Here is a 57,671-nt window from a genome sequence, read left to right on the forward strand (position 1 = left end):
ATTGCGTAAGAAAATATCGGTATAATTGAAGGGGAATGGAGGTTAAGGAATGAGAAAATATATGGTTACCGCCGTTCTTGTAGTGTTCGCGGTTGTTACAATCGGGACGTATTATGTACAGGCTTCACAAGAGACACCACCTAATTATAAGCTGACGATGGTTCAAGGGGATGCTTCTCTCGTTGAAGATATAGCTTTATACGGAAATTATCTGACTAAGGATAGTGTTTTTGGCATCAAACGAGCTAATATCACTACAAATGGTACAGATTATCCAGATGAAAAGTTAACGATCAGCCAAAGCTTAAACCGAAGACCAGTGAACACACAATTGGATAAATGGAGGGATCAGCATCGTCAGTTCATGCGTGGAAAGAAGAACTTAGCTGGGTTTTATGAAAATCAGGATATGCTTGCTTACGTGAATTGGACCGTAGATAAGCAGCAATCCAATGATCCTTCAGCGAAGAAAAATGCTAAGCTCAGTATTTCTGTGCTTAACAAGCAGAAGAACAATACGCTGGAAATCACATCCGATATCAATGTAGATCATGATGTTTCAGATATGTATGTACAAAATGTACAGCTTGTTGATCAAGAGCTTGTTGCAATGGTGTTTTTGAATCACAGCGCCAAAGGTTATGTATCTGAACCGCAGATTATCCGTGTTAATCTAACAACAAAGGAGATTACAAATGAGCCGCTCGTGTTACCAGGAGCTAAATCTGAAGCAGCAAATGGGGATAATCAATTCGTTAGGTTAGCCAATCAAAATCTGGATCACACGGATCAATGGATTTTAACGGTTAGTAAAGATAATCATAAAAAGGCATATCAAGTAGATGTTGCAACAGGACAAATCTCGCCGCTCGCGTTCCAAGGGCATGAAATGTTATTGAATAATATTATGAATGCGTATGGACAGAAAATTTATTTCCTGCAAAAAGCTGTATCGGGTAAGGAGAATATAGGATTTACTGTTATTTCTTACGATCTCGTGAGTAAAGAATATGAGACTACTTTGAAGAATACAAATATAGATTTAAGTGAAAACATTACCTATGATTTTAAACAAAACTATCTCTATATTGTGGGTTATAAGAATTTCAAAGGTAATCGTCTATATGTATTCAATTTGACAAGCGGTAACCTTGAATACGAAGGAAAAGTAGTATCAACGGAGGCTGCAAATCAGGCTGAAGATGAAACTAACATGGATTTGAATTTTATCGATCTCGGTCAGTATTAGAATTACTTGTAGAATAGAAAAATAGAGATAAAGAGATATGAAAAGGTACCAAGGCCGAGCTAATGACTTCTAATAGTCAATTAGCTTGGCCTTTTAGTCGAAAATTATAAAACAGCCAATAATAACTGTATTTCGATTAAAATATATTGTAAAACGATAAATAATGTGATAAATTCAATTCACAATAAATCTGTGAGGTGTGTTTTTTATGGAAAGAGGATCAACACTTTTTTTAAGGGCAGCGGTTATTCTTATAGGTATCCCGGTGCTTGCTTTGTGCATATTTGTGGTGCCGGAGATAGCGAGTTTCGCAGCAGAACTGTATCCGGATTATAGTTTATTGAAATATCTCATTGCCATTGATTTGTATGCCTCGGCGATACCTTTTTACTTTGCACTGTATCAAGCTTTTAAACTGTTAGGCTATATTGACAAGAACAATGCTTTCTCGGAAATGTCTGTACAGGTTTTAAAGAAAATAAAATATTGTGCAATCATCATCAGTTGCTTGTATGTAGTTGGTATGCCACTCTTTTACCTCATGGCGGAGAAAGATGATGCCCCCGGGATTATAGTCATCGGTTTGATTATCATTTTTGCCTCCATGGTGATTGCCGTTTTTGCTGCAGTTCTACAAAAGCTTTTAAAAGAAGCTATTGATATAAAATCAGAAAATGACTTAACTGTCTGAGGTGAAAACAATGGCGATTATAATTAATATCGACGTGATGCTGGCTAAAAGAAAAATGAGTGTTACTGAGCTTTCGGAGAGAGTTGGAATAACAATGGCTAACCTTTCTATATTGAAAAATGGAAAAGCAAAAGCGGTGCGATTATCAACGTTAGAGGCAATTTGTAAGGCTTTGGAATGTCAGCCTGGAGATCTATTAGAATACAAAAATGATGAGGAAAGTTAAGAATGAAGTCAATAACACAATTGCTGCATTTTGGATATCATCAGGCGATGAGTTGCATATTTCCTATTGCGATTTTTGGGACTTTAGCTCTTTCTAACATAATAGAAATGCCTTTTCTTTACCGTTATGATGCCATTCTTCTAATACTGCTTACAGTGCAGTACCTCATGTACCGTACTGGATTAGAAACACTGGATGAAATAAAAGTAATCTGTGTATTTCACGTTATTGGTTTGTTGCTGGAAATCTATAAGGTAAAGATGGGTTCATGGGCATACCCAGAGCCAGGGTTTACGAAGGTGTTTGGTGTACCCCTCTATAGTGGATTTATGTATGCGAGTGTCGCAAGCTTTATGTGCCAGATATGGCGAAGACTGAAAATGGATATGACCGGTTGGCCGGGGCTTGCTTCAGCGGGATTGTTGGGAGGAGCCATCTATTTAAATTTTTTCACACATCATTTCATTCCTGATTTTCGTTGGTGGCTGACAGCGCTTGTGGTTGTTGTCTTCTGGAAAACATGGATCATTTATAGGGTACGGACGGTTACCTATCGAATGCCCTTGACACTGGCCTTTTTTATTGTAGGATTTTTTATCTGGTTAGCTGAAAATATCGCTACATTTTTTAATGCATGGAAATATCCTGATCAATATCAAACGTGGCAACTGGTTAGTTTCAGTAAGATCAGTTCGTGGTTCCTTCTAGTGATCATTAGCGTCATTATAGTTGCCCAGCTTAAACATGTTAAGGCTAGCCGTAATCCGATAAATTCATAATTGAGCTGAGTTCGGACAATACGGTTGATTTGACGAATAAATCATTCGTTTGTTACAATGACGGCATCAATTAGGAAAAGGATGAGGACGATGGTTCGTCGTTTGAAAAGGTTTAAGAATGTCGCTACTGCATCAAGCTTCTAAGTATAAATGAATTACATTACTTAGAAGCGAGGGGAAGAAAATGAAACAACATCAGTTCAGCCACTGGTCTGAAATTAAGTATTTAAAGGATATTGTCACCAACCCAATGATTGAGGTAGGAGAGTACTCTTACTACTCTGGTTATTACGATAATCTTGATTTTGAAGATGGGTGTGTTAGATACCTTTGGGGTGATGAACAATCAAGAAAGTTGTTTAATCCCAGTGAAGATTATGGTTGGCATTTAGATAAATTGATTATAGGAAATTATGTTTGTATTGCTAGTGGTGTAATTATTCTCATGGGTGGGAATCACAATCATCATCCTGAATGGATCACCGTGTATCCTTTTGTAGATCAGATTGCAAACTCTTACGAATCCAAAGGGGATACAATCATTGCAAGTGATGCCTGGATTGGGATGAATGCAATGATTATGCCCGGTGTGAAAATAGGCGAAGGTGCTATTGTTGCGGCAGGATCAGTTGTTGTAAAGGATGTCCCACCGTATACGATAGTAGGCGGCAATCCTGCTAAAGTGATCAAGCAACGGTTTACAGATCAAGAAATCGAAAAGTTAAAGGAAATGTGCTGGTTCGATTGGAAACGTGAGAAAATTGAACAAGCCACGTCTATCTTTTCAAGTTCATCTATTGATCAATTATATGACTTTTACCTTAAAGAAATAAAAAAATAACAAAATCAGAACAGGCTGCCGGTATATTCTGCAGCCTGTTCTTTTATCTGACAGGGTAGTTTAACAATAATTGTTTTTACCAGATTAATCCTAATTAGTATGTTAATATAGGAATGGACTCATTTAATAAGTTAGGAGGAATTATATTATGGCCTTACCTTTACAAATCCGTCGAATGACACAAAACGATATTGCTATTATACATACGGGGTTATCTGAGCATGACGTAAGCCAACCTCTTGATTATGTCCAGCGTTGTTGGCAAGAAAATCAAAATGAAAAGCGAGTTACAATTTTAGCTTTTTGTGAAAATGAGTTTGTTGGATGGGGACATGTGGTATACAGGTCGGAATATCCTTATTTTGCAGAGAATAATATACCTGAAATTCAAAACTTTGACGTCATCCCGCCATTTAGGAAACGTGGGGTAGGAAGTGTATTAATTGAAGCTCTTGAAAAAGATGCTTTTACTATATCTAATACTATTGGTATTGGATTTGGATTATACGCTGACTATGGAACCGCACAACGGATGTATATAAAGCGTGGTTTTATCCCTGATGGGCGGGGAATCATGTACGATAATAAGCCTGTTGAGCCTGGGGCACATGTTTGTGTGGACGATGATCTCTGCCTTTATCTAATAAAAACTATTGAGCAATAAAAGCAGCTCTTGTACGGGGGAGATAGATTCTGAAGTATATCGAATTTGGTCTTGGCAATACATGGCTTATTAGAACTGAAACGGAGTTAGAGGATGGAACGGAATATGAAGAAAAAGGCATAGTGAAACCGGTAAAGTTCCGCTCGTTATATTTTAGAGTTTGGATTGGCAAAACCGTAATCATTCTAGACTTAAAACAAGGCTTAAAAATAAGTAAGAAGAGTCGTAAAACGTTGAAGATTATTTTTGGTATAACAAGTCTTTAGGTTAAGTATGACAAGGTTGCCGTCTAAATGAACAAATGGAGGAGACCTGACACGAGACTTAGCGCTCCACCTGAGAATTAATAAAAAACTCAAAAATATAATGACAAGCGAGGTTTATATGGATCAGCCAGAGATTTTGACCCAAGCGCTGTCTAAGTTTTATGAAGAACTTGAACGATCTGATTTACCGGTTAATACTTTTATGCTATTGCGAAAGGGAGAAGTTATTACCGAGTTTTATCGTCAACCGTACCGCAAAAACGTTCCCCAAATTTTATTTTCCCTGAGTAAGAGCTTTACATCTATTGCAGCAGGCATAGCATGGGATAACGGTTATTTTGAATTAACGGATAAAGTGGTCTCTTTTTTCCCGGATCAGCTTCCTAGCTCAATCTCGCCTAATTTAGCTAAGATGACGATACATCATCTTCTTTCCATGAATACGGGGCATAACAATAATATATATGGTGCGATAGCCAAGCAAATTGATTGGGTTCGTGCCTTTTTAGCTTTGGACGTAGAAGATGAACCGGGAAGTTATTACAATTACAATACACACGCCACTTATATGGTTTCGGCTATTATCGAAAAGACGACTGGAGAGAATCTTGTTGATTTTCTAATGCCAAGATTATTTACTCCATTGGACATAGAAAGACCGGATTGGGAGACTTGCCCGTTAGGAATTGTTGCTGGTGGAATGGGACTAAGCATACCAACAGATGGAATTGCGAAATTTGGCCAGATGCTCCTCAATCAAGGGGTTTACAATAGCCGTAGAATTGTTTCTGAAGATTATTTAAAGCTGGCGCTAAATGAACAAAGCGATAATCGTTGGGGACAAAATAAGGCTGACTGGTCAAACGGATATGGTTATCAGTTCTTTATGTGCAGGAATGGATGTAAGATGGGGAATGGAGCTTTTGGTCAATTGTGTTTCATTGATCCGAGTCAAGAGATTGTGATTGCTGCAACTTCAAGTTTTACCGAGATGAAGAAGTTACAGGATTTTTTAGATATCATATATGCAAATTTACTGAACCATGATTGGTCAACGGATGTTTCTAACATTATTAAATCTCCTACATTTATCTCCTTAGTAGACAGGATAGTTAGAGTAGATTATAGATCGTACAGTGGAATTTATATCTTTGAAGATAATAAGCATAAAATTAAAGAATTAATACTGAAGTTTGAAGAAGATCACCTTAGTTTTTCTTTACTTTACGACGATCATTTAGATGAATTTAACTTCAATTTTTTAAAGCCTGCCAATGCAAAATGTTTATTTATTAAAGACTTATCCCTTAGTGAGCAGGAAGTTTGTACATCTGCAAGCTGGCAATATGCTGATTCTAAATTAATCCTCACGGTATATTACATTGAAACCCCTTACGTAGTTGATTACACCTTGAGTTTTAGCGGTAAAAAAATTGAATTGCATATGCATAGGAATCTTTCCTTGGAGGATAGAGAAGACATAACTGTTATTGGTTGGGAGGGATGAAATGATCAAGGGTAAAGGATGGATGGCTGTTTTATTTTTGCTGTTTTCTTTAGTTTTTGTGGGAATCACACATCAGGGGACTATGTTTGGGGATTACCTCTTCAGAACCATTGGAATTCCGCCTTGGAGCGAGCCTGCGACAAACCATGGTTTACATTACTCAGCGATATTCGGGATCATTATGTTAATCGTCAGTGGGAGTTTAACTATAAAGCACTTTAGACAGCGTTATAAAAAATATGTAGGTAGAACCGTTTTGCTTGCTATCATCATTTTCATTACGTTATATCCATTTCTAACAGAACGATTGTATTATCTTGTGAATATGAACAATGAAGGAATTGAAGTTGTGGATTTTCTGGAAAAAGATTCGCACTGTATGTACGGTACTCAAGAGGATATAGTGAAGGTTCAATGTACAATCAGGCTAATCAACTATGGCGGGCAAAATGAAACCGTTATGATTCGTCCAATCTTTCGAGAGTATGGTAATTCTCAAGGGATTTGGTCATTCGCAGAGGTTCAGCCGCAAGAGATTACATTGTTACCAAGATCTAATATTAAACATAACATTCACTTTGAGAGTAAGCCTGATGCTCGGATCGCTGAATTCGGGGCGAACGGTAATACCGATTATTTTGGTGTGGAATTCGTCAAGGATGGACAGAAAAAGGTAGTCTTTAGGGACTGAATTGATAAAAAAATTTATGTCAGTTTTAGCTTTGGTATTATTACAGCTGAGCAGTAACGGAGGGGAAGGTTTCCAGTGACTCAACGACTGATAACAAAAGTGAACCAGCGCCTCGATAGTGTGCGTGTGCTGGTTCAAGAAATGATCATGTCTTTAGGTAGCGAACAACGGAAACAGGAAGCGTGTGTTCACCTGTACGGAGTGTCTAGCTTCGCTTCATTGCTTGCCATGAAAAGAGAACAAAATCAGGAATTGGCAGCCATTATAGGACTGCTTCATAATTATTATTTCTTCAAAACCGGAGTCAAGGATTTTCCAGGTCCCAACAGTGCAGATACCGTAAGGCCTTTATTAAGAGACTTGAATATGTTCACCAATGAAGAGCTGACTCAAATTCTAAAGGCGATCTTCCATCAAGGGGATAGGAATAAAGTTAAGGGTCCCTATGAAGAGATTCTAAAGGATGCTCAAGTTCTACAATTACATTTGCAGAATAGGGACTGTAATGTAACACAACAGGACACGAATAGGCTTCGGAATGTACTTCGTGAAATGACGATTCCAGAGGATTTTTTGGAAGAGATAGATTACAGTAGCGGGGCTGAAGTTCACCAGCCTACGGATAAACGAGGCAAGTTGGCTAATATTGCTGAAGCATTTGGAAAAGAAAACATTGTTGGAATACCAGGAAACGAACGATATCGAGAAATCTGTAAATATTGGCCTGACCAAGGGATTTATAAAGTATTACAAAACAATTGGTGCGCAGCATTTGTATATTACTGCTGTATGCAAGCTGGCTTTCTGCTGCCGATTCGATATCCGAATGCTGATTTTCGATTAGCTGGCGTAGGGGCATGGTTAGAGTGGGCGCAACTACCTGAGACCGCATTTTTTTATTTTGACGGGCAAGAGGGGTTTACTCCTCAACGTGGTGATATTGTGATTTATGAAAAATTGCTAACTAATGACCGTCACGATCATACAGGTATTGTTTTAGCATGCGATGACAAAGAGATCTTAGTTGCTGAAGGAAATAGGGATAATCAGAATTATTCCAGTGTTTTCTACAGAGATCGCTGGCATTGCGTATATGGCTATATCCGTATCGCTAATGACTATGAATTTGAGTTTAATGGAAAGTATACTCCAATTAGTTGAGGATGAAGAAGATTGCTTAATGGGCGAGTGTAGGAATTATATACTTGCCTTTTAAAAATGTTAGAGTTATCATAGATTTCTAAAGTCGTTAATGGAGGTGCTGAATGAAATATTCCCAAGCGACAGATTATGCACTTCATGCAATGCTCTATATGGTGACGGTGGCGTCTGATAAGCCGGTGGGTGTTCAATTGCTTGCTGAGAAGCTGGGTGTTTCCCAAACCTATCTGTCCAAAATGATGACTAAGCTAGTGAAGGCTGGATTAATTCAATCTGCGCCTGGCGCTAATGGTGGGTATCGTCTCAGACGCAAGTCGGAGGAAATCTCTTTTCTGGATATTATTCATGCGATTGAAGGAACTGCTTCCTTTTTTGAATGCAGTCTAGATCACGGAAGTGAATGTCTGATTCAACAGGTTGTGATTGACGCTGAGCGACAGATGGAGCAGTACTTAGAGAACACGAAAATTGCAGATTTGGCAAAAACGATGAAGACGGAGTAAAGATCCGTTCTTTTTTCGGGCTTATTAGAGATAATATAAATCCGTAATAACTTTAATGTGGGTTTTGATACTAAAATGTGAAGTTTAAAACAATGGAGGATGATTACAATGACTGATGAGCAAAAATTAAATGCCAAGAGGGCGACCTATGAAAAAACAACTCGTATTTCGATTCCCTCTTATGATTCATTATTTTCGATGATCCAATCTTATTTTCGCTTCGAATTAGGTGACATCCCTGTATCTTTGCTCGTGGTCGGTGCGGGGGGAGGAAATGAATTTTCGGCATGGGGTCCATCTAACCCAAACTGGACATTTACTGGAGTGGATCCTTCGGAAGATATGCTTAAGATCGCGAAGTTAAAGATAGATGAACTGGGCATAGAGAGCCGTGTCAGTCTGATTCCTGGGACAATCGATGATCTTCCTCAGCAGGACTCAAAGTTCGATGTGGCAAGTTGTATTTTGGTCGTTCATTTCATCCATGATGTTCAAGAAAAATTGAAATTGCTTCGCTCCATAAAGGATAATCTGAAACCGGGTGCTCCGTTTGTTCTCGTAAGTGCATATGGAGATTTGGATGATCCTGAACTCCACGACAGAATAAATGTATGGAAAAGCTTTTGGGTTGCAGGGTATGAATCTCCCGAAGCGTTTGATAATGTAAGTAGCAATATTACGAAAATTTCTTTCCTTCCTGAAAAACAAATTGAAGAGTTATTGAAAGAATCAGGCTTCACGAGAATCACTCGATTTTATTCTACTGGAATTATGGCAGGCTGGATGTGTCACGCGGAGTGACTTGAATACTTTCGGACTCAGATGACGTTATTTGCATATATTTAGCCTTTGGAGCATGATTTCGGACTCCAGTGCTGCTATTCCTTAAATAGAGGATGATATATGGTGATTATCAAGCTCATAGCGGCTATGGAGTCCGCGAGCACCCTTAATATAGTAAAAAGTAGCGCATAAGGTCAACTGTGTCCTATAGCGGCTTCGTTCGTGTGAATAATATCTAATCAAACCAAGTTTAAGGATTAGATCAGCGATCAGTTAGATTCAAAAAGTAAGGGTGCCCAACAGCCATTGTATGGCTATGGACACCCCATTGTTTTTAACGAAAGTGACTAATCTATACATGAAGCTTGTAACGATTTGCTTTGCTCATCTGCTGAATGTCTGCAAGTTCCTCCGAAGTGAGTGGAGCTACATCAGCAGCCATTACATTGCTTTTTAATTGCTCCAGACTGCTTGCCCCAGGAATAATAACGGCTACAGATGGATTAGCTAGTGGATAATGCAGCGCTGTTTGTGCAAGATTGCGAGAGTCGCTAGTTTCCTGTGAAAGCCGATCATGCAAATTCAGAAGTTCCTCACTACTGTAATCTAAGTAATTCTTTTCCGCCTTGCTGCGACCACGCTCTGATAGAATGCCCCCTGCTAAAGGTCCGCGTGCGATCATGCTAATTCCATGCTTAGCTAGCAGAGGAAGGATTTCTTCCTCAGGACGCCGATCTAAAATGCTATATTGGCTCATAACACTTATAATATTTGATTTTTTCACATATTCTCTAATTACATTAGGACGAATAGAAGAGATCCCATAATAGCGGATAAGACCCTCTTGCTTAAGTTCTTCAAAAGCTTCAATCGTTTCGTCAATTGGATCTTCAATAGTGCCGCCATGCAGCTGGTATAGATCGATGTAATCCGTTTGCAGCCGTTTGAGACTATCTTTGACTGCATTTTTAATATAGGCTTTTGAAGGGTCCCAGCTCCAGCCTTCTTGACCGGGAATTCTGCGGTTGCCAACTTTTGTTGTTAGGATTACATCCTGACGACGTTGACGAATGGCTTTGCCAATAATCTCTTCATTACGGCCCTCATCATAAAGATCTGCTGTATCAACAAAATTGATTCCTTGATCGAGTGCTTCATGAACAATGGAAATGGCTTTCGCCTCATCCGTACCCAAAGACATACAGCCAAGTCCTATCTCACTTACATACAAATCGGATTGTCCTAAACGATTTTTTCTCATAGCGCATTCCTTTCTACTTCTGTTGTTTTTATATTATAACGTTTTGGAGATTTGAATTCTAATGGTGCTGCTGACTTCCATTGACTTTATGATCTTTTGGCTTTATCGTCATAGCATATATTATTTATTAGATGAAGATAGATAGGGAGAGATTTGATCATATGGAACAAGCGATGTTTGCAGGCGGATGTTTTTGGTGCATGGTGACACCGTTTGAGGAATTACCAGGCATTCATGGAATTGTATCGGGATATGCGGGAGGGTTAACTGAGAATCCAACCTACGAAGAAGTCAAAACCGGAACAACGGGGCATTACGAGGTTGTGCAGATTACGTTTGATCCAGCGCTTTTTTCATACGAGAAGCTGCTTGAATTATATTGGCCTCAGATTGACCCTACCGATGATGGTGGACAATTCCAGGATCGAGGAACTCAGTACCGGACAGCGATCTTCTATTATAATGAAGAACAGCGGTTAGCGGCTCTTGCCTCGAAAGAACAGGTTGCGGGCAGCGGCAGATTCTCCGGTCCAGTCGTTACGGAAATTCTTCCGGCGCCAACTTTTTATCGTGCAGAAGAGTATCATCAGGATTATCATCATAAGAATCCTAAGCACTACAAAGAAGATCGGGAGCAATCCGGTCGGGATACTTTTATCGCAAAACACTGGTAAGCATTGAAAAATCTAGACCAAGAGCATCCTGAGTCATTCATGGCTTACGGGATGCTCTTTTTGCATTATATACAAATTTTATTTATTTTAAATTCTACATACTTTCCACACATTTGTAGACTAAACTACTCTAAATCAAGCGAGAACATCACACAGGAGGGTTTAGGATGAAAAAAATCATACCATTTGTTGCCGTTAGTTTGCTTTTGAGTACAGTGATAACAAGCTGCCAATCAGGCAATAATGTTCCATCTAAGGTTAATTCGCATGCTAGTTCTGCAACGGTGGAGCCACCTTGGATAGCTACGAAGAATACTACTCGCATTAACACTTCAGATCCGATTCAAGCCGCAGTGTTAGTTTCTCAGACTTTATGGACTGTGCAAACAAAGAATAATAGACCCTCAAGTGTAGTTTTGACGGATGTGAGTAATTGGCAGATTGCCGCAGTTAGTGCAGATTTGATTCATCATCCCAGTAACGGCCCCGTCCTGTATACCACAAAAGATGGGGTTCCTGAGGTTACGCTCGCAGAACTTAAGCGACTGAATCCAATAGGTGCTGATGGCAATAATGGGGTTCAGGTAGTGCTTGTTGGGCCTATGGCATCTAATGTAGAACAACAATTAAAGGCCATTGATTTAAAAGTAGACCGGATAGAAGGGGATGAGCCAGCGGCTGTAGCTCAGGCTATAGATACTTATTACGCTAAAGCAGCCGGCGAACTTCCAAAGTCGGTCATAATTGGTTCTATGGATAGCCCTGAGTACACGCTGCCAGCAGTGAATTGGATCGCACATATGCAGGAACCTCTACTCTATGTAACCAAAGACGAAATTCCTAACTCAACGGTCGAGGCTTTAAAAGAACGTGGAGGTAGTGCAACTATTTATATCCTAGGACCAGAAGACATTGTCTCAGCAGATGTAGAAAAGCAATTAAAAGAATACGGAACAGTTACCCGTATAGCTGGACAAGATGTTTTTAAGAACGCTATAGCTTTTGCAAGTTTTAAGGATGCCAATAACGGATTCGGCTGGGGAATCACTACACCCGGTCATAACCTGTCTTTGTTAACCACGGATTCAACGATGCTCGCTATCGCCGCTGCGCCGTTTTCCCATTTGGGGAAACATGCGCCGCTTATTTTTACAGAAAAAGACGGGCTGCCAGATTCAGTAATGGAGTATATGATGGAGCTTCAACCTAAATTTCAAGATTCACCAGCGGAAGGTCCTTACAATCATGCTTGGATAACTGGAGATAACCTTGCAATAAATGAGCGAGCACAAAGTGAAATTGATGATATGCTAGAAATCTCACCTACTGCAGGAGGCAATCCGCATTCCGGCCACTAACCATAATCACAGGCTGGCATCATTTAGGGATGATGTCGGCTTGTTCTGTATTTTTTTGTATAATGAGAAGAACTAGGTCATAAAGAGGGTGAACGGCTTGAATAAGCTACAGATACTGATCGTAGATGATGAATGGAACATGCGGAATTTATTGCGGATTTATTTAAGTAAAGAAGGGATGTCTACAAAAGAGGCGTCAACGGGTCATGAGGCACTCCAACTGTTGAAACAACACAGCTTTGACCTAATTTTGCTGGATGTGATGATGCCGGATATGGATGGCTGGCAGGTCTGCAAGCTGGTGAGGGAGACAAGCTCTATCCCAATTCTAATGCTAACCGCACGTTCTGAAACCAAGGATAAGGTACGTGGTCTCGGTATAGGAGCAGATGATTATCTTACTAAACCGTGTGAGCCGGAAGAATTAGTGGCTAGGATTTATTCTCTGCTGCGGCGTTCAACACTTACATTTGCCCACCAACCTCAGGATAAGGTGCTCACATACCCTGATTTTAAAATATACCCAGAAGCTAGGGAGGTACATATTCAGGATACATCCATTGAATTCACTCTCAAGGAGTTTGATCTACTGGCGACTTTGGCGCAAAACACTACCCGGGTTTTTACGAGAGAAGAACTGGTGGAACGATTATGGGGGAATAATTATGAGGGGGAGAATCGTGTTATCGACACCCATATTAAGAATATCCGTGAGAAATTGCATAAGGCAGGCCTCTCCTATAATCCAGTTCAAACAGTGTGGGGGTTAGGTTATAAATTTCACGCTCCAGGTAATCTGGTATGAAAAATAACATCATCGGACTTAAGCTTGGTTATATTATAATGTCTGTTTTTTTAGTAGTTTTGCTTGTTCTTGGAATTACTATAGACCGGATGTTTACAAGCTTCTATTACAACGAGATGCAAAAAGAGACGGAGGAACTCACCTCACATTTTATCGGAATGGCGGAATCGCAGGATAGTTCAAATGAGCAGATGATGAGTACCTTTGCAGAATTTTCGGATGTCAGTATCTTTAATATCTCGAAGGATGGCAATGTGATACTCCACTCGGGTGTACATGATCGTTCGGATCGTTCATTCATCCAAGCTTCGGATGTTAGCCGGATTTTCGCTGGGAAAAGTGTTGATTTTGAGTATAAAGATCCTGCTGGACATTCTTATTTTATCATTGGAAAACCAATAATGGAGGGGGATACAACTCAGTCTGTACTTTATGTAATGTCCTCTACAGAGAGTATGAAGCAATCTTTGGCTTCCATCCGGAACCTGCTGCTGATTGCAGGAATAGGGGCTTTTATATTGGCTATAGGGATCACTGGTGTGATCGCCATGATTTTGTCCAGACCTCTGATCAAGATGCAAAAGGCAACCCGGAAAATCGCGGCTGGCGAGCTGGAAACGAGACTTTCTATACGTAGCAACGATGAGATTGGTTTTTTGGCAGAGGCTATAAATGATCTGGCTGTCGATCTGCAACGATACAGGGATACACGTCAGGAATTTCTGGCAAATATCTCACATGAGCTGAGAACGCCCATTACATATTTGGAGGGGTATACCAAGGTAATAAAAGATGGACTTTACGAGACCGAAGGGGAAAGAGATCTATACTTGGATATCATTCATCAGGAAGCACATCGGCTCCAGCATCTTGTGGATGATTTATTTGAACTGGCAAAGATGGAGGAAGGAAAGGTTACTCTTACCCAAGAGTGGATCGATCTCAGTCAGCTAGCGGAACAAGCCGTGCGCAGAGTTGAACTGAAAGCAAAGGAGAAGGGGTTACTGCTGAAGCTTCAGCTTAGCGGAGATGCGTATATGATCCGTGGAGATCAAAAACGTATGGAACAGATTATTATGAACCTTCTGGAAAATGCAATTCGTTATACGGATGAAGGTGAGATTATTGTTCATATGGAATTTGCAGCGGATGCTGCAACTCTAATTGTTGAAGATACAGGAATAGGTATTCCTGAGGAAGAGCTTCCCTATATCTTCGAGCGTTTCTACCGGGTAGAGAAATCACGTTCAAGACAATACGGCGGTTCAGGTCTGGGACTTTCCATTGTTAAAAAGCTGGTGGAATTGCATGGAGGCAAGATTCGAATGATAAGTCAGCCTGGAGCGGGTACTCGTTGCGAGGTGCAACTATTGAATCTATCTAAATCCGAATAAATGTAAGTAAAAAGAGACTTCAGATACAAAATGAGGTCTCTTTTTTGCTTGTTTATAATGTTATTGATTCGACTCAAGCTCTTCAAGTGCCCATTCGCAAAATTGTATAGAGCTCTCCATATCAAGCACACGTTTGCGGATCAGTAAATAACGTCCAAAAGTTGTGGCTTTTAACTCACGAGTCTCACCGCGTTCATCACGCAAGACTTCGTTTGCTTTGAGCAAAACCTTGTATCGCTCCAACTCACTCTTACAAAACTCTGCACGTTTTAGTAATAGGTCCTTGGCTTCTGCCGGGTTGGATAGCCATAAGCTATACAGCTTAAAATGCAGTTCATCCCGCAGCACCGGAGGCTCAGCAGGAGTTTCCACCCATTGCCGCAATTGCTTCAGTCCTGCTTCCGTAATGGAGTATTCTTTTTTATCCGGTTTGTCGGTCTGTTCAATGAGCTTAAAGGTGATATAACCTTGTTGCTCCATGCTCATTAATAGAGGGTAGATTTGACTATGTCCAGCACGCCAGAGCGGCTTGATATTCTGAGTTAATTCATATCCAGACAATGAGTTAGCGCTAAGTAAAGCTAGAAGTCCATAAGACAGTGTATTCATTACTATAAAGCCCTCCAGTTATTATAAATCCGTTTTCATTGAATTTTTCGGGGATATGTCATCATTGACATATTGATCATACGATTATAACATTATTCAAGTCACCTTATATATGTAAAAGTAGACATATAAAAAATAATGAGGAGGGGAAGCATGGAAGAAAATCAAGCAAGCAAAATACATTTTTGGCCGATCATGATTGCCATATTCTTCGGAAATTTCGTCTCTGTCTTAAGTACAACGACGATCAACATTGCTGTTCCTCTTTTAATGGATCATTTCAATACGAGTCTGAACACCATGCAATGGATGGTCACCGGTTTTATGCTGGCGACAGGAGTAACCGCACCACTCGCCGGATATCTCGGAGGAAGATTCAGCTACAAAAGGCTTTATCTTTTCGCCTTGATGGGATTCACCATGTTCTCTTTGCTTTGTGCTTTGGCATGGGATCCAACATCATTAATTGTATTTCGGATGCTTCAGGGTTCGTGTAGCGGTCTCATTATGGCTTGTACGATGACCATCATATTTCAAGTAATACCGGGAGAACGCAGACCGTTTGCTGTAAGCCTCTGGTCGCTATCCGCGATGGTCGCGCCAGCCATAGGTCCGACGTTTAGCGGTTGGCTGCTCCAATATGCCAGCTGGCATTGGTTATTCTTAATTAACATTCCTATTGGAATTATAGCTGTTATTCTAACCCTAACGTTAATCCCATATTATCGAATGAATATTCCGAAGTCATTTGATATTCCTGGTTTCCTCACCGTTGTCCTCGGTAGTTTATCGTTATTAACCGCATTTAGCCAAGGCAACAGCTGGGGATGGACTTCATGGAAAACTTTATCGTTAATCCTTTTGGGGGTTGTGTTGTTAATTTTGTTTGTTTTGCGCGAGCTGAAGGCGGAGGTGCCTCTGCTGAATTTGCGTGTATTCCGTAATCGCCGTTTTACCGCCATGCTTAGTATCTATAGTTTGGTTACGATTGCGATGTATGCCGGAACCTATTTAACCCCTTTGTTCTTACAAACGGTAGAAGGGGCTACAACGCTTAAAACAGGGCTGATTTTATTGCCGTCCTCGATCCTCCTTGCCTTGCTGAGTCCAATCGTAGGTAAGCTGTATCCAAAGTTCGGACCTGTGAAGTTGATTTCTGCGGGTATTTTATTTATATTCATCGGTTTATTCATGCTTAGTCGGCTGCAAACGAACATATCTTATAGCTTTATTATGTGGGCGATGGTCGTTCGTAATCTCGGCATTGGACTAGCCAATGTTCCAAGCAGTACAGCCTCAATGGAGGAAATTCCCGTCGAATGGTCTGGGCATGCTACGTCGATCAACAACTGGGTCCGCAATGTGTTAAGCTCACTTGGGATTGCAGTATTCACTTCCCTGTTGTCGAGTAGATCTTTACTCCACTCTAAAGAGTTGATCAGCTCCGGTGCAAGTAATACAGATTCGATACGTTTACTATCGTTCACGATGGGTGTGAATGATGTTTTTGTGGTAGGTTCCATTATCGTGTTGTTTGGATTTCCGCTGATGTTTTTATTACGCAAGAAGCGTACTGTGGTAACTGTACAAAGCGCGGGATAACCGGTACGAGAAAAAAAGCAGATCAAGGTTTTATCCTTGATCTGCTTTTTGACTTAGATTACGTTATGTTAATAAACTTTAATGCATCATATCGCCCATTCCACCCATACTGCCCACAATTTCCGGATTAATCATCCCAAATATCATCGCTATATGCGCCACGACCAAGAAGCCACTAATTAGCAGAAAATGCAGCTTCATCTTGTGCTCTTCCGATCGTTTACGGGCAATCAGATCAAGATCTAACAAAGCCAGTGGCAATAAGAAGAGTACTCCGCTTAAATAGAAGCCCACGGCTACGATATCAACCCATGTGTGCCATTCCCCATTCACAGACAAAGGAATAAACGCAGTTGGGAACAAGTAAAGGAATACCCCTGTGAAATATAACCCTGCGAGTATGCTGCAGACTTTGTTGAAGGATCGTAGTGGGCCTTTTAGGTTCTTGGTGAATAAAATAATAAACTCTGTAATGGTAATCGTCTCAGCAAAAATCACGGGGATTGCCATGAATATAATCAAGTTCCAAGGCTGGTTGTCCGCTAGCAAAGACATGTAATGCGTCATGTTCATAAGATACTCCTCCGATAATATGTAATAGCTTCGGTTACTTATCGTATTCGAGAAGTATGTGGAAAGTATGTGGAAACGAAGGTATGATAAATATATGCAATAATAACAGTCGAGGGGAGCAAGACAACCGTGGGAAGAGGATTACAAAACATTTTATTTGATTTAGATGGTACTTTAACAGACCCCAAAGAAGGCATTACCAAAAGCGTAGAATACGCTTTGAACAAATTTGATATACAGATCGAACATTTGGATGAGCTTCTTCCTTACATAGGTCCTCCGTTATATGATTCATTTATCGAGCTGCACCATTTCACTGAGGAACAAGCGCTTCAAGCGGTTGCTTTTTACCGGGAGCGTTACAGTGCCACGGGATTATTTGAGAATATGGTGATTGAAGGTATACCCCAATTGCTGGAGGGACTTAAGACGAATGGATACTCATTGTATGTAGCAACCTCCAAACCGACTGTTTTTGCAGCACAGATTCTTGAGCATTATAAGCTCGATCATTATTTCAAACATATCGGAGGAAGTAATCTGGACGGTACCCGTTCTAAGAAGCAAGAGGTTATTCAGTACGTGCTTGATGAGAATGACATACATCCAGAGGAAGCGGTAATGATAGGAGATCGTAAGCATGATATGATCGGTGCTATTGGCTGTGGTGTCGAATCTATTGGAGTGACTTTTGGTTATGGTCCCAAGGAAGAGCTTGAACAAGCCGGAGCAGACCATATCGCCTTTCGTGTGGAAGAAATTGCAGATATCATTCAGCATATTTCATTGAGAGAACGGTGCACCAAATGAGTGTTATGAATACTGAACTACTTGACGGGAAAACAATTAAGCTGGTTCCAATAGATGAAAGTCATGCAGAAGGATTGGCGAGAGTGTTAAGAAATCCAGACATCTGGGAATTTACCTGGCGAAAAATAACGTCGGACGAGCAGGTGCAAGGATTAATCTCAACAGCTTTAGCAAATCAAAAAAACGGTTCACAAATTACCTTTACTATCATTGATAAAGCAACGGAGCGAATTATCGGAACCACAAGGATTATGCATCCGGATTTGGTTCATCGCAATGCGGAAATCGGATGTACCTGGATCTCGCCTGATTATTGGAGGACTAGTGTGAACACAGAGGGCAAGTCGCTGCTGCTACACTATTGTTTTGAAGAACTTAAGCTGATCCGTGTAGAATTTACAGTGGTCGCGAACAACTTGAGGTCACAAAGAGCAGTAGAACGAATTGGGGCGGTTAAAGAAGGAGTTCTGCGCAAACATAGAATCAAGTCTGACGGATCGATTCATGATAATGTGGTCTTTAGCATATTGGATACCGAATGGCCTGCTGTAAAAGAGAATCTGCATTATTTGATAAATGATAAATACGCATAAGTATAGATAGTAGCAAACAAACGGGCTAGGGGCTGTTCCATAGGGAGCTACACTTCATCTAGAATAGATGAATCAGAGTGGCGATGGAAGCAATTAGTTGAAGCAGAGCGTTTAATTGTATTTTGTACAACTATAATTCCTTAATTGGTTGGGTCATAGATATAACTGTATTTAGTACATCTATTTTCCTCATTTACTTCCGTATAGGTAGATTTTTAGGTTTTTAATTGTACAGAATACAATTAAAACAAGTATAGTTGCTTTTTCATCCGGAATAAGTGCACAGAATGCAGTTATTTCACATTTACCCTATATCACTCTCCATTATTCATTCAAATCCTTTAAATTAGGTGCTAGAAGTATACTAAGAGGGGATACAACGGAAGCTACGGACGGTTCGAAAGGATCCCTCAAGAGCATCAGACTTGGCAGCTCCAGCATAGTGTGTGGACAATTATACTTTGGTGGATCAGCGGATGTTTAAGCGGGTTAAATCAGAGTGTATAAGGATTTGCCCATAAATTTGCTTAAGCCCCGCTACAGATCAAAAACACCAGGCAGCGATACTCCAATTCCCGGAGTATCGCTGCCTGGTTGTTTTTTAATAACAGAGACCGCTACAAATTCTAGAAAGAGCTGCTTGGGGCAGCGCCTTCTTTTATGATTCAGCCAATAGGCTGCTTATGGTTATTGTTTAGGACTTACAAGGATTTTCACTTGATTTTTTTCTTTCAAAAGTGCCTCAAACCCGTGATCAATCACTTCATTCAGTTTAATTCTCTTAGTAACAAGCTTCTCAGCAGGGAAGTACCCTTGTTCCATCAAGCTAATTACAGCTGGGAAAACATCACGGTATCCGATGATACCAGTTAAGTTGCGTTCTTTAAGTACGATATTGTTTGGAGTAATCGTAGCATCTTTTTCGAAAATACTAACGATCATGATTTGTCCACTCAATTTAGTGGAATTAATGGCTTGGGTTAGAACGGGAGGGACGCCAGTGACTTCAAAAGCAACATCTACGCCACCATCGGTACGTTTTTGAATTTCTTCGACCACATCATATTGTTTAGGATCGATTACAATACCACCGAGTTCTTCAGCTTTACTCTTACGTTCTTCAGAAAGTTCTACAACATAGATTTCCGCTGCACCGGATGCTTTCAAAGCTTCAATGACCAGCAAACCGATTGGGCCAGCACCGAATACTACAGCTTTATCTCCAACCTTTAGTTGACTGGAACGAACAGCGTGTAGAGCAACGGCAGAAGGTTCCACGAGAGCACCTTGTTCATAGGATAAGCTGTCTGGAATTTTGTGCACCATATGTTGGTCTGCTGCGACGTATTCTGAGAATCCACCGCCACCACCAGCCAAACCTAGGAAGCCCATTTTTTCACAAAGATTATATTTACCTTGTCGACAAGCCACACATTCACCACATGCAAAAACAGGCTCGACGACGACGCGATCACCAACATTAAACTTGCTAACGCCTTTACCTACTTCTACGATTTGTCCAGAAAATTCATGTCCCATTACGACTGGAGCTTTTTCACCAGTAAGGGGATGAACAGTACCTTGGGGGATGAAAATAGGGCCGGCTACATATTCATGAAGATCGCTGCCACAAATTCCGCACCATTCGATTTTGATTTTCACTTTTCCTTCAAGGGCTGCTGGTTCTTCAATCGTTTCTAACCGTAGATCTTTGACGTTATGCCATCTTAATGCTTGCATATCATTCATCTCCTAGATTAATAATTGATAATAAATAGTGTTTTATTTTTGGAAAAGAGGAAACGTTTCCGAGAACAAATATGTCACATAATTTTCATATTGTCAAATTTAAATAATGAAAATATTAATATCGAAAATTAGTGAAATATTTCACTAAAACAGAGGTATATCAAGACTTTAGGTTCGCATTAGCAGCTGAGATAAGTATTCTTCTATGTACTATTATGTTATAATCTATACATTGAAATTTTGACTTTAGATGAGCGGAATAAAGATAAATACGAAAACGATTCCGGAAATAAGGGGACTATCAGAGTGGCTAATAAAAACAAAGTAACCATAGAGGATGTAGCGAAACGGGCGGGGGTAGGTATTGCTACTGTCTCAAGAGCCATTAATAATTCAGAGGGAATTAGTTCCAAGACCAAGGCGCTGGTACTTCAAGTGATTGAGGAGATGGGTTTCACTCCGAACACCTCTGCGCAAAGCCTTAAAATCCGCCAAACGAAGCAAATTGCTCTGGCCGTTCCTGACATCCGCAACGCAATTATTCCGGATATCGCCTGGTCCGTAGAGCAAGCCGCTAAACAACATAGCTATCGGGTAATTCAAATTAATACTTCTGGCAACCCGCGCACTGAGCTCGAAACGATTCGTGAGGTCAAAAAATTACATGTAGATGGACTCATTATCATGCCTCTTGCTTATCCAAAGACCATGGTAGAGTTAATTAATAAATCGAGTGTTCCGGTCTCCATCATTAACTACGGGAAAAGAATCACAGAAAATGTGAAAGCAGACATCGTCAGCTTGTCACGTTTTGAAGGTCAATTAGTGATGGAGCATTTAATCAATATCGGTCGAACTAGAATTGCATATGCAGGAGCTCAAAAAGATCTTATTGAAGATCGTTATCTTGCCTATCAGCAAGCTTTAAAACAAGTGGATATTTCGCTTGTTTATTTTGGCGAAGACTTTTCCTTGCAAACGGGGTTACAAGCTGCTGATTATTTCTACAGCCTGACACATATGCCAGACGCTATTTATGCAGTGAATGACATGGTGGCGATAGGTATTGTAAATCGTTTTAAAGAATTAGGCGTTCGTGTTCCGGAAGATGTGGCGGTGGTTGGGGTGGATAATAACTCATGGACAACTATTACAACGCCTCAGATTAGTTCGGTTTCCATCATGGGGAATGAAGTGGCGCGTTTAGCCACACAGCTTCTTTTACAACGTATTCAGGATAATATTACCGGGGAGTATCAAAGGGTGCAGCTTGATCCACGATTAATCGTGCGAGAGTCGAGTGTTTCGGTTAGACGTAGTACGAATTAACGGCCTTAATTTGCGACTAATAAGAATCAATAGGTTGTAAATCCTTTAAATCCTGCTAGACTTAATACAGAGTAATTTGATTGGAAATTAAGAAATGAGGTGCGGATCATTATGGCTAATATTTACAAGAGCTTAACCGATCTGATCGGAAATACACCGTTATTAGAGATTTCAAAGTATAGTAAAACCCAAAACGTAGAAGCAAGGGTTCTTGCCAAGCTGGAATCCTTTAATCCTGCAGGTAGTGTTAAGGATCGTATTGGGTATGCATTGATCAAAGATGCGGAAGAGAGAGGTCTCATCAATAAAGATTCTGTCATTATTGAGCCTACCAGTGGAAACACTGGGATTGGACTTGCTTTTGCAGCTGCTAGCTTGGGGTATTCACTGATCATCGTCCTACCAGATACATTTAGTATTGAACGCCGTAAATTAATGCTGGCACTAGGTGCTGAGCTTGTGTTAACACCGGGAACTGAAGGGATGAGCGGAGCTGTAAGAAAGGCAGAACAATTAGCTGCGGAAATTCCAAATTCATTTATTCCCCAACAATTCAGCAATCCTGCGAACCCGGAAATACACAGAACGACTACAGCTGAGGAAATTTGGCGGGATACCGATGGAGATGTAGATATTTTTATAGCAGGTGTTGGTTCTGGAGGCACTATCTCGGGTGTTGGAAAAGCGTTGAAAGAAAAGAACCCCGCAGTCCAAATCGTTGCTATCGAGCCGTTTGACTCCCCTGTTTTATCAGGAGGCCGTCCTAAGGGACATGGGATTCAGGGCATTGGAGCTAACTTTATTCCGGAGAATTACGATAATGAGGTAGTGGATGAGATTTTTCAGGTGAAAAATGATGATGCCTATAGCGTATCACGTGCACTTGCGAGAACAGAGGGTTTGCTGGTGGGTATCTCCTCCGGAGCAGCTGTTTACGCAGCTACACAAATCGCTAAGCGTCCTGAGAATAAAGACAAGACCATCGTGGTAATTCTGCCGGATACCGGTGAGCGTTACTTAACAACTACTCTGTTTGATTTTTAACGGAACATGAGCTCGAGATCCAACTAATTGGCTTTAAATTCATGAGGCTCAGCAATATGCTGAGTCTTTTTGTTGTTGGAGTATTGGCTGGGTATCTCAAGATAACGGGTACTCAAGTAACTAAGAAGTTTAAGAGGAATCCAAAACTCCAATTTTGCATAGTAGCCAAGGAAGTTCAGTGTGTTACGGACCGTATTGCAGCTATTTCGCCTTTTAAGCTCATTTTGCTGCGTTATCGGACTGTATAGCACTTATTGGCCAACATTTATGGATAAGTGGTGTGGTTTTAAGTAAATAGCTGCAACTGAGTCCGATAGACTGCCACAAACCCGCAAATGAACAAAATAACGTCTCCTGAGTCCGATCCATCAGCGAAAAGTATGTTATCCAGTAGGAGGATTCCAAAACTCCAATGTTCTTGAGTTTGATCCATCAACACAACACGATGATTGCCCCTAAAGCGACTCGCACGCCTTAAATCACCCGCCTCACAAATTCTAATCGTTTTTTCCTGTTGTGTAATTTCCAGTTTAGAATAAAATGGAACTATTCCGCTAACCGCGCGTAACCGATAAATAAGAGAGATAATGATAGATCAGGAGGTACATATGAACACGAGAACTCTAAAAATACTGCTACGTACCACACTTGCTGCCTTATTGTTAAGTGTATTGCTTTTGCCGGCTGTAAGTTTAGCCAAAACTGCTGTACCTAAGCATACGGGTTCATTTTATGTGAATGATTTTGCGAATGTGATTGACGAGAAAGCAGAGAATTACATGGTGAACTACGGTATTCGATTACATCAGGCTACTGGAGCTCAAGTTGTGCTTGTAACTGTCGACTCTACTGAAGGGGTTTCGATGGAAGAGTATGCAAAATCGCTTTTCAATAGCTGGGGTGTGGGGGCTGCGGATAAAAATAACGGTCTGCTGCTGCTCCTTTCTATAAAAGATGATGATTATTGGGCGGTACAAGGTAAAGGTATAGAGGAATCATTGCCTAACAGTAAGATTAAAGAGATTCTTTCACAATATCTTGAGCCGGATTTCGCAGCTAAAACATACAGTAATGGTGCTAGGAAGACGTATGGAGCTTTTATTCAAGCTATGGGCGGTACTTGGGCAGAAAATGTTGGCACCAAAAATTACGTATCCGATAATGCGGGTGTGCTCAAAAAAGTAACTAAAGACTATCTGAACGATTCCAGCAACAGATATAAAACAACAACCGGAAGTGGAATTTATGTGGTTACCGTAAAAAATGCTGGAGATAAAACATTGCAGGACTATACCTATATGAAGTTTGCTTCGGTAGGTGCTGGTCCTAAGGATGTTATGCTTGTATTGGACATAGGCGGAGACAACTATCATGTTCTACAAGGCAAGGATATCGACAAGATTTTAACCAATGAGGCTATTAGTAATATTTTAAATACCGTGCTTGAACCCCAATTTGTGAAAAAAGATTACGGAACGGGAGCTACAACGACAGTTAATTCGTTCTACAGTTTCTTGTTAGCGAGAGCGGATCATCCGCAAGGAGTCACTGGAAACAACGGAAACAATGTTAATCCTGGAACTACAACGAATTCTGGTACTTCCTCTACTACAGCTACAAGTGGAGGTGAGGCGGTTAGTAAAAGCAAGGCTTTTCTAATTTTCTCAGCGATTTTTGGTTCGCTCATCTTATTTGGATTTACTGCTTCACGACGCAATAGATATATAGAAATGTATGGTTTGCCATTTAATCCATATAGTCAAAGGAATATACGCCGTTATGGTCCTTGGCATGGTCAAGCGGATTACGGTTATGGCAGACGATGGCACAGACGTTATTATCATCACCATCATAATCATCATAGAAATACACCATCCAATAACTCACAGTCAAGCTTCTGGGGAAACAGTGGTGGCGGAGGCTCTACTAACGGTGGCGGTGCAGGAAGGTATTCCTCAAGCAACGAGAACCATGGTGGTGGAGGTTCCAGCAGTGGTGGCGGAGCAGGAAGACATTCTTCCAGCTCTTCAAGCAGCAGCAGATCTAACAATGATAGTGGCTCTTCCGGTGGAGGAGGTTATTCCGGCGGTGGTGGCTCATCAGGTGGCGGCGGTAGCGCTAGCGGCGGAGGTGGAGTAGGAAGACATTAGAATTTGATTAGCTATATGTGAGCAGGTAGCCAAAACTTTGGAAACCTGCTCTTTTTTGTTTTTGAAATGATGACTATTACTCAAATAGAAACTTTTAACGAAAATCATCGTCTATGATAAGGACGAGTTGTACATATTATCAAATTAGTAATATTTAGGGAGGAATACTTAGAAGTGAGCACTTCATCATTACCTCAACGTTCCAATGCACGCAATAAGAAACCTGTTAAGAAACCAATAAAAAAGCGTAAGAAACGGAGTTTTTTTCGCACCTTATCCAAAGTTTTTTTATTCTGCTTATTCTTAATGATCGCTGCTGGTGGATGGCTTTATTTTGCACCCTCGGCTCAGAACTTACGTTATACGATCGCAGATACGCTAATTACAACACAACATCGCTATATGGCTAAATATATTATAGGTGAAGATCAACTGAAGGACCGGGTAACCGAGTATACCGCCCGTTTTGAAGAGATGGGGGACGAAATAGATACACATACGATCGCTCCCGAACCTGAGGTGGTAGAGAAGCCACTTGTCGAGATTGAGAATGTCTCAGGCAGTGGTTATACCGGATATGTAATGATTGTTAATGATCCAACCAAAGTCCGGCTAGGAATACCTAATAAGATTGGTTCAGGTGAAAAAGTAACCAGTATGGTGAAGCGTACAGGCGCTGTCGCCGGAGTTAACGGTGGTGGGTTCGCTGATCCGAACTGGAAAGGTAACGGTTTTAAACCTATAGGAATTGTAGTCTCTCAAGGTAAATTATATTACAACGGTCTAGGCGGTAAAAAATCTACACAGATTGTTGGTCTTGATAAACAAGGAAAAATGGTTGCCGGGAATTATACACTAGATGAGATTAGTAAAATGGGGGTTCAGGAGGCAGTTACTTTTAGCCCGCGGCTAATCGTCAATGGCAAAGGATTGATTAAGAATGCAGCGGAAGGTTGGGGGATTGCACCTAGAACAGCAATGGGTCAGCGGGCAGATGGCGCTATTATTTTTGTGGTAATTGACGGTCGACAGCCTACTTATAGTATTGGAGCAAATCTCTATGATGTGCAGCAAATTTTGCTTAAGCATGGAGCCGTGATAGCGGCTAATCTTGATGGTGGATCTTCTACGGTACTTGTAAAAGACAATGAGATTATGAATAAACCTTCATCCCAATATGGTGAGCGGTATTTGCCTACAGCCTTTTTAGTTTTTGAGCATCCAGAACAGGTTGATATGCCAAATATTTGGAAAGGACTAGATCCTGCCAAGATTGATGCTGGGAAAAAGAGAACACAATAAGTACGCGTTATTGGGCACCTGAAAAGGATTATCTTGGAATGAGAGATGTATTTATGCTACGATATCAGCTAGTATGAAACAGAATGCAGTACGAATAGGTCTGGAACAGGGGGAATAGGAGTGACGTTGCAGCAGCTCCGCTACGCTATCGAAATTGCAAATAGTGGCTCCATGAATGAGGCGGCAAAGAAGCTCTTTGTTTCTCAACCGAGCCTGTCCAACGCTATTAAAGAGCTTGAAAATGAACTTGGGATTACCATCTTTGAACGGACGAACCGTGGAATAAGCATTTCTGTAGAAGGAATGGAATTTCTCGGATATGCCCGTCAAATCATTGAACAAACAGAGCTTATGGAGAATCGTTATACTGGGAAAAAGCGTAGCCCAATCTATTTTTCCATTTCGACTCAGCATTATGCTTTTGTGGTAGATGCTTTTGTGAGTCTCATGAAGCAAAGTGATGTCTCAGAGTACAACTTCAGCTTGAGAGAGACGCAAACCTACGACATCATCGAAGATGTGCGTACCCTCCGTAGCGATTTAGGGATTCTTTATATTAACGAGAGCAACTATAAGCATATGAATAAGCTGTTCAGTGATGGTAATCTGAAATTCACGCCACTCTTTAATACCGACCCACATCTTTATGTCAGAACTGAACATCCGCTTGCCCAGAAGGAAAGGATTTCGCAGGACGATATTTTACCTTTTCCGTATATTACTTTTGAACAAGGTGAGAACAATTCACTTCACTTCTCGGAGGAAATGTTAAGTTTTTCTCAGATTGAGAAGAATATTAAAGTGAATGACCGGGCAACCTTGACCAATTTATTAATGGGCACGGACGGTTATACGGTGGGTACAGGAATCATGGCATCCGATCTGAACGGTAATGGACTGAAGACGATTCCATTTGAGAGTAATGAAGTATTCACGGTTGGTTGGATTGCACATAAAGATCGCAGACCTAGTGTGATGGCATCCAAGTATATAGAAATCTTAAATGACTTGGTTTCCGGAAGTTATTTTGATCTAAATCATTTTTTACTATAGCTGTAGGAGGATCGGTATGATTAGACCCGTAACTGGCACCCAGAGAAATGCTCCACCCTTTCGCTATGATATCGTCGGCAGCTTCTTGCGTACGGAAGAAATTAAAGCAGCCCGCCTCCAATATGAGAATGGTGAAATCACAGGAAGTGAGCTTTATGAAATAGAGAATATTGAGATTGCTAAACTACTGGAACTAGAAAAGGAAGTAGGATTATTAGCAGTTACAGATGGTGAATTTCGCCGTTCCTGGTGGCATCTTGATTTCTTTGTTGGAATTAAAGGAACTGAAAAAATTAACTTAAACCAAGGGAGTGGAAGAGCGGAAACGGTTCAGCGCGCGGAATCATTCCGAATTGTTGACCGAATTTCCTTTGAAGATCATCCGATGCTCCAGCAATTTATCAAGCTCAAGCAAATGGCGGGAGACCGAATACCCAAAATGACGATTCCTTCACCTGCATTATTTCACTTTGTGGAGGAGTTTAATGGAAATGAAGTTTACCCTGATAAGGAAACTTTATTTCAAGATATCATAGCGGTTTACCAAACTGCGATTCAAGCATTTTACGATGCAGGCTGCCGTTACCTCCAGTTAGACGATACAACTTGGGGAACGCTGAGCAGTGGTAGACATCGCGCACATTTACGCAGTAGAGGTACAGATCCAGATCAGTTAGCAAAGGATTATGTTAGGCTGATTAATGAGAGTATTGCGAAGCGTCCGCATGATATGACCATCGCTCTGCACGTATGCCGAGGTAATTTTCGCTCCACTTGGTTCGCTGCTGGTGGTTATGAGCCTGTTGCCGAGGTGCTTTTTTCCAATACAAAAGTTGATGCCTTTTTCTTGGAATATGATAATGAACGAGCTGGTGATTTCGAGCCTTTACGATTTATTAAAGACCAATTTGTAGTGTTGGGATTAGTGACAACCAAACATGGGGGTCTGGAGAGTAAAGAGCAGCTTAAGGCAAGGATCGAAGAAGCCGCGCAATATGTAGATATTGAGAAGCTGTGCCTAAGTCCCCAGTGTGGATTTGCTTCTACGGAGGAAGGAAATATTCTAACCGAAGAAGAGCAGTGGGATAAAGTACGCCTTGTGATCGAAACCGCCCGAGAGGTCTGGTTATAATTAAATAAGCTAATTTGGTGGCCTGCTATAGCGTAAGCTTATGGTAGGCCATAGTTTTTAGGAGTTACCCTGTCCTGATTGTACAGTGCTATAGTGAATTCAACAGAAAAGCACAGACAATGAAGGAGGACGAACCCCTATGAGTACCATCCAAAAAGGAAATCAAAGAACTGAAGTGCCATTCAGAGTAGATATCGTTGGCAGCTTCTTACGTCCGGAAACGATTAAGAGAGCTCGTGTCCAATATCAAAATAATGAAATCTCCGCTGATGAATTGCGCAAGGTTGAAGATACAGAGATTACCAGAGTCGTGAAAAGACAAAAAGCGGTCGGATTAAAAGGTGTAACGGATGGAGAGTTCCGCCGCTCTTGGTGGCATTTAGATTTTATGTGGGGCATTGAAGGGGTAACAAAGAAAGTCAGCCCAGTGGGCTACCTGTTTAATGGTGTAGAGACTAGAGCGGAAACTGCAGAATTATCCGGAAAAATCCGTGGGACTAACCATCCGATGATCGCTGACTACAGACAATTGGTTAGCATAGCGGGAAATGATGTAGTAGCTCGCCAAACGATTCCTTCGCCAGCGCAGTTCCTTGCTGAACTTCAGCGCAATCAAAAGACTACTGTAGCGGTTTACAACAACCAGGATGAACTAGTGGCTGATATTGCTGCAGCTTATCGTGAAGTTATTCGCGACTTCTATGAGGCAGGTTGCCGTAATCTGCAATTGGACGACTGCACATGGGGGATGCTCTGTGATAAAGGATATTGGGAAGCTCGTCAAAAAGAGGGTGTAGATGTTAACGAAATCGCTAAGCTATACGCATTTGTAAATAACGAAGCGATAAAAGATCATCCAGCAGATATGGTAATTACGATGCATGTATGCCGTGGGAACTATGCGTCCACTTGGGCAGCATCCGGCGGATACGAGCCTATCGCAGAAGTGTTATTCGGAACGGTGGATGTAGATGGTTTCTATCTGGAGTTCGATACGGATCGGGCCGGAGATTTTGCACCCCTTAGATTTATTAAAGATCAACAAGTGGTTTTAGGTTTGTTCAGTTCGAAGTCAGGTGAGCTTGAGAATAAAGAAGAAATCATAGGACGGATTAAAGAAGCTTCGCAATATGTGGATATCAATCAGTTGTGCCTGAGCCCACAATGTGGTTTTGCCTCTACGGAAGAAGGAAACCATCTGACAGATCAACAACAATGGGACAAACTGCAGTTTATTAAAGAGATTGCAGATGAAATATGGCAGTAATCTATAAAAAATTAGCAGGCTCCTGATTGAATCAGAAGCCTTTTTCTATGCGTATTGTGACAGCTTAGAGGATTAACCTACTACTGCACTTTACTAGAGCTATCGAAGAAGGGTATAATAAGTAACAATTGTTTTTAATTCATGTTGAAAGAGAGCGGGAACAATATGGGTCGTAAGTGGAATAATATTAAAGAAAAGAAAGCTTCCAAAGACGCAAACACAAGTCGTGTTTATGCAAAGTTTGGTGTTGAGATTTATGTAGCAGCAAAGAAGGGTGAACCCGATCCAGAAGCGAACCGGGCTCTGAAAGTTGTATTAGAACGTGCAAAAACTTACAATGTACCAAAAGCGATCATTGACCGTGCGCTTGATAAAGCTAAAGGCAGCGCTGAAGAAAATTATGAAGAGCTTCGTTATGAAGGATTTGGACCTAGCGGTTCAATGATCATCGTTGATGCGCTCACAAATAACGTTAACCGGACAGCTCCATTGATCCGTTCAACCTTCAGTAAGAATGGCGGAAATATGGGTGTCAGCGGATCAGTAGCTTACATGTTTGACTCTACGGCCGTTATAGGTGTGGAAGGTAAAACTGCTGATGAAGTAATTGAAATGATGTTTGATGCAGAACTTGATGTACGCGATGTGCTGGAAGAGGATGATGCAGTTATTGTTTATGCAGAGCCTGATCAGTTCAATGCAGTGCAAGAAGTATTCAAAAATGCAGGCATCACTGAATTTACTGTTGCTGAGTTAAACATGCTTCCACAAAACTATGTGGCACTCCCAGAAGATGCTCAAGCTCAATTCGAGAAATTGATTGATGCTTTGGAAGACCTGGAAGATGTTCAACAAGTGTATCATAACGTAGATTCAGAAGAAGAATAATTTAAGTTTTATAAAGGGCGATGGAGTTCGCCATAACTGTCTCTCTGAGACTAATGACTCCTACCAGTGTGAGCTTCCCTGGTAGGGGTCTGTTTTATTGTTGAGACTAATTTATTTTGTCCTTAGGAGCTGTCGAGATGAATCCATGGTCTACCCGATGGTTTGAAATCACTAAGAAGCGAAGTTATTTTGCACTTTGGAGTACTTTTATCAAATGGATTGTGCTTGGTAGTGTGGTTGGCATTTTATCCGGCACCGCCTCTGCTTTTTTTCTGAAAAGCTTGGATTACGTTACAGATGTACGTTTAGAGCATCCGTGGCTACTTTATTTGTTGCCTCTTGGGGGAGTACTTGTTAGTTTCTTATATATGCGATATGGCAAGAACAGTTCTAAAGGCAATAACCTCATTCTAGAACAAATTCAGGACGGACAAGAAACCATACCTTTGCGAATGGCTCCATTGGTGTTGTTCGGAACATTAGTAACCCACTTATTTGGTGGATCCGCTGGGCGTGAAGGGACAGCTGTTCAAATGGGCGGAAGCCTTGCGGAATGGTTCGGAAAGCTGATTAAAATCAGTCCTATGGATCGCAAAATATTGTTAATGTGCGGAATTAGCGGTGGTTTTGGATCTATATTCGGCACTCCACTAGCAGGAACTTTGTTTGGTCTAGAGGTAGTAACCATTGGACTTATTAGTCAACAGGCATTACTTCCATGTTTTGTGGCTAGCTTTGTTGGTGATCTGGTCACCACTCGATTGTGGGGCGTTCATCATACACACTATGTAGTGAATGAATTTCCAGCCTTAAGTTTAATGATTATTCTAAAAGTGGTATTGGCCTCTGTAATTTTTGGTCTCGTGAGTATGCTTTTCAGTGAACTGACTCATTTTCTAAAAAGAATCTTCACCGCCATGATAAGCAATCCAATGATAAAAGGTGCAGTAGGTGGATTAATTATCATTGCCTTAGTATTCCTTGTAGGGTCTCGTGATTACTTAGGCCTCGGAATTCCATTAATCAAGGATTCTTTTGAGGGAGATATCTCACCGTTCGCTTTTTTATGGAAGCTGATCTTTACTGCCTTTACCTTAGGAACAGGATTTCAGGGTGGTGAGGTTACTCCGTTATTTGTGATTGGTGCCACACTAGGCAATGCTTTGGCTGAAATATTACATGTGTATGGACCCTTTTTAGCTGCCCTCGGTTTTATTGCTGTCTTCTGTGGAGCTACTAGCACGCCTATCGCTTGCTTTTTAATGGGGATCGAGCTGTTTGGTTCGGAAGGAGCCATATACATGTTTATCGCTTGTGTGGTGAGTTATTTATTCTCCGGACATAGTAGTATTTATACTTCACAGCTTATCGGTGTATCGAAGAGCCAGTTCATTACAATTCCTCAAGGGACTAGGATCGGTACGGTCAAACGCGCCCGCAAAAAATAACAGCACCTCTCGGATGGTGGTTGACAAGTGCGGGTACACGATTTAAAATGTAGCCAAACGAAGGGATGGTTCAACATGATTCATGTGGAAACTGAAAAATTATATACCAGAAGCTGCTCCGAACAATCGGATACAAACGATGAAACGTTGTCCGGAGCTTAATCAAAAAGCGAATCGCTTTTTATATCATCGAAAGATAGCTAGGTCATTTTAGTGTGATTATTCATGCTTATTTGATTACGCCATCTTCCGATGTTAATGATTAAGAGGCTGTAGACAATTTTCGTCTACAGCCTTTTGTGTTTGTAATGTTCAGTTTCCAAACTGACAATTATCTATTTGTGCCGTCTATTCGTGCACGGATAAGCAGAAGGCTTGCGCCCAAGGGCGCGGTGTCTTCTGCTTTTTTTGTGCTTAAAAACAATTATAGAAAAGAGGAAAGTAAATGAGTTTACTTGAGGTTTCTAATTTATCACATGCTTTTGGAGATAAAGTGCTGTATAAACAGGTTTCTTTGGAAGTCTACAAAGGGGAGCATGTAGGTGTGGTGGGTCAGAATGGAACAGGGAAAAGCACATTAATTGGTATTCTGACGGGCGAGGTGATCCCTGATGGTGGAACGATTAAATGGCAGCCCAATATCAAAATAGGCCATCTTGATCAATACGCGGTTATTGATGGGTCAAGTACAGTTCAAAGTTATTTAAGGCGAGCGTTCACTGAATTATACAAAATGGAAGAAAAGATGAATGCACTTTATGCGGAATGTGCAGTTACTGGCAATGAAGTGCTTTTGCAGAAGGCAGCAGACCTTCAGGAACGACTCGAGGCGCTCAACTATTATTCTATCGAGAGCAATATCAGTAAAGTGGTTACGGGGCTAGGATTAAACGCAATGGGGATGGACCGTCCTATTGATCAGCTTAGTGGGGGGCAGCGAACCAAAGTTATATTGGCAAAGCTGTTGCTTGAACAACCTGATGTGTTATTGCTCGACGAGCCCACCAATTATCTCGACACCACGCATATTAACTGGCTTGCTGAATATCTGATAGCGTTCGATCAAGCCTTCATTGTGGTCTCTCATAACTATGCTTTTCTCGATAAAATATCAACAAGCATTTGCGATATTGAAGGGGAAACGATTAAGAAATATCATGGCAAATATGCTGATTTTTTGAGACAGAAGGAGCATTTTCGCGAGAGCCATATCCGGCAGTACCATGCACAGCAGAAAAAAATTGAAGCCACTGAGCAATATATCCGGAAAAATGGTGCTGGTGTTAATTCTAGAATTGCCCGTGACCGTCAGAAGCAGCTGGATCGTATGGAGAGAGTCGCTGCACCGACGTTTGTCACTAAAGCATCTATCCGTTTTCAAGAGCTTCCTGTTAATGCACAAGTTGCGCTTAGAGTAGACCATCTGGTGGTTGGTTACGTCAAACCGCTGCTGCCCAAATTAACATTTTCGATTCGAGGAGGACAAAAGATAGTCATTACAGGCTTTAACGGCATCGGAAAATCAACATTGCTGAAAACATTAGTTGGTCAAATCCCCTGTGTTGCCGGGGCTTTCCGCTTTGCTGAACAAGTCTCTATTGGTTACTACGAGCAAGATTTAATTTGGGAAAACGATAACATGACACCTATTGAAATCGTCTCATCGTTTTATCCAAAATTGACTATTAAGGAAATACGTCGTCATCTAGCATTATGTGTTGTAAAAGATAGTCACGTTACACAGCCTATCCGTACACTCAGCGGTGGCGAACAATCTAAAGTTAAGCTGTGTCTTTTATTGCTTACAGCATGTAATTTCTTAATCTTAGATGAGCCCACCAATCACTTAGATGCCGAAACAAAAGATGCTTTACAGAAAGCTTTAATCCAATTTAAAGGTACAGTGATTCTGGTTTCTCATGAGGAGCAATTTTATCAAGGGTGGGTGGATCGTGTAATCAATATTGTGGATGAAAATAGAAATAGAGAACTAAAGTATAGCCATAGATAAGGTTAACTAGTAACATGAAGCTGTTCCAAATTAATACAATCGTCTTCAAATGGCTTCCTGGTTTAAGTGGTTTAAGTGAATATTAAGGAGGGTTCCAATCAGACATGTACATTAATAAATCTTCGTTAGCTCAGTTTGCTCAGGGCAATAAGACCTCAGATGTAACCATGGATAGATATCTTACACAATATTTAGATCTTTACGATAAGGTAGAACCACACGTGCGTGCTTTTGTGCCAGAGAAGAACCGAGCAGATAGAATAAAAAATGAAGTGGCTGGGGTAAGAGAGAAGTATTCAGAAATTCCTAAACCATCGCTATATGGAATACCTGCTGGAATCAAAGATTTAATTCACTTAGATGGGTTGCCTACCCGTGCAGGGTCGAACCTCCCCCCACAAGCTTTGACGAAGTCTGAAGGTAGTTTTATTCAAAAGCTTCGGCAAAAAGGGGTTTGGTTCACCGGCAAAACAGTGACGGAGGAATTTGCTTATGCCGGACCTATCACAACCCGCAATCCTCATCAGCTGGATCATACGCCTGGCGGTTCTAGTGCAGGCTCTGCTGCTGCGGTTGCCGCGGGCATCTGTCCATTTGCGATAGGTACACAAACCTTGCGTTCTGTTATGGCACCTGCTTCATTTTGCGGAGTGGTCGGCTTTAAACCTAGTTATGCGCGTATCCCTATAGATGGTGTCCAATTGATGTCGCCATCTTTTGATACGTTTGGATTTTTCACTCAGGATATGGAGGGTATAGACTTTCTCGCCGCTGAGCTTGTAACGGGATGGAGACCTTTTAAAGAAGCTCGTAAACCTGTACTGGGGATACCCGAAGGTGTATACATGACATTATTGGAGGATGACACCAAGATAACCTTTCAGAAGCAGCTTAAGAAGCTTGAGGAAGCAGGGTTCAGCATAAAAACAGTTGCGATGCCGTGGGAAGATAGCTTTATCTACGGAGATGCCATGGTGCGGTTTGTTCACGGAGAAATGGCGCAAGTCCATCATTCACTATTTGATATTTATAAAGATCTTTATGATGATACCGTACGGCAGGCTATTTTATCTGGACGAACCATCACTGAGGAAGAACTGGAAGGATATCGTAGCGGACAACTCAAGCTCAGAAATGATCTATTAGATGTGCAGAAGTCACAGGGGATTGATCTGTGGGTTTCGCCGGCTCAGGCAGGAACAGCTCCGCTGTGGGGAACACGAACCGGATGGACCGGAATGACAGCCATTTGGTCATATGCTGGAGCGCCTGCGGTGAGTATTCCAGCTGCCACTATAAATAACATGCCATTAGGGTTTCAATGTATCGGGGCATATGGTAGGGATGAAGAGTTAATTTATTGGAGTAAAGATGTTTCTTTAGCGCTTCAGTGATTTTATTGCTGTAGAAATGGAAGGTGTTAAGTTGAACAGTCAAAGTGTTGTGTTTCCTGCGTTGCATACAGAAAGAATTGAATTGCGGATTTTAAATCTAGAGGATGCAAATGTAGTCTTTAGACATTTTTCTGATGAAGAAGTAACTAGATATATGGACATTGAGCCCTGCAAAGATCTAAAAGAAGCTGAAGAGATCATTCAGTATCATTTGGACGATTCGGGTTGTAGATGGGGAATGTTCGAAAAAGCGAATAATGAGTTTATCGGCACCTGCGGATATCATTATTTAAGAAGAGTAGGCAATGAATTTACAGCAGAGGTAGGCTATGATTTATCCAGATCGTTCTGGGGCAAAGGCTACATGTACGAAGTGATGAAAGAGATTATTGATTTGGGATTCTTGAAATTGGGGTTTACTAGTATTGACGCTACAGTTGAGCCAGAGAATGTTAGATCCTTAATGCTGCTAGAGCGATTAGCGTTTGAGCAGGACGCTGAACTTCGTGATCAATTGTTGTATTTTGTTCTAAAACGTAATCGGTAGATTACACAGTAGGTCTTCGTTTTATTTGAAGATCTACTTTTTTTTGTATAAAGTGAGAGTTTTTTAAATAGGGATCGTCTATACAGTATCGTGCTTCAAGGAGGCTTCATGGTGAAGGGACATGTACCGAAAGTTGAAAAAGAGGATGAGAGGCTATGGATCCAAAATATTCTCGATGGACATAAAGAAGACTATTCGTATCTTGTAAATCGATATAAGAATAAAATTTATGGGCTTATGCGAGGAATGGGAGCCAATCATCAAGATGCACAAGACATAACGCAGGAGACTTTTATTAAAGCTTACCGCAAGCTAGCCTCACATGATTTGGATAAGAATTTTGCGGCGTGGCTATATGCTATCGCTACTAATTTACTGAAGGATTTGTGGAAAAAAGACCGACCAACAGCGAGCTTGCCGGACAACAATGCCGAACATTCTCTTTCAGATAATCCAGAAGAAGAATTAATGCGATCGGAGCATCGCACAGAGCTGCTTCACCTGATGCAGAAGCTCCCGTCTAATTATCGTACGGCTTTACTGCTTCGTTATACCAATGATTTAAGCTATGAAGAAATGTGTATGGTTCTAGATGTTCCATTAAGCAAGATTCAAAATGATTTATACCGGGCTAAACAGCGTTTGAAGCAGCTAATTACACTCCAGGAGGTGAAGACCGATGAGGTGCTTAAATTCCTATGAGATCGAAGAATATATTTTAAGCAAATCTATCTTACGAGATCAAGCCGTAGCTGAACATATGGCAACTTGTACGCATTGTAATATGATCTACGAAGCAGAGCTTGAAGAACAAGCTGAATGGTCGCAGGCTATGTATGAAGAGCGCTTACCAGATTCATTTACTGCTCAAGTAATGGCTTCTTTGGAACAAGTAGAGCTTGAGGAATTTACTCCAACACAAAGGAATCGCAAGCATCCGAAGCGCAATAAGTTGCTGAGATTATTTATGGGCGCGGCGTTGTTACTGGTTGTACTAAGTGCCGTGATCTTATATTCCGTTCCTACACTGGCAGAGACTTTACGTTCTCTTTTTGTTAAAAACAACATGGACATTGGCCTTCTACGAGCACAAGAATTTGGGTTAGTAGAACATCCTAATATTAAGGTGAAGGATAAGGGCTACACTATCAAAATAGATGAAGCGGTGGCAGATCCTACACGGGTAATTGTTGCGTTACAGTTGTTTGGACCGGATGGAAAGCATGATAAAAAACGCTTGGCCCTTAATGATGGGAACAGTATTGCGATTAAGGATGATCAAGGGAAGGTTGTTGGGGAGTTATACGATATAGGATTTACCAGTGACTTTTACTATTTGATCGCTAATTTCACTGAACCTCTGCAAACTGATCGAATTACGGTCGAAGGTCATATTACTGAATTGGGAAGTGAACGCAAGAACATCCCTACTCTTAAAGGCGATTGGAATTTCAATTTTTCGATGGATATGACGGAAGCGAATAAACAAACGACCTCCATGCCACTAACGGGTAGCTACACCTCCCCGGACGGTTTAACTGTGACCTTGAATAAATTAACTCATATGGTGCAAGGTGTTCGTTTTGAGTTCGATACTCAATTGAGTGAAGAGGCGTTGACCCGTTCTCCAGGCGAACTATGGAAGCAACAAGGTTTGAAATTCCATTTTGAGGATACAGTAGGAGAAGAGATTCACAGTGTTAATGCTAGAAAGTTTCCTAATAAGAACAGCGTTATGTCCTACTCTAACATTCCCGGGGCAACAAAGGGACTTATGCACTGGAGCTATACGTTTAAATATTTACCACAGGATACGCCTTATACTTTCGTATTGGATGGATATTTTATCCCAGAGAAGGATGGTTCTAGTGTGCAATTTGAGCCAGCCAAGTTGAAAGAACATCCGATTCCCTTTGCTTTTGACGGGGATGAGCTGATGTTAAATGATTTTATAGTGGAATCGTCTCCCGATAACAATGTATCAGCGAAGGAAGGTGTATTACATTTTAGCGGAAGATTGAAAAATGAATTTATGAATGATGAATGGATGTTCAAGACAATGGATGGCAAGGAATACAAACTCACTAAACAAGGAGCGCATTCTATCAAAGGGGAAGGATGGAAGGATGGATATATTATAATTGTTCAATCTCAGTCAAATAATCAAAAGAAATATTTCCAATTCCGTGCCGAAGGCCTTACACAAATTCCCGAGCAGCTTCAATTAATACGCACGATAAACAATCGAATGTATACTAATGTAGACTGGTCCGTTCCTATCATGGAAGCTAGCAAAAAAGAGTAAATATAGTTATTTGGTTTCCGGATTGTACAAGCAAATAAGGGGGAATAAGCATCTCATATACTATCACAATCGAAAAGAGGTGGTAGTTTATGACTGCTGCAGAGAAGAGAAAAATTCAAAGAGCTTTGAACGCATTGCGTAAGCAAAGAGTGATTCTGAAAGAAAGTCTTAAAAGAATTGAAGCCATTCTTTGCAGGTTGCCTATTGGCAGTCGTGAAAGATTTGAATTGTTAGCAGTAAGAGACTCAATAGTAGAAGCGCTTCGACTAAATGCAATTGCCATTAGAAATTTAAAAGATGCTACTTGTTCTTGTTAATTACCCTAATACCAGTTCTACGCAGCTTTTGCGTGGAGCTGGTTTTTTTGAAATAATAAGATTCACACTATCCGTTATGATACTATAAACTTAATATGTCGATAACGTAAAAAAGAGAGGAAACCATTTATGACCAACAAATTATACTACAATTCAACATACCTGACTGATTGGCAAACCCGTGTGACTGAAACCATAGAACGAGAAGATGGTCTTTATGTTCTTTTGGAGGAGACGGCTTTTTATCCGCATGGTGGTGGACAACCCTGTGATCTAGGATCTATTCAGGGAATTCCTGTGCTTGATGTAATCAGTGAGGAAGAGCTTGTACTACATAAGCTGGAACGTTTACCTAATGATGAATCGGTAGCTTGCCAGCTCGATTGGAATAGAAGATTTGACCATATGCAGCAGCATAGTGGCCAGCATTTGCTCTCAGCGGTTTGTCTAGAAAAACATAACTTTATGACCTTAAGCTTTCATTTAGGTGAGGATTATTGCACCATTGATATAGAAGTGCCAGAACTGAATGCTGGTCAACTGTCCTCGATAGAGAGAGAAGTTAATCGGCAGATTTACTTAAATCACAATATTCTCAGCTATTTCGTAACAGGGGAAGAGGCTTCACAGCTTAAATTGGTTAAACAGCCAAAAGTGACAGAGAACATCAGGATTGTTGAGATCAAAGATGTTGAATACAACGCTTGTGGGGGGACACATGTGTCCTCAACAGGTGAAATTGGAATGATTAAGCTTCTGAAAGCTGAAAAAATAAAAGGGAATACGCGGATTTATTTTAAATGTGGATACCGGGCTTTAGAGGAATTTAATACCAGTCAGCAAATCCTTGGTACACTATCTTCCAAATTCAATACAGGCAAAGATGAAATTATCGATCGAATTGAAAAATGGGAAAATGAACAAAAGCTTCTGCAAGCTGAAATTAACCTGCTTAAAGAAAAAAATGACGACTATGTCGTGCAAGAGCTTTTAAATGAGCAAGCGGGAAAGATAATCGCACAAGTATTTGAGGATAAATCGCTAAAAGATCTACAGAGCTTAGCTAATAAGCTGACTTCGAAATGTGATCTTCCTGTATTATTAGCTACTTCTGCGGAGAATAAGGTTGTGTTTGCGCAGAATGGGAGCCTGGAGATTTCCTGTGGAGCTTTTTTCAAAGCTCATCTAGGCAGCTACAACGGTAAAGGCGGGGGCAGCGATAAACTGGCGCAAGCAGGATTCCCAACTCGGGAGGATGCTTTGGCTTTTTATGAGTTTGCTAGAGGGTGAAATGAAACTTTTTCCATTATCTTCCGTCTAATTACATATGATTATAATGTCGAAGGAGACGGATAGAAATGAATAAATGGAAAGTAACGCTAGGGATCTTTGCTGTTTTGATTTTAAGTACTGGGTATGGATCGGCATCTGCGCAAGCAGACAAGCAAATTCAATTCAACTATAAAGAAATTGGAATCAGCAGTAAACAAGTCATCGCGGAGAATACAACTTTTGTACCTTTGAAATCACTTGCAGATGCTATGGGTTATACGTTATCGTGGGATCAAAAATTAAAAACGGCCAAGCTGGTACGTCCAGAGCGTGAAGTCATCTTCACTGCGGGTGCTACAACGTCAAAAGTGAACGGGGGAGCGATGGGATTAACAAAATCTCCACGTATCATAAAAGGTTCGTTGTACGTGCCATTGGTCTCTGCGGTCAGTGTACTTGGGGGTAAAGCGGGGCTAAATAAAACGGATGGAATTATCCACATCGTTGATGAACCTAGATTTGTTGCCGCTTCTGTAGAAGGAAGATCCTATTGGATATCTCAAAAAAACGGTGATTTATATTACCGGGCTACAGCAGCTGGGAAACCAGTAATTATTGGCCAACTACCGCTCAAGGGATCCGCTTACAATCATGGATTTGAGATCAAGAAATTTGGAAATGGCAAGTACTTGCTCCAGTTAACAGACAATCACTATGCTATGTTTAATGATTTCAGCAACAGCTATCAGGTACTAGTTCAAGCAGGTACAATAATTCAGCAAATGGATTATCATTATATGATCTCTGCTTATCCTCATGCGCCTCAAGTGCCCTCCACTCAGGTGTATATGACCGATGGGAAGAACGTTCAGTATATTACTAAGGATGGCGGTTTGGGCAAGTTGTTTGAGATGGAGAAATTAACCGGGGCAACCGGTGATTTCATAGTGGAGTACGCCGCGGAGGATGTGGCACTCGTTCGCTTATTAGATACAACACAATTATATATTGTCTACAGCAGTACAGGAGAAATCGTCAATCTCAGTGAACAACTGATTACTAGTGAGGATCGTAAAGAATGGGATAAAGTAAATGATGGCAGAGATCAATACATTCTGAGCAGAATGTTAGGGATGAAAAGCCGTAAGGGGAATGTACTGACCTTCACCTACACGCCAATCCTTGAGGAAAAAGCAAAAACAGTGACATATACACTTCAAGCGAAATAATTCGGAATCACATCAATATAATTAGTACAAAAAAAGAGCGATGTTGAACATCGCTCTTTTTTATGTATTTATGATTATTTCGTCGTCATCATACTTCCACCCTTAATCTGAACGGGTTGATCATTTATAGATACCCAAACATCTATGGCAGAATTGTTGCGGATAATCGTTTTGTCGGCACTTAATTTCAGTGAATACAGGGCAGTGACATAATCATAAATCTCAATATTGGTTGCGTACCAAATATCTGAATGCCCACCTGCTTGTTGGCAAAAGGTTTCGATAAGCTCCCAATTGTTCTGCTGTGCGAACTCATAGCTATGGCCCCAAACATAACAGAGTCTTAGTTTCTGGGAGGGTCCTTCCATTGTGAATCTCTCCCAAACCTGATGCAGATCTTCAATATGGTGGCAGGTTGGATGCCATTCCATGAAATTAAGAGGCATATCAAACTGTTTGGTAGAGTGAACAGTGCGGCTGTATTCAATTCCAACGGACTGAAGTGGTGCAATTATCTCCTGTGAGTATGTACCGTAGGGGTAGGACATGCCTCGCACTGGATAATCCACCAGCTTCTCCAGTCGTTTACGGTCTTCGAACAGCTCTTCAATTACCATCGGTAAAGGTAGACGCTCTAGATGTGGGTGAGTAACGGAATGGGCGGACACTTCATGATTCCTGAGTGATTGCTTAACATCAGCGGGAGTTAAGAACCCAGGTGCATTGATCATTGCACTATTTAAATGGAAGGTCCCTTTGATTCCATATTGATCAAAAATTTCTGCCAAGCGGATATCGTGTTTCTGGCCGTCATCATAGCTCATAGTGAGCGCCTTAGGTAATCCGCCTGGGAATAAGTTGAATTGAAGTTTCATGAATTCACACTCCTATAATTTGGTAAGATCGAAATTACTTCTTCCAATTATAAACAATTAACGTTATAATCAGATTCCACGTTTAAAAAGGAAAGAGTTTTCAGTGAAAAATATACATTTAAGGAGAGATGCTATCTGCCTGACTTTCTCTACGTTGTAAAACTACTCTATGTAAAAGACAAAAGAAACTCACTTTTATATTTTATCACTAACCTGCTGAGCCCACCAATTCTATTTGCCGAGCTGTTCATAACGAAATATGTGGTTGACCTCATTCAGAACTTCACGCCTAACGCCTACCTACATATCTTACTATTGGTAAGTTCACTGATGTTAATTTTATATCTAGCTGGCATCAATGGTTCTCTTCGAGCCATTTCTGTAACCAATTTAACGGCAACCAGTATTTATGAACTGGAACATAAAATTTTGGCTAAGACCTCTAAATTATCGATGGCTTTATTGGAAGACCCCGCAACAAAAACGATTAGAGAAAAAGCAAAACGGCTTTCCTTGATCGATTTGTTAGATCAATGGACCGGAGTGACAATCCACTTTATAACATTAATCGCACTAATCTTAGTCCTATCCTGTTATGGCTTTTATATCCTGGCAGTGTTCATTTTAGTTGTACAAATTCTGCAGCTTTACCTCATGAGATGGATCTCTCGGAAAATAGAGGCTATTTCAGCGAATCAAACCTCCTCTGTACGAATGATTAATTATATCTTTGATTTGCTGATTAGTAGAAATACCCTCCCGGAAGTAAGAATGTACGGAATGTCCTCCTACTTGTTTTCCGCAATGAAAGAGCTCTTCAATGGAAATTTCAAACAAATGCACCGAAAAGTTGTTTTATCTGAGACCTTAAGCTTCTCCCAAAGTATACTTATGACTTTATTAAACGGGCTTACGATTGCTATTTTAGCAATTACACTTGGAGGTAGCGGGCAGAGCGCCGGACTTTTCGTATTATTACTTCAAATATCTAGTCAAATATTTATTGTCATACCTGCACTAACAAGGATGTATTCTGATCTGACCAAAAGTCGCTTGCGCTTCAATGAGTATAGTGCGTATTTGGAACTTGAAGAGCAAGTTCAAAGAGATCCGGAAGATTCCATAAGGAATACCGATGCGATGCAGATCACAATTCAGCAGTTGAATTTTCGTTATGCAAGCAATGCACAGGACACGCTTAATAGTATAAACATGACTCTCAATCCTGGTGAACGAGTTGCTTTTGTAGGTGAGAATGGTTCCGGAAAATCCACGCTCATCAAGCTGATAGCAGGGTTATATCATCCAACAGCGGGAAACATCCAGTGGTTTAATGGAGAGCAGGAAGTGCTGGCTCATAACATCACAAAGGGTGTGAGAGTTGTTTTTCAGGATTTCACTAAGTTACATAGACCGATTCGAGAAAACATAGCCATGGGGAATATTGCTGCCATGTATGACGATTCAAGATTATTAGCTGCGATGAGAAAAGCAGAAGCCGATTCTTATGGTGTTGCGTTGGACACTCTAGTAGGTCCACAGTTTGGGGGGATCGATCTGTCTGGTGGACAATGGCAAAGACTTGCGATTGCACGTGCTTATCTCAACAACGGCTCGCTTACGATTTTTGATGAACCTACTGCAGCCCTCGATCCTTACGCGGAACAGCAGGCGTTTGAAACCTTTATGAAATTAGGAGAGCAGCAGACCTCCATTATTGTGACACATCGGCTATATATGTCCAAATTCGTAGATAGAATTTTTCTGTTTGAGCATGGAGAAATCGTTGAAAGTGGAACACATGAAGAATTAATGAAGTTGGATGGTAAGTACAGGGGAATGTTTAACCGCCAGTCCTCTTTATATGGCTGAGAAAGGAGAGATTCTGCTGAGAAGAGACCTTAAGAATATTTTAACGATACTGGCACGGATGATTGGAAAAAGTCCAGTAATCTCAATAATAACGATCATAGTTCCTATAATCAGTGGATTATTAACTTTTTATTCGTATTCTGTTCAAGTTCATATCATTAATGCAGTTGCTGCTGGTGCGATAACCTTTATTCCGATTCTATGGTTTGTTTTAATTCATGGAGTACAAGCCTGTTCATTGAGTATAACCAACATAATGAAAAGTCGAATGAATGCGGAACTAACTCTCGCTTTCCAATCCGAGCTGATAGATATTGCAAACCAAGTTGACTTTGAGGATTTTGATGATGAAGAGTTTGGGAACAAGCTGCAAAGAGCTAAAACAATAGTTGGAGAAGATTTAGAGGGAATTACTGGTTTTTTGGTGTCCAGTGTAGGAAATATCTCAGGACTTATAAGTATCATCTGGTTATCGGCTACAAGTGGATATTTTTTAGTCACACTGGTGGTGGGTTTAATGATCGTATCTACTTTATCTTTTCGAATGTTTACTGAGATTAAAGTTAGAAGAACAGGGCGAGAGCTTACTTTTGACGGAAGAATGGGGGATTATCTAGCTGTAACTTTGGAAGATCCTAATGCGATTAGGGAAATGCGAATCTATAACTCTATCTCCTATTTTACGGATCTCTGGGCAAAGCTTATGAAGAAGCAGCATGATGAAAGGTATAGTGCGAGGAAATTCGAAATCAAAACAGGGATGATTGTGGCTATGGTTCAGACGAGTGCTATTTTTATCGTATTGGTCTATCTGTTAAGTAAAATGGGGGAGTCAAATACAGTTACTGTGGGGACAATCTCAGTATTATTTCTGGCTTTGTTAACTTGTGGTGGTAAAATCATGAGTTTGACCTGGCCGCTAAGCAAGCTTTACATCAGCAGCAGTAAATTATATGACTTAAATGAAGTGCTTACCTATAAAAATAGAGATTTCCGAAAAAATAATATCAATAATAGCTCTGAATCTATGCTTCCTATTACCGTTTCAAATGTTTATTTTAAATACGCCAAATCCAGTAAGTATGTTTTATCTAACATCAATATGGTCATAAAGCCCGGTGAGAAAATAGCCATTGTTGGAGAAAATGGAGCAGGAAAGTCTACCTTGATCAAATTGTTATTAGGGCAGTACACTGCTAGTTCTGGATCTATTTACTGGAAAGACAGTCCAGAATCTCAAGGTAAAGTATCCGTCGTGTACCAGCATTCTATTAAATTCGAAATGACACTAAGAGAAAACATCCTGTTGGGTGATGCCAAATCTTCGCCGGACGATGTGAAAATACTAAGTATTCTGGAAAAATGTGAGCTGATGGATTTGTTTTACGAATTAGGGGGACTAGATGTAAGGTTAGGTCAAATGCTTGAAGGAAGCAGGCAGCTATCAGGCGGACAGTGGCAAAAGCTGGCGATAGCGCGTGCGTTATATAATGATGCGGATCTTATAGTGTTTGACGAACCTACTTCTGCGATTGATCCGAATGCTGAGATGCAGATCTATACACAATTATTAGATATCTGCCAAGATAAAGCTGCCATTTTCATTTCACATAGACTGGGCTGGGCGAAAAATGTGGATACGATCTATGTTATTGATAATGGAAGTATAGCTGAAGTGGGGCAGCATCAAGACTTAATAAATAATAAAGGGATTTATGCAGATATGTACGCTTTACAATCATCTTGGTATAACTAAAAATGCTTAGCATAGTAGTTTTCACCTTAATTATATTCATGAGGTTTACTAAAAAAATCCACAGCAAATTTCCGGAAATGTATAGCTGCTTGCGATAAAAAGTGCTTTCTGCTCCATGCGATGCCAAAAGAGCGTTGACATAGCGGATCTGTTATTTTTAATTGAACAATTTCGGTATTTTGACTTCTTCTGCCTAAGGAGAGAGGGAGGGTGAAGGTGATTCCTAGTCCCATTTCTACTAGGGTTTGAATGGCGCTTACTTCTTCAAGCTCGAACGTAATTTGAGGTTCAAATCCAGCTTGTCGGCAAAATTCATCTGAAATTTCACGGAAATTATATCTAGAAGATAAAGAAATGAAATTCTCACCTGCTGCTTCTATCAAAGAAATACTCTTTCGATTAGCAAAGCGATGATTCTTGGGCACAGTCAAACATAATTCTTCTTCTGCTAAGGTAAGCCACTCGATATCTGGTCCGGTAACAGGTGTAGATGATATGCAAAAATCAATCGCTGCACTCTCTAAATCATTTCTCATTTCTAACGCAGAGCCAAGCTGGCGTTGGATAATCCGTACATGCGGATGAAGGGTAAGAAATTCTTTTAGTAAAGTGGGCAATACATACGGGAGTGTGGCCGCAATAGAAATTACACCATGTTCAAGTCCAGCCATATCTGTGAGCTCACGCTGTCCTTCTTCAAGTTCCATAAAAGCTTGCTCGACACGTTGCAGATAGGTTTTGCCGAATTCGTTCAATTTTATATTTCTGCCTTGTCGCTCGAATAAGGGAACACCTAAGTTTTTCTCTAAACGCTGTATGGAATTACTAAGGGAGGGCTGAGATACATTTAATTCTTTTGCGGCCTTAGTCATGTGTTCATGGCGTGCAACTGCCTGGAAATATTGAAGCTGAAGGAATTCCATAACAAAAACCTCACTTTACTTATAACTCTAATGTGATCTATCGATCATATAATATGTATTTTACTTAATTAATTTTCAGTCCTATACTATTGTAACATATAAAAAGTTATAGGTAGGATGGAGAGAGTCTGTTGTGATTAGAGAGAAAATATGGACCCGGAATTTTATTGTTGTTTGCTTAAGTAGTTTTTTTATGTTCCTGACCTTTTACATTCTAGCAACTGCATTCCCGTTATACGTAAAGGAAAGTTTGCACGGGAATCAGCAGCAAATGGGGTTAGCGATTACTATCTATGTAATAGGGGGAGTATTGATCCGTCCTTTTTCGGGACAATGGGTCGATAAATTCGGTAAAAAGAAAATGGCGGTTATTGGCCTAACCATTTTTCTAATCGCCTGTATTGGTTACTTCGGATCTAATGGAATTGTATTATTCCTGGTGATTCGTTTCCTACACGGAATGAGTTATGCTGTTGCCTCTACAGCTACAAGTACAATAGCCTCGACGCTAATTCCTTATTCACGTCAAGGAGAAGGCATCGGTTATTTTAGCATGTTTATGAGCATTGCTATGGTCATTGGACCCGCATGGGGGCTTTTTCTCTGGAAAGATGAGAATATTAATGTATTACTGTTAGGCGTATGTGTGATTGCTGCTCTTTCGCTGTTATTCACGTTAGGTGTTCGGATGCCAAAAGAAGATAAGGCTAACGTTATTGAAGCTATTAAGGAACCTGCGAAGACGCGAAAAGGGCTCCGCTGGAGAGACGTAATCGAGCCAAAAGCCTTGCCGATTTCACTTGTCGGATTTACACTTGCTTTTTCCTATAGCTCATTGTCTGGATTTATAGCTTCTTTCACGAAAGAAATCCATCAATCACAGCTTACTGGTTATTTTTTTGTGGCTTTTGCAATTATGATTGTATTGTTTCGTCCGGTTATAGGTAAAGTATTCGATAAATATAATGAGCATATTCTCATCTATCCCGGAATTATTATCTTCGCCGTTGGATTGCTTAGTTTAAGTCAAGCTCGGTCTGGTTTGATGTTAATGATGTCTGGTGTCATTATGGGAATTGGATATGGTGCACTTATGCCATGTTTCCAGACTCTTGCGCTTAAATTAGCGGCTAAAGATCGTAGAGGTAGTGCAAATGGGACCTTTTTCTTGTTATTTGATTTGGGTTATGGAGCGGGCTCCTATTTCATGGGTTTGATTGCTTCTTATACAGATTACCGAATGATGTATGAGGTTGCAGGGGGAGTAACACTTCTTTCTCTTGCTGCGTACTATTTGCTCCATCATGTACCTCAGGCCAAAGCTAAGCTGCACATACAAAAATCAAATATAGACGTTGTATAAATAGATGGTCTTGGCTGTATGATATAATTATCAGAAAAAATATGGGGAGAACTTTATGACTACTATCATTGATAAAATTGCATGGATTCATTTTCAGAATGGACAAGTTTTGTGTGCGCGTTCCACAGGGAAAGATACCTATTATTTGCCTGGAGGAAAAAGAGAAGCTGGAGAAACAGACGAGGAGACGCTCGTGCGGGAAATCGAGGAAGAGATCTCTGTTCGTATTAAACCAGAAACCATCTCCTATTTTGGAACCTTTGAAGCGGAAGCTCACGGTAAAGCTGAAGGCGTCATAGTTAAAATGACATGTTATATCGCGGATTTTGAAGGTTCACTTAGTCCTGCGTCGGAAATTGATGAGTTATCCTGGTTATCTTATAAGGATCGAAATCGAGTTTCTGTCGTTACACAGATCATTTTTGATCAATTGCATGAGCATAAATTACTTTCCTAATCTACAATTTAAAGTTCTGAAAGCCCGTTTTAAGCCTAAGAGATGGCTTGAGGCGGTCTTTTTTTTGAAAATATACGAAAGGCTTATAGGGGCAACAACATCGTTTATTTTGGTTTAGGACAGATGTCCTTTTTTAAAGACCTGAATTGCTTTTTAATATGTAAGAGATCGAAATTGAGGAGAGAGAGAAATGAGAGGAATTATATTTGCGTTTTTAGCGGGGGCTTGTATCACTCTGCAAGGAGTATCTAATGCTCGAATTAGTCAAGATATTGGGACTTGGCAAGCTGCGACAATTACACAGCTAACTGGGTTTATAATGTCCTTATTAATCCTGCTGTTCGTCCGAGATGGCAAATCACAGGGCTTTAAACAGGTAAAACCTTTATATTTGATTGGCGGCGCCTTTGCCGCAGTCATTATTTTCAGTGAGGTAACAGCTATTCAGCAGATTGGTGTAACGTTTACGATATCCACATTGCTGATTGCTCAGCTATGCTTGACCTTCATCATCGATATTAAAGGCTGGTTCGGGATGGAAAAACGAAAGATGAGACTGCCACAATTTATCGGTATCGCGTTAATGATTGCTGGCGTCGTGATCCTGAAATTCTAAATGATCCTGATGGACAATCGATAAATGGAGGAATGAAGTTATGATTATAGGTTTGATATTAGCGCTTATCGCGGGCTCACTAGTGAGCCTGCAAAATATATTTAATACGAAGGTTAATGAGAAGGTTGGATCTTGGGCTACAACGACATTAGTGTTAGGCATGGGATTTCTGGCTTCTTTTATCATGAGTCTTATCTTTGAAGGCAACCGTATATTTACTTTGCGAAACATGGAGCCCTGGTATTGGATCAGCGGGTTGATCGGAGTGGGAGTTGTAATCTGTCTCGTGCAAGGGACCAAGCGGCTTGGACCAACCTATGCGATCTCTATCGTGTTAATCTCTCAGCTTGGATTCGCTTTATTGTGGGATTCCCTCGGCTGGTTAGGGCTTGAGAAGGTTCCTTTCACTTGGAAGCAGTTGGTCGGAGTACTTGTGATTGTTGGCGGTATTCTAGTGTTTAAGCTAGGCGGTGCCCGGGAGACTCAAAAGTCGGCTTAAATCAATCCTCTAAATAGAGCTAATAAATTTGTAAGCGTGGACCCATAGGGTTCATGCTTTTTTTTGTTATGAATAACCTATTCTCGGACGCATGACTGTCAAATTAGAAGTGATGGCAGTCACACGAGAGGAGAAGAAAATCGATTTATACTTTGCCAAAGCAGTAAATCTGGAGCATAGAAGGAAAGGAGAAATTATCTAATGTCGGGAGCAGAATTGTTAGTAGACTTGTTATTGAGGAAAGGTATTTCAACGATTTTTGGTTACCCCGGTGGGGCTGTACTGCCTGTATATGATGCATTGTTCGATTGTGAAGGATTAGAGCATATTTTAGTACGGCATGAACAGGCTGCAGTACATGCCGCAGATGGTTACGCGAGAGCGACAGGAAGTGTAGGCGTTACACTCGTAACTAGTGGTCCTGGAGCCACCAATGCTATAACTGGGATAGCGACAGCTTTTATGGACTCCATTCCACTGATTGTACTAACTGGTCAGGTCCCCACGGATATGATTGGATTAGACAGCTTTCAGGAGGTTGATATTTATGGCATGACCATGTCCATCACGAAGCATAATTACATAGTAATGAATAAGAGTGATCTCCCACGCATCATTGATGAAGCTTTTTATTTGGCAACTACAGGACGTCCTGGCCCAGTTCTTATTGATCTGCCTAAAAATGTTATGATGGACACAACTCCAATAATATACGAAATTCCCGAACAACAATCATTTGTTTCTATTCGTGGATATTCAGTTGCTAATCAGTCTAATGGGAATGACTTGGATACGATGGCGGAGAAACTTCGGAATGCTGCCAGACCCTTACTATTGATCGGCGGGGGATGTGTAGCAGGTGAAACCCCTTCCTTATTGCTTAATTTGGCAGAACGCCTCGATCTTCCAGTTGCTTCTACTCTGATGGGTATAGGGGCGTTTCCATCTGATCATCCATTGCACTTAGGAATGGTAGGTATGCATGGAACGGTGGCCGCGAACCGCGCTATACAAGCAGCTGATGTTCTAGTTTGTCTCGGCGTCAGATTTAGTGATCGTGTAACAGGAAAACGCAGAGCGTTCTCTCCTCATTCGTATAAAATCCAAGTGGACATAGATGAAGCTGAATTTGATAAAAATATAGAGATGGATCTAGCTCTTTGTGATTCTATAACAAACGTATTACAGGAAATGCTTAATCGCTTATCAGATAGAAAGATTCCTGAATGGCATGACCAGATCAATAAATGGAGCAGATGTCCAATTCAACCATTTAGAGATCATCATGAATCGAGATTGACACCTCAAGACGTTATTCGGTACGTTGATCATGCAACTGTCTCCGATGCTATTATTTCCACGGATGTAGGACAACATCAAATCTGGACAGCACATCACTATAATTTTAAAAAGCCGCGTACCTTTCTAACCTCTGGAGGATTGGGTACTATGGGTTACGGGTTTCCTGCAGCTATTGGAGCAGCAGTTGCTTTTCCGGAACGGCAGGTTGTATGTATAAGTGGGGATGGAAGCTTTCAAATGAATATGCAGGAAATCATGACAGCTGTAGATTTGCAGCTCAATGTAAAAGTAGTTATTTTGAAAAATGGTTATTTAGGAATGGTGCGTCAGTGGCAGGAACTATTCTTGAACAAAAGATACTCAGCCGTACAGATTAGTTCACCTGACTTTGCCGCACTCGCTAAATCCTTTGGTGCACAAGGTTATCAAGCCAGCACTAAAGAAGAGGCTAAAGCCATAATCCAACATGCTATGAATACCGAAGGTCCTGCTATTATGGAATTTGATGTCATCGAAGAAACAAATGTCTATCCAATTGTCCCGCCTGGGGCAAGCAACGATGAATCGATTGAAGGGTAGTCTAAATTACAAAATAAGGAGTAGAGTATCTTATGCACATAGAACTAAACGCACTAACAGTAGATAAGTTAAAAGAGAACCTTGGGGAACGGCCAGGTGATTTTAAATTGTTCTTCGATACAGAGGGTTGTGGTTGTAATGGCGTGATCGTAATTCAGATCATTAGTGAACCCTATGCTACAGATATTGAAGTTCAGAAAGAGCCTTTTACATTTTTTGTTGATCGTCAACAGGAATCTTTATTTGATGAACAGATGCGACTTGAAGCAGATGCAAATTACCCTACATTTAAATTAAGTAGTGATGCCAGTCTGTTAGGAAATAATATTCGAGTAAAAGATATTCGCTGAGTAGAGCACTGCTACACTAAAAAACCAGAGCATTTGAGATCATCTCTCAATGCTCTGGTTTCTTGAATTTTTGTTTCCGTATTAGCTGCTTGCGTTTCGTTTCTTATCCATTTGATTTTTTCATAAACGCTATATGGTCTATTTTGCTGTTAACCAGTGTAATTAACTGTTCTGCCATATAGCTCGCCGAATATTTGAAATTGACTTCAGCCCAGTGCATAATGACACCTACTGTAGCAGACATTTGGTAACTCAACATAATTTCATAATCCACGGGAGCAGCATCAGCTTCTATCTCAATCCGCATATCCTCACGCATGGATTCCCGTAAACGGTCGAACAGTTCAACAGTCATTTTCCCACGTTCCACAGCGGATAAGGCCAAAAACTCAGCTTTATGCCCCTCAATATATTCGAACAATTGCAAAATGGAAGGGAAAACCTCTGTTGCCTCAATACGATCCAATCCCTCATAAGGGTCTATTAGCGCTTCACCTATGCCCTGTAGAAATTCATCATGTATTTCCTTAAGCAAAGCCTCTTTACTCTCAAAATGCTTATAAAAAGTCCCTCGATTGTAATCCGCTCGATTAGTCACGTCCAATATCGTAACTGAATCATAACTATTTTCCAATATTAGTTCAACGAATGCAGATTTCAGAGCTTGGCGTGTTCTTCTGGTTCTTCTGTCTTCATGCTCTTCCTGTATCAAAAAAAACTACCCCCAGCTATGATCTTTTTATCGTTCATTTATAATTCCTACTTTAAAAGTAACAAAAGATCAGCCAATGTTCAAGATTTAGACATAAGTAAACACAGAGATCAGTTCTGTTGGTTAGGCGACATTGATTAAAATTCTGATTATTGAACAGATTAACTAATGGGGTGTACTCTAGTAATAGAGATAGGTTATCCCATCTCCTAAGACTATAATATATAGCCAATTCATAACAAAGGATGCGAATATACAATGAGTGAATCATATGTAAAAACTGCTGTAATTACTGGAGCTGCAGGAGGAATCGGTAAGGAGCTTGCCCGTCGATTGTCTGATCGTAAACTGAATCTTGTACTTGTCGATCTGAATGAAGAAGCGATAAAAAATGTTATCCAAGATTTAGGCTTAAATGAATCTAACTCTTTAGCTGTAGCTGCGGATGTCTCTAATGAAGAAGACGTTCAGAATTATGTTAATAAAGCGGTAGAAAAATTTGGTGCCATTGATTATTTTGCAAACAATGCCGGAATTGAAGGTCCAGCAGGTCAAATCGAAGAGCTTAACGTCAAAGCACTTGATCTTGTATACAACGTCAATGTACGTGGTGTATTTCTTGGACTACACTATGTAATTCCTGTGATGAAAAAACAAAACTCAGGTGCTATTCTGAACACTTCTTCTCTGGCAGGACTCATGGGCGCACCAGGCATGGCCCCTTACATTATGTCTAAGCATGCTGTAATTGGTCTGACTCGCGTAGCTGCAAATGAGCTTGCACCACTTGGCATTCGTGTTAATGCGGTACTGCCAGGAACGATCAATACACAAATGATGCGTAAAATTGAGAATAATTTCGGAAGTGCAGAAGAATACAAGGCAGCTAACGAAGCTGCAACACCAATGGGTCGCTACGGTGAACCGCAAGAAGTTGCCGCTGTGATGAACTTCCTTCTGTCGGATGAGGCTTCATTCGTAACGGGTTCTCTATATACAGTCGACGGTGGTATGATAGGTCAATAATGCAAGCTGATTTCGGTCATTATGGATACTCCAAATAAAGGATTGGGCCTGTGCGTTAAGCATTGGGTTCAATTCTTTTTTATTTAGGATACCCGGATCGGATTTAATAATAAGCAATCTGTTGAATTATCTTATAGAATATACAAAGGGGAATTATTCTTTTAAGTATTGCTCAGTTATTTAGATAAATTGTTGGCGAGGAGTGTTCATATGCTTGAATTATCTCAACAGGATTTTATTGAAGTGAAACCGTTACTTACAGGTGCTCTTATTCATCCTGAAATTCTCTCCATCATCGAGGGAAATAATCCGGGCTGGATTTTTGTAGATCAACTTGTAACACCGAAAAGCGCGTTGGTATGGAGTAAGGGGATGCAAGGATTTTATATTATAGGCGATCACACCAATGAGATATTTATCAAAAGCTTAGATAGTTATGTATCCAGTCATATTGCACCGAGGATGAAAAAGCTTGGGCTGGAGTATTTTGAAGTCTCAGGTCAACACGATGAATGGAATCTGGCATTGATGTTTCCTTCTAGGAAGCTATATCCTTTTGAACAAATGGTGTTCAAGTTATTCCACAAGCCCGCTGAGTCCCTTAATAATGGGATTAGAACTATAAATCTTAAAATACAGGATTGGGAGAACTTAGATTTAAAGCACATGGAATTTGTACATGAGAATATTGATTTATTCTGGTCATCGAAAAAAGGCTTTAAGGCAACAGGCTATGGATATGCTGCTATTGAGGGAGCTGAGATCATTGGTGTATGTTATTCTAGTTTCGTTACTGTGGATACTCATGCTATCGGAATTGAAACCCTCTCCAAGTATCAGAATAGAGGAGTGGGGACCCATTTAGCGGCTTTAGTAGCGGAAGATATACTTGCAAATGGTTTTACACCTTATTGGGACTGTTCATTAGATAATGAAGCTTCCCAAAAGCTAGCTCTTCGTTTAGGATTTCAGCAAATTCATCAATATAAGTGTAGCGCTTTTTCAATATGACGGTTTCGCAAATTATTAGGTTAGGATGAACATATATGAAAATATTGCTCGTAGAGGACGATAGAACCATTGCGTCAGGACTTGAATATTCCTTGCAGCAGGATCATTTTGAAACTATTTTATGTTATGATGCAACCTCTGCTAGGAGGGTGTTGGCGGAGCAGATATCTGAAGTAACACTTTGCATTTTTGATCTCTCTCTACCGGATGGCAGCGGATATGATCTGTGTAAGATCGTGAAGGAGCGGAGCGATATTCCGGTCATCTTTTTAACTGCGATTGATGATGAGGTCAATGTAGTGATGGGACTTGATATGGGAGCAGACGATTACATAACTAAGCCATTTCGGATTCGTGAGCTGTTATCACGCATTAAATCGGTGTTAAGGAGATATAACAAGCAGGTTCAGACCCCGTCTAATTTTGAACTAGAGAATGTACGGATTAATACGCTAGAAGGAAAAGTTTATAAGAACGGCAATGAAGTTCTGCTAACAGCATTAGAATATCGTCTGCTTCTGATATTTGCTAATCATGTGGGACAAGTCCTTTCCAGAAATCAATTGTTAGAGCGGATTTGGGATGTCGCCGGAGAATTTGTAAATGATAATACATTGTCTGTGTATATTAAACGCTTACGGGAAAAGTTAGAGGATAACCCGCAAGAGCCCACCTTAATCAAAACAGTACGAGGTTTAGGGTATAAGGTTGGTGATTAGGATGTTACGTAACAAAGAATTTAGATGGTTATTACTAACGATGTCTACGATCAGCCTTCTGGCGATTATAGTAACGGCATTTATTTCATCAGGGGCGATGGGGATCACGGCGGTAACTTCAGTTCTGCTTATAGGTTGTTGTTTATTATTTACCCGCTGGAGATACCGCGAAATTGAGAAGCTTTCAGGGTATCTACGTCAAATTAGCAGCGGTAATTATTCGCTCGATGTTCGTGATAATCAGGAAGGCGAGCTTAGTATTCTGAAAAATGATATTTATAAGGTGACGTTGATGTTATCGGAGCAGCGTTTGCTGTTGCAAGAGGATAAAATAAAGCTTACCAATGCGATCTCCGACATCTCCCATCAGCTCAAAACACCACTTACCTCCATGACCGTGATGGCAGATTTATTAAGCGACCCTGAACTGAACGTTGAGAAAAGAATGGAATTTACGCGGAAAATCAGTCTTCAGCTCGATCGGATTGGCTGGCTGGTTTCTTCATTATTAAAGTTCTCAAAGATCGATGCCGGAACCATTCAATTTAAAAAAGATTCAATAAAAGTAAAGAGGCTTGTTCAGAAATCTATGGAGCCCATACTGATTCCAATGGATATTAAGGAGCAACGGATCCAAATCGAAGGAGAAGACGCTACCTCATTCATAGGCGATTACAATTGGACAACTGAGGCGATGATTAATATTCTGAAAAACTGTGTAGAGCATACACCTGCTGGGGGAGTGATCACGATTTCTTTTGCAGAAAACACGCTGTTCACGGAAATTGTCATTACTGATAATGGCAAAGGAATTCCTAAGGCAGAGATCCCCTATATTTTCAAACGATTCTACAAGGGGACAAATGCAAACGAAGACAGCATTGGAATTGGACTTGCCTTGGCGCAAAGTATTATCACTGAACAAAACGGAACGATTGATGTGATGAGTGAAGTAGGGAAGGGTACACAATTTCAGATCAAATTTTACAAGCAAGTGATTTAACACTTATAGCTTAGTGACTAGAATGTCACTTAAGAGTCACTGGAGAGTCATTGTAGACAGATATACTGATCTCATCAACAAATGGAGGTCTAACAATGGATATTTTAAAGATTGAACATCTGTCTAAAACATATGGTAAAGGCGAGACTGCAGTAAAGGCTCTGGATGACGTATCGTTTTCAATTAAAAAAGGTGAATTCGTAGCGATTATCGGACCATCCGGCTCAGGAAAATCAACCATTCTGCATTTATTAGGTGGAGTGGATAGACCGACAAGCGGCAAAGTATTTGTAGATAACACGGATATTTACGATTTGAATGAAACACAGCTGGCGATCTTTAGACGCAGACAAATTGGTCTGATTTATCAGTTCTATAATCTCATACCGGTGTTGACGGTCGAAGAGAATATCACACTACCGTTACTGCTCGATCAGCATAAGGTGGATAAGAAACAGTTTGCGGATACCGTGAAGGCGTTGAATCTGGACAATCGTTTAAAGCATCTGCCGAATCAGCTATCAGGCGGACAGCAGCAGCGGGTATCCATAGGCAGAGCGTTAATTAGTAATCCTGCAATTATGCTGGCAGATGAGCCAACTGGTAATCTAGATAGCAAGAATAGTAGTGAAATTATTGAATTATTAAAAATGTTTAATAAAACGTATAATCAAACACTTATTGTTATTACTCACGATGAACGTATTGCCTTGCAAGCAGATCGGGTCATTACTATTGAAGATGGAAGGATCGCTAAAGATGAGGTGATTCGTCCGTGAATATCGTAAACAAATTAACTATAAGACATTTGAAACAGAATAAGCGAAGAACATTGGTTACTATCATTGGAGTCATTATTTCTGTAGCTATGGTAACGGCTGTCGCGACCTTAGGTTTTTCTTTTATGGAATTAATGAAGAAGCAAAGTATCTCGACAAATGGAGAATGGCATGTCCAATATAGAAATGTTACTAAAGCTCAGCTCAAAGCGATAGAAACAGATGATGCGACAAAAGCACTAGTGATCTCCAACGATCGTGGTTACGCCCCTTTAGAGGGTGGGAAGAATGAGAATAAACCTTATTGGTATATCAAGGAATATAATGCAGCTGGTTTTAAACAATTTCCGAT

The 57,671-nt window shown here is 40.6% G+C and carries 58 protein-coding genes and 1 riboswitch (2 of these 59 running past the window's edge); of the genes, 51 read left to right on the plus strand and 7 right to left on the minus strand.

The window, feature by feature from the left end; all coding sequences use genetic code 11:
• The 13 genes from PODO_RS13785 to PODO_RS13840 all read left to right on the plus strand — a co-directional run.
• Nucleotides 1–25, plus strand: the end of a protein-coding gene (locus tag PODO_RS13785) for a hypothetical protein (protein WP_038570781.1). Its footprint begins 821 nt before the window's first position; only the last 25 of its 846 coding nucleotides appear in the window; the start codon falls outside the window, past its left edge; the stop codon is at nt 23–25.
• 24 nt (nt 26–49) lie between these two features.
• Nucleotides 50–1,249 (plus strand): hypothetical protein, encoded by a 1,200-nt coding sequence (locus PODO_RS13790; protein WP_036678162.1) that lies wholly within the window; start codon nt 50–52, stop codon nt 1,247–1,249.
• A gap of 208 nt (nt 1,250–1,457) precedes the next feature.
• Nucleotides 1,458–1,940 carry a DUF2975 domain-containing protein gene (locus PODO_RS13795; RefSeq protein WP_038570783.1) on the plus strand — a complete coding sequence of 161 codons (483 nt, stop codon included), beginning with the start codon at nt 1,458–1,460 and terminating at the stop codon, nt 1,938–1,940.
• A 10-nt stretch (nt 1,941–1,950) separates the two neighbouring features.
• Nucleotides 1,951–2,166, plus strand: coding sequence for a helix-turn-helix domain-containing protein (locus tag PODO_RS13800; protein WP_036678155.1), 216 nt, complete (start codon nt 1,951–1,953; stop codon nt 2,164–2,166).
• A 2-nt stretch (nt 2,167–2,168) separates the two neighbouring features.
• Complete coding sequence (locus tag PODO_RS13805; RefSeq protein WP_038570784.1) at nt 2,169–2,945, plus strand: DUF817 domain-containing protein; 777 nt, start codon at nt 2,169–2,171, stop codon at nt 2,943–2,945.
• A gap of 184 nt (nt 2,946–3,129) precedes the next feature.
• On the plus strand, nt 3,130–3,786 hold the full coding sequence (locus PODO_RS13810; RefSeq protein WP_038570785.1) for a CatB-related O-acetyltransferase: 657 nt from the start codon (nt 3,130–3,132) through the stop codon (nt 3,784–3,786).
• 148 nt (nt 3,787–3,934) lie between these two features.
• Entirely contained in the window at nt 3,935–4,450 is a 516-nt protein-coding gene (locus PODO_RS13815) for a GNAT family N-acetyltransferase (RefSeq protein WP_036678147.1), read from the plus strand.
• Nucleotides 4,451–4,479: 29 nt separating this feature from the next.
• Nucleotides 4,480–4,716, plus strand: a complete 237-nt coding sequence (locus PODO_RS30560) for a DUF3977 family protein (RefSeq protein WP_080742490.1) — start codon at nt 4,480–4,482, stop codon at nt 4,714–4,716.
• Between the two features lie 100 nt (nt 4,717–4,816).
• Nucleotides 4,817–6,223, plus strand: coding sequence for a serine hydrolase domain-containing protein (locus PODO_RS13820; RefSeq protein ID WP_052097016.1), 1,407 nt, complete (start codon nt 4,817–4,819; stop codon nt 6,221–6,223).
• 1 nt (nt 6,224) lies between these two features.
• Nucleotides 6,225–6,914: a hypothetical protein gene (locus PODO_RS13825; RefSeq protein WP_036678141.1), complete on the plus strand. Its 690-nt coding sequence runs from the start codon at nt 6,225–6,227 to the stop codon at nt 6,912–6,914.
• Nucleotides 6,915–6,989: 75 nt separating this feature from the next.
• Entirely contained in the window at nt 6,990–8,075 is a 1,086-nt protein-coding gene (locus PODO_RS13830; RefSeq protein ID WP_244886481.1) for a CHAP domain-containing protein, read from the plus strand.
• Nucleotides 8,076–8,179: 104 nt separating this feature from the next.
• The gene (locus tag PODO_RS13835; protein WP_036678138.1) at nt 8,180–8,578 is read left to right on the plus strand and encodes an RrF2 family transcriptional regulator; all 399 of its coding nucleotides are present in this window, start codon (nt 8,180–8,182) and stop codon (nt 8,576–8,578) included.
• A gap of 108 nt (nt 8,579–8,686) precedes the next feature.
• Nucleotides 8,687–9,379, plus strand: coding sequence for a class I SAM-dependent methyltransferase (locus PODO_RS13840; protein ID WP_038570790.1), 693 nt, complete (start codon nt 8,687–8,689; stop codon nt 9,377–9,379).
• Between the two features lie 334 nt (nt 9,380–9,713).
• Here the strand turns inward: PODO_RS13840 and PODO_RS13845 are convergent, their stop codons facing one another.
• Nucleotides 9,714–10,622 (minus strand): aldo/keto reductase, encoded by a 909-nt coding sequence (locus tag PODO_RS13845; protein WP_038570793.1) that lies wholly within the window; start codon nt 10,620–10,622, stop codon nt 9,714–9,716.
• Between the two features lie 161 nt (nt 10,623–10,783).
• Here PODO_RS13845 and msrA point away from each other — a divergent pair, with 161 nt between their 5' ends.
• The 4 genes from msrA to PODO_RS13865 all read left to right on the plus strand — a co-directional run bounded on the left by msrA (nt 10,784) and on the right by PODO_RS13865 (nt 14,853).
• Nucleotides 10,784–11,296, plus strand: coding sequence for a peptide-methionine (S)-S-oxide reductase MsrA (gene msrA, locus PODO_RS13850; protein ID WP_036678131.1), 513 nt, complete (start codon nt 10,784–10,786; stop codon nt 11,294–11,296).
• 167 nt (nt 11,297–11,463) lie between these two features.
• Entirely contained in the window at nt 11,464–12,654 is a 1,191-nt protein-coding gene (locus tag PODO_RS13855; RefSeq protein ID WP_052097017.1) for an ArsR family transcriptional regulator, read from the plus strand.
• 97 nt (nt 12,655–12,751) lie between these two features.
• Entirely contained in the window at nt 12,752–13,459 is a 708-nt protein-coding gene (locus PODO_RS13860) for a response regulator transcription factor (RefSeq protein ID WP_174890038.1), read from the plus strand.
• The gene (locus PODO_RS13865; RefSeq protein WP_038570796.1) at nt 13,456–14,853 is read left to right on the plus strand and encodes a sensor histidine kinase; all 1,398 of its coding nucleotides are present in this window, start codon (nt 13,456–13,458) and stop codon (nt 14,851–14,853) included. Before PODO_RS13860 ends, PODO_RS13865 begins: the two co-directional genes overlap by 4 nt.
• A 60-nt stretch (nt 14,854–14,913) precedes the next feature.
• Here PODO_RS13865 and PODO_RS13870 read toward each other — a convergent pair whose 3' ends face one another.
• Nucleotides 14,914–15,462, minus strand: coding sequence for a PadR family transcriptional regulator (locus PODO_RS13870; RefSeq protein WP_036678125.1), 549 nt, complete (start codon nt 15,460–15,462; stop codon nt 14,914–14,916).
• A 153-nt stretch (nt 15,463–15,615) separates the two neighbouring features.
• Here PODO_RS13870 and PODO_RS13875 point away from each other — a divergent pair, with 153 nt between their 5' ends.
• Nucleotides 15,616–17,064 (plus strand): MDR family MFS transporter, encoded by a 1,449-nt coding sequence (locus PODO_RS13875; protein WP_038570799.1) that lies wholly within the window; start codon nt 15,616–15,618, stop codon nt 17,062–17,064.
• Between the two features lie 78 nt (nt 17,065–17,142).
• Here the strand turns inward: PODO_RS13875 and PODO_RS13880 are convergent, their stop codons facing one another.
• Nucleotides 17,143–17,637 (minus strand): DUF6803 family protein, encoded by a 495-nt coding sequence (locus PODO_RS13880; protein ID WP_038570801.1) that lies wholly within the window; start codon nt 17,635–17,637, stop codon nt 17,143–17,145.
• Nucleotides 17,638–17,766: 129 nt separating this feature from the next.
• On the opposite strand from PODO_RS13880, the gene PODO_RS13885 reads away from it, so the two are divergent.
• Together PODO_RS13885 and PODO_RS13890 are read left to right on the plus strand one after the other, a co-directional pair.
• A complete protein-coding gene (locus tag PODO_RS13885) occupies nt 17,767–18,447 on the plus strand; it encodes an HAD family hydrolase (RefSeq protein WP_036678119.1) in 681 nt (226 codons plus the stop codon).
• 5 nt (nt 18,448–18,452) lie between these two features.
• Nucleotides 18,453–19,040 carry a GNAT family N-acetyltransferase gene (locus tag PODO_RS13890; RefSeq protein ID WP_244886482.1) on the plus strand — a complete coding sequence of 196 codons (588 nt, stop codon included), beginning with the start codon at nt 18,453–18,455 and terminating at the stop codon, nt 19,038–19,040.
• A gap of 687 nt (nt 19,041–19,727) precedes the next feature.
• On the opposite strand, the gene PODO_RS13895 is transcribed toward PODO_RS13890, so the two are convergent.
• Nucleotides 19,728–20,780: a 2,3-butanediol dehydrogenase gene (locus PODO_RS13895; protein ID WP_038570804.1), complete on the minus strand. Its 1,053-nt coding sequence runs from the start codon at nt 20,778–20,780 to the stop codon at nt 19,728–19,730.
• A gap of 315 nt (nt 20,781–21,095) precedes the next feature.
• Between PODO_RS13895 and PODO_RS13900 the strand changes: the two genes are divergently transcribed.
• From PODO_RS13900 to PODO_RS13985, 17 genes are all read left to right on the plus strand, one after another.
• On the plus strand, nt 21,096–22,118 hold the full coding sequence (locus tag PODO_RS13900; protein WP_036678110.1) for a LacI family DNA-binding transcriptional regulator: 1,023 nt from the start codon (nt 21,096–21,098) through the stop codon (nt 22,116–22,118).
• A gap of 111 nt (nt 22,119–22,229) precedes the next feature.
• On the plus strand, nt 22,230–23,162 hold the full coding sequence (gene cysK, locus PODO_RS13905; protein WP_038570807.1) for a cysteine synthase A: 933 nt from the start codon (nt 22,230–22,232) through the stop codon (nt 23,160–23,162).
• Nucleotides 23,163–23,770: 608 nt separating this feature from the next.
• Nucleotides 23,771–25,312, plus strand: coding sequence for a TPM domain-containing protein (locus PODO_RS32155; protein ID WP_051491005.1), 1,542 nt, complete (start codon nt 23,771–23,773; stop codon nt 25,310–25,312).
• A 174-nt stretch (nt 25,313–25,486) separates the two neighbouring features.
• Nucleotides 25,487–26,614, plus strand: a complete 1,128-nt coding sequence (locus PODO_RS13920; protein ID WP_036678103.1) for a phosphodiester glycosidase family protein — start codon at nt 25,487–25,489, stop codon at nt 26,612–26,614.
• 120 nt (nt 26,615–26,734) lie between these two features.
• Nucleotides 26,735–27,667, plus strand: coding sequence for a LysR family transcriptional regulator (locus PODO_RS13925; RefSeq protein ID WP_036678100.1), 933 nt, complete (start codon nt 26,735–26,737; stop codon nt 27,665–27,667).
• Between the two features lie 16 nt (nt 27,668–27,683).
• Nucleotides 27,684–28,799 carry a 5-methyltetrahydropteroyltriglutamate--homocysteine S-methyltransferase gene (locus PODO_RS13930; RefSeq protein WP_036678098.1) on the plus strand — a complete coding sequence of 372 codons (1,116 nt, stop codon included), beginning with the start codon at nt 27,684–27,686 and terminating at the stop codon, nt 28,797–28,799.
• A 139-nt stretch (nt 28,800–28,938) separates the two neighbouring features.
• The gene (locus PODO_RS13935; protein ID WP_036678095.1) at nt 28,939–30,066 is read left to right on the plus strand and encodes a 5-methyltetrahydropteroyltriglutamate--homocysteine S-methyltransferase; all 1,128 of its coding nucleotides are present in this window, start codon (nt 28,939–28,941) and stop codon (nt 30,064–30,066) included.
• Nucleotides 30,067–30,231: 165 nt separating this feature from the next.
• Nucleotides 30,232–30,954: a YebC/PmpR family DNA-binding transcriptional regulator gene (locus PODO_RS13940; protein WP_036678376.1), complete on the plus strand. Its 723-nt coding sequence runs from the start codon at nt 30,232–30,234 to the stop codon at nt 30,952–30,954.
• A gap of 7 nt (nt 30,955–30,961) precedes the next feature.
• Nucleotides 30,962–31,024, plus strand: a riboswitch (Fluoride riboswitch).
• Nucleotides 31,025–31,091: 67 nt separating this feature from the next.
• Entirely contained in the window at nt 31,092–32,402 is a 1,311-nt protein-coding gene (locus PODO_RS13945; RefSeq protein WP_038570813.1) for a voltage-gated chloride channel family protein, read from the plus strand.
• Between the two features lie 445 nt (nt 32,403–32,847).
• Entirely contained in the window at nt 32,848–34,413 is a 1,566-nt protein-coding gene (locus PODO_RS13950; protein ID WP_038570815.1) for an ABC-F family ATP-binding cassette domain-containing protein, read from the plus strand.
• Nucleotides 34,414–34,517: 104 nt separating this feature from the next.
• Nucleotides 34,518–35,807: an amidase family protein gene (locus PODO_RS13955; RefSeq protein ID WP_038570817.1), complete on the plus strand. Its 1,290-nt coding sequence runs from the start codon at nt 34,518–34,520 to the stop codon at nt 35,805–35,807.
• A gap of 31 nt (nt 35,808–35,838) precedes the next feature.
• Nucleotides 35,839–36,354: a GNAT family N-acetyltransferase gene (locus PODO_RS13960; protein WP_038570819.1), complete on the plus strand. Its 516-nt coding sequence runs from the start codon at nt 35,839–35,841 to the stop codon at nt 36,352–36,354.
• A 108-nt stretch (nt 36,355–36,462) separates the two neighbouring features.
• Nucleotides 36,463–37,056, plus strand: coding sequence for an RNA polymerase sigma factor (locus PODO_RS13965; protein WP_052097020.1), 594 nt, complete (start codon nt 36,463–36,465; stop codon nt 37,054–37,056).
• The gene (locus PODO_RS13970) at nt 37,034–38,659 is read left to right on the plus strand and encodes a DUF4179 domain-containing protein (RefSeq protein ID WP_052097022.1); all 1,626 of its coding nucleotides are present in this window, start codon (nt 37,034–37,036) and stop codon (nt 38,657–38,659) included. Before PODO_RS13965 ends, PODO_RS13970 begins: the two co-directional genes overlap by 23 nt.
• 89 nt (nt 38,660–38,748) lie before the next feature.
• Nucleotides 38,749–38,976: a hypothetical protein gene (locus tag PODO_RS13975; RefSeq protein ID WP_036678084.1), complete on the plus strand. Its 228-nt coding sequence runs from the start codon at nt 38,749–38,751 to the stop codon at nt 38,974–38,976.
• Nucleotides 38,977–39,105: 129 nt separating this feature from the next.
• A complete protein-coding gene (locus tag PODO_RS13980; RefSeq protein ID WP_038570821.1) occupies nt 39,106–40,266 on the plus strand; it encodes an alanyl-tRNA editing protein in 1,161 nt (386 codons plus the stop codon).
• A 68-nt stretch (nt 40,267–40,334) separates the two neighbouring features.
• The gene (locus PODO_RS13985; protein WP_038570823.1) at nt 40,335–41,477 is read left to right on the plus strand and encodes a copper amine oxidase N-terminal domain-containing protein; all 1,143 of its coding nucleotides are present in this window, start codon (nt 40,335–40,337) and stop codon (nt 41,475–41,477) included.
• Between the two features lie 74 nt (nt 41,478–41,551).
• Here the strand turns inward: PODO_RS13985 and PODO_RS13990 are convergent, their stop codons facing one another.
• Nucleotides 41,552–42,352 (minus strand): polysaccharide deacetylase family protein, encoded by an 801-nt coding sequence (locus PODO_RS13990; protein ID WP_038570825.1) that lies wholly within the window; start codon nt 42,350–42,352, stop codon nt 41,552–41,554.
• A gap of 330 nt (nt 42,353–42,682) precedes the next feature.
• Here PODO_RS13990 and PODO_RS13995 point away from each other — a divergent pair, with 330 nt between their 5' ends.
• A complete protein-coding gene (locus tag PODO_RS13995) occupies nt 42,683–44,224 on the plus strand; it encodes an ABC transporter ATP-binding protein (RefSeq protein WP_038570827.1) in 1,542 nt (513 codons plus the stop codon).
• Entirely contained in the window at nt 44,217–45,980 is a 1,764-nt protein-coding gene (locus tag PODO_RS30050; RefSeq protein WP_052097023.1) for an ATP-binding cassette domain-containing protein, read from the plus strand. The genes PODO_RS13995 and PODO_RS30050 overlap by 8 nt, the downstream gene beginning before the upstream one ends.
• Nucleotides 45,981–46,006: 26 nt before the next feature.
• Here PODO_RS30050 and PODO_RS14005 read toward each other — a convergent pair whose 3' ends face one another.
• Nucleotides 46,007–46,903, minus strand: coding sequence for a LysR family transcriptional regulator (locus tag PODO_RS14005; RefSeq protein ID WP_038570829.1), 897 nt, complete (start codon nt 46,901–46,903; stop codon nt 46,007–46,009).
• Between the two features lie 133 nt (nt 46,904–47,036).
• On the opposite strand from PODO_RS14005, the gene PODO_RS14010 reads away from it, so the two are divergent.
• The 6 genes from PODO_RS14010 (at nt 47,037) to PODO_RS14035 (ending at nt 52,069) form a co-directional block, all read left to right on the plus strand.
• On the plus strand, nt 47,037–48,266 hold the full coding sequence (locus PODO_RS14010) for an MFS transporter (RefSeq protein ID WP_038570831.1): 1,230 nt from the start codon (nt 47,037–47,039) through the stop codon (nt 48,264–48,266).
• Nucleotides 48,267–48,321: 55 nt separating this feature from the next.
• The gene (locus tag PODO_RS14015; protein WP_038570834.1) at nt 48,322–48,723 is read left to right on the plus strand and encodes an NUDIX hydrolase; all 402 of its coding nucleotides are present in this window, start codon (nt 48,322–48,324) and stop codon (nt 48,721–48,723) included.
• Nucleotides 48,724–48,913: 190 nt separating this feature from the next.
• On the plus strand, nt 48,914–49,339 hold the full coding sequence (locus tag PODO_RS14020; RefSeq protein WP_036678064.1) for a DMT family transporter: 426 nt from the start codon (nt 48,914–48,916) through the stop codon (nt 49,337–49,339).
• A gap of 40 nt (nt 49,340–49,379) precedes the next feature.
• Entirely contained in the window at nt 49,380–49,838 is a 459-nt protein-coding gene (locus tag PODO_RS14025) for a DMT family transporter (RefSeq protein WP_036678062.1), read from the plus strand.
• Between the two features lie 201 nt (nt 49,839–50,039).
• On the plus strand, nt 50,040–51,719 hold the full coding sequence (ilvB, locus tag PODO_RS14030) for a biosynthetic-type acetolactate synthase large subunit (protein WP_038570837.1): 1,680 nt from the start codon (nt 50,040–50,042) through the stop codon (nt 51,717–51,719).
• 32 nt (nt 51,720–51,751) lie between these two features.
• Nucleotides 51,752–52,069 (plus strand): iron-sulfur cluster biosynthesis family protein, encoded by a 318-nt coding sequence (locus PODO_RS14035; RefSeq protein ID WP_038570840.1) that lies wholly within the window; start codon nt 51,752–51,754, stop codon nt 52,067–52,069.
• A gap of 103 nt (nt 52,070–52,172) precedes the next feature.
• Here PODO_RS14035 and PODO_RS14040 read toward each other — a convergent pair whose 3' ends face one another.
• Entirely contained in the window at nt 52,173–52,781 is a 609-nt protein-coding gene (locus PODO_RS14040; RefSeq protein ID WP_038570842.1) for a TetR/AcrR family transcriptional regulator, read from the minus strand.
• A 258-nt stretch (nt 52,782–53,039) separates the two neighbouring features.
• Between PODO_RS14040 and PODO_RS14045 the strand changes: the two genes are divergently transcribed.
• The 6 genes from PODO_RS14045 to PODO_RS14070 all read left to right on the plus strand — a co-directional run.
• Entirely contained in the window at nt 53,040–53,807 is a 768-nt protein-coding gene (locus tag PODO_RS14045) for an SDR family NAD(P)-dependent oxidoreductase (RefSeq protein WP_036678050.1), read from the plus strand.
• Between the two features lie 210 nt (nt 53,808–54,017).
• Complete coding sequence (locus tag PODO_RS14050) at nt 54,018–54,818, plus strand: GNAT family N-acetyltransferase (RefSeq protein ID WP_038570845.1); 801 nt, start codon at nt 54,018–54,020, stop codon at nt 54,816–54,818.
• 35 nt (nt 54,819–54,853) lie between these two features.
• On the plus strand, nt 54,854–55,537 hold the full coding sequence (locus tag PODO_RS14055; protein ID WP_038570847.1) for a response regulator transcription factor: 684 nt from the start codon (nt 54,854–54,856) through the stop codon (nt 55,535–55,537).
• A 1-nt stretch (nt 55,538) separates the two neighbouring features.
• Nucleotides 55,539–56,540, plus strand: a complete 1,002-nt coding sequence (locus PODO_RS14060; protein ID WP_038570849.1) for a sensor histidine kinase — start codon at nt 55,539–55,541, stop codon at nt 56,538–56,540.
• 95 nt (nt 56,541–56,635) lie between these two features.
• On the plus strand, nt 56,636–57,319 hold the full coding sequence (locus PODO_RS14065; protein WP_036678042.1) for an ABC transporter ATP-binding protein: 684 nt from the start codon (nt 56,636–56,638) through the stop codon (nt 57,317–57,319).
• A protein-coding gene (locus PODO_RS14070; protein ID WP_038570852.1) for an ABC transporter permease crosses the window boundary here: on the plus strand, nt 57,316–57,671 show its 5' end (the start). It continues 2,248 nt past the right edge of the window; only the first 356 of its 2,604 coding nucleotides appear in the window; the start codon lies at nt 57,316–57,318; the stop codon falls past the right edge of the window. Before PODO_RS14065 ends, PODO_RS14070 begins: the two co-directional genes overlap by 4 nt.

Origin of the sequence: Paenibacillus odorifer (assembly GCF_000758725.1) — a bacterium.
Lineage (GTDB): Bacteria > Bacillota > Bacilli > Paenibacillales > Paenibacillaceae > Paenibacillus_AQ > Paenibacillus_AQ odorifer.

Coding starts and splice junctions, on each gene's coding strand:
- PODO_RS13790 (WP_036678162.1), top strand. CDS start 50: ATGAGAAAATATATGGTTACCGCCGTTCTTGTAGTGTTCGCGGTTGTT.
- PODO_RS13795 (WP_038570783.1), top strand. CDS start 1,458: ATGGAAAGAGGATCAACACTTTTTTTAAGGGCAGCGGTTATTCTTATA.
- PODO_RS13800 (WP_036678155.1), top strand. CDS start 1,951: ATGGCGATTATAATTAATATCGACGTGATGCTGGCTAAAAGAAAAATG.
- PODO_RS13805 (WP_038570784.1), top strand. CDS start 2,169: ATGAAGTCAATAACACAATTGCTGCATTTTGGATATCATCAGGCGATG.
- PODO_RS13810 (WP_038570785.1), top strand. CDS start 3,130: ATGAAACAACATCAGTTCAGCCACTGGTCTGAAATTAAGTATTTAAAG.
- PODO_RS13815 (WP_036678147.1), top strand. CDS start 3,935: ATGGCCTTACCTTTACAAATCCGTCGAATGACACAAAACGATATTGCT.
- PODO_RS13820 (WP_052097016.1), top strand. CDS start 4,817: ATGACAAGCGAGGTTTATATGGATCAGCCAGAGATTTTGACCCAAGCG.
- PODO_RS13825 (WP_036678141.1), top strand. CDS start 6,225: ATGATCAAGGGTAAAGGATGGATGGCTGTTTTATTTTTGCTGTTTTCT.
- PODO_RS13835 (WP_036678138.1), top strand. CDS start 8,180: ATGAAATATTCCCAAGCGACAGATTATGCACTTCATGCAATGCTCTAT.
- PODO_RS13840 (WP_038570790.1), top strand. CDS start 8,687: ATGACTGATGAGCAAAAATTAAATGCCAAGAGGGCGACCTATGAAAAA.
- PODO_RS13845 (WP_038570793.1), bottom strand. CDS start 10,622: ATGAGAAAAAATCGTTTAGGACAATCCGATTTGTATGTAAGTGAGATA.
- msrA (WP_036678131.1), top strand. CDS start 10,784: ATGGAACAAGCGATGTTTGCAGGCGGATGTTTTTGGTGCATGGTGACA.
- PODO_RS13855 (WP_052097017.1), top strand. CDS start 11,464: ATGAAAAAAATCATACCATTTGTTGCCGTTAGTTTGCTTTTGAGTACA.
- PODO_RS13865 (WP_038570796.1), top strand. CDS start 13,456: ATGAAAAATAACATCATCGGACTTAAGCTTGGTTATATTATAATGTCT.
- PODO_RS13870 (WP_036678125.1), bottom strand. CDS start 15,462: ATGAATACACTGTCTTATGGACTTCTAGCTTTACTTAGCGCTAACTCA.
- PODO_RS13875 (WP_038570799.1), top strand. CDS start 15,616: ATGGAAGAAAATCAAGCAAGCAAAATACATTTTTGGCCGATCATGATT.
- PODO_RS13880 (WP_038570801.1), bottom strand. CDS start 17,637: ATGAACATGACGCATTACATGTCTTTGCTAGCGGACAACCAGCCTTGG.
- PODO_RS13890 (WP_244886482.1), top strand. CDS start 18,453: ATGAATACTGAACTACTTGACGGGAAAACAATTAAGCTGGTTCCAATA.
- PODO_RS13895 (WP_038570804.1), bottom strand. CDS start 20,780: ATGCAAGCATTAAGATGGCATAACGTCAAAGATCTACGGTTAGAAACG.
- cysK (WP_038570807.1), top strand. CDS start 22,230: ATGGCTAATATTTACAAGAGCTTAACCGATCTGATCGGAAATACACCG.
- PODO_RS32155 (WP_051491005.1), top strand. CDS start 23,771: ATGAACACGAGAACTCTAAAAATACTGCTACGTACCACACTTGCTGCC.
- PODO_RS13930 (WP_036678098.1), top strand. CDS start 27,684: ATGATTAGACCCGTAACTGGCACCCAGAGAAATGCTCCACCCTTTCGC.
- PODO_RS13935 (WP_036678095.1), top strand. CDS start 28,939: ATGAGTACCATCCAAAAAGGAAATCAAAGAACTGAAGTGCCATTCAGA.
- PODO_RS13940 (WP_036678376.1), top strand. CDS start 30,232: ATGGGTCGTAAGTGGAATAATATTAAAGAAAAGAAAGCTTCCAAAGAC.
- PODO_RS13945 (WP_038570813.1), top strand. CDS start 31,092: ATGAATCCATGGTCTACCCGATGGTTTGAAATCACTAAGAAGCGAAGT.
- PODO_RS13950 (WP_038570815.1), top strand. CDS start 32,848: ATGAGTTTACTTGAGGTTTCTAATTTATCACATGCTTTTGGAGATAAA.
- PODO_RS13955 (WP_038570817.1), top strand. CDS start 34,518: ATGTACATTAATAAATCTTCGTTAGCTCAGTTTGCTCAGGGCAATAAG.
- PODO_RS13965 (WP_052097020.1), top strand. CDS start 36,463: ATGGTGAAGGGACATGTACCGAAAGTTGAAAAAGAGGATGAGAGGCTA.
- PODO_RS13970 (WP_052097022.1), top strand. CDS start 37,034: ATGAGGTGCTTAAATTCCTATGAGATCGAAGAATATATTTTAAGCAAA.
- PODO_RS13975 (WP_036678084.1), top strand. CDS start 38,749: ATGACTGCTGCAGAGAAGAGAAAAATTCAAAGAGCTTTGAACGCATTG.
- PODO_RS13980 (WP_038570821.1), top strand. CDS start 39,106: ATGACCAACAAATTATACTACAATTCAACATACCTGACTGATTGGCAA.
- PODO_RS13985 (WP_038570823.1), top strand. CDS start 40,335: ATGAATAAATGGAAAGTAACGCTAGGGATCTTTGCTGTTTTGATTTTA.
- PODO_RS13990 (WP_038570825.1), bottom strand. CDS start 42,352: ATGAAACTTCAATTCAACTTATTCCCAGGCGGATTACCTAAGGCGCTC.
- PODO_RS13995 (WP_038570827.1), top strand. CDS start 42,683: ATGTTAATTTTATATCTAGCTGGCATCAATGGTTCTCTTCGAGCCATT.
- PODO_RS30050 (WP_052097023.1), top strand. CDS start 44,217: ATGGCTGAGAAAGGAGAGATTCTGCTGAGAAGAGACCTTAAGAATATT.
- PODO_RS14005 (WP_038570829.1), bottom strand. CDS start 46,903: ATGGAATTCCTTCAGCTTCAATATTTCCAGGCAGTTGCACGCCATGAA.
- PODO_RS14015 (WP_038570834.1), top strand. CDS start 48,322: ATGACTACTATCATTGATAAAATTGCATGGATTCATTTTCAGAATGGA.
- PODO_RS14020 (WP_036678064.1), top strand. CDS start 48,914: ATGAGAGGAATTATATTTGCGTTTTTAGCGGGGGCTTGTATCACTCTG.
- PODO_RS14025 (WP_036678062.1), top strand. CDS start 49,380: ATGATTATAGGTTTGATATTAGCGCTTATCGCGGGCTCACTAGTGAGC.
- ilvB (WP_038570837.1), top strand. CDS start 50,040: ATGTCGGGAGCAGAATTGTTAGTAGACTTGTTATTGAGGAAAGGTATT.
- PODO_RS14035 (WP_038570840.1), top strand. CDS start 51,752: ATGCACATAGAACTAAACGCACTAACAGTAGATAAGTTAAAAGAGAAC.
- PODO_RS14045 (WP_036678050.1), top strand. CDS start 53,040: ATGAGTGAATCATATGTAAAAACTGCTGTAATTACTGGAGCTGCAGGA.
- PODO_RS14050 (WP_038570845.1), top strand. CDS start 54,018: ATGCTTGAATTATCTCAACAGGATTTTATTGAAGTGAAACCGTTACTT.
- PODO_RS14055 (WP_038570847.1), top strand. CDS start 54,854: ATGAAAATATTGCTCGTAGAGGACGATAGAACCATTGCGTCAGGACTT.
- PODO_RS14060 (WP_038570849.1), top strand. CDS start 55,539: ATGTTACGTAACAAAGAATTTAGATGGTTATTACTAACGATGTCTACG.
- PODO_RS14065 (WP_036678042.1), top strand. CDS start 56,636: ATGGATATTTTAAAGATTGAACATCTGTCTAAAACATATGGTAAAGGC.